The 54803-nt window shown below is 64.6% G+C and carries 55 protein-coding genes, 3 tRNA genes and 2 rRNA genes (1 of these 60 running past the window's edge); 39 read left to right on the plus strand and 21 right to left on the minus strand.

The window, feature by feature from the left end:
* Together KBY75_RS09635 and rrf are read left to right on the plus strand one after the other, a co-directional pair.
* Positions 1-1827, plus strand: a 23S ribosomal RNA gene (locus tag KBY75_RS09635); the annotation flags it as partial.
* A 112-nt stretch (positions 1828-1939) separates the two neighbouring features.
* Positions 1940-2056: ribosomal RNA gene (gene rrf / locus KBY75_RS09640) — 5S ribosomal RNA — on the plus strand.
* Positions 2057-2203: 147 nt separating this feature from the next.
* On the opposite strand, the gene KBY75_RS09645 is transcribed toward rrf, so the two are convergent.
* The 4 genes from KBY75_RS09645 to KBY75_RS09665 form a co-directional block, all read right to left on the minus strand.
* The gene (locus KBY75_RS09645) at positions 2204-2638 is read right to left on the minus strand and encodes a DUF4440 domain-containing protein (RefSeq protein WP_255023756.1); all 435 of its coding nucleotides are present in this window, start codon (positions 2636-2638) and stop codon (positions 2204-2206) included.
* Positions 2635-4077: an acireductone synthase gene (gene mtnC, locus KBY75_RS15375; protein WP_315859081.1), complete on the minus strand. Its 1443-nt coding sequence runs from the start codon at positions 4075-4077 to the stop codon at positions 2635-2637. Before mtnC ends, KBY75_RS09645 begins: the two co-directional genes overlap by 4 nt.
* Complete coding sequence (locus tag KBY75_RS09660) at positions 4056-4901, minus strand: DNA-formamidopyrimidine glycosylase (RefSeq protein ID WP_255023757.1); 846 nt, start codon at positions 4899-4901, stop codon at positions 4056-4058. Before KBY75_RS09660 ends, mtnC begins: the two co-directional genes overlap by 22 nt.
* 108 nt (positions 4902-5009) lie before the next feature.
* Positions 5010-5219, minus strand: coding sequence for a photosystem I reaction center subunit IV (locus KBY75_RS09665; protein WP_106502000.1), 210 nt, complete (start codon positions 5217-5219; stop codon positions 5010-5012).
* A 150-nt stretch (positions 5220-5369) separates the two neighbouring features.
* On the opposite strand from KBY75_RS09665, the gene KBY75_RS09670 reads away from it, so the two are divergent.
* Complete coding sequence (locus KBY75_RS09670) at positions 5370-6410, plus strand: hypothetical protein (protein WP_254935647.1); 1041 nt, start codon at positions 5370-5372, stop codon at positions 6408-6410.
* Positions 6411-6463: 53 nt separating this feature from the next.
* Positions 6464-7993, plus strand: coding sequence for an ATP-dependent DNA helicase RecQ (locus KBY75_RS09675; RefSeq protein ID WP_255023758.1), 1530 nt, complete (start codon positions 6464-6466; stop codon positions 7991-7993).
* A gap of 40 nt (positions 7994-8033) precedes the next feature.
* On the opposite strand, the gene KBY75_RS09680 is transcribed toward KBY75_RS09675, so the two are convergent.
* The 4 genes from KBY75_RS09680 to KBY75_RS09695 all read right to left on the minus strand — a co-directional run bounded on the left by KBY75_RS09680 (position 8034) and on the right by KBY75_RS09695 (position 11434).
* Positions 8034-9539, minus strand: a complete 1506-nt coding sequence (locus KBY75_RS09680) for a LysM peptidoglycan-binding domain-containing protein (protein WP_255023759.1) — start codon at positions 9537-9539, stop codon at positions 8034-8036.
* A gap of 131 nt (positions 9540-9670) precedes the next feature.
* Positions 9671-11020, minus strand: a complete 1350-nt coding sequence (locus KBY75_RS09685; RefSeq protein WP_255023800.1) for an aldehyde dehydrogenase family protein — start codon at positions 11018-11020, stop codon at positions 9671-9673.
* A 250-nt stretch (positions 11021-11270) separates the two neighbouring features.
* Positions 11271-11342, minus strand: a tRNA-Thr gene (locus tag KBY75_RS09690).
* Positions 11343-11352: 10 nt separating this feature from the next.
* Positions 11353-11434, minus strand: a tRNA-Tyr gene (locus KBY75_RS09695).
* Between the two features lie 37 nt (positions 11435-11471).
* Here KBY75_RS09695 and aroQ point away from each other — a divergent pair.
* The 3 genes from aroQ to KBY75_RS09710 are packed head-to-tail and all read left to right on the plus strand — an operon-like array spanning position 11472 to position 13485.
* Positions 11472-11912 (plus strand): type II 3-dehydroquinate dehydratase, encoded by a 441-nt coding sequence (aroQ, locus tag KBY75_RS09700; protein ID WP_254935650.1) that lies wholly within the window; start codon positions 11472-11474, stop codon positions 11910-11912.
* Positions 11912-12526 carry a tRNA-(ms[2]io[6]A)-hydroxylase gene (locus KBY75_RS09705; protein ID WP_254935651.1) on the plus strand — a complete coding sequence of 205 codons (615 nt, stop codon included), beginning with the start codon at positions 11912-11914 and terminating at the stop codon, positions 12524-12526. Before aroQ ends, KBY75_RS09705 begins: the two co-directional genes overlap by 1 nt.
* Before the next feature lie 41 nt (positions 12527-12567).
* Positions 12568-13485 (plus strand): cation diffusion facilitator family transporter, encoded by a 918-nt coding sequence (locus KBY75_RS09710; protein WP_255023760.1) that lies wholly within the window; start codon positions 12568-12570, stop codon positions 13483-13485.
* Positions 13486-13500: 15 nt separating this feature from the next.
* On the opposite strand, the gene KBY75_RS09715 is transcribed toward KBY75_RS09710, so the two are convergent.
* Together KBY75_RS09715 and KBY75_RS09720 are read right to left on the minus strand one after the other, a co-directional pair.
* On the minus strand, positions 13501-14661 hold the full coding sequence (locus KBY75_RS09715; protein ID WP_255023761.1) for an HD-GYP domain-containing protein: 1161 nt from the start codon (positions 14659-14661) through the stop codon (positions 13501-13503).
* A 44-nt stretch (positions 14662-14705) separates the two neighbouring features.
* Complete coding sequence (locus KBY75_RS09720) at positions 14706-15266, minus strand: acireductone dioxygenase (protein ID WP_254935654.1); 561 nt, start codon at positions 15264-15266, stop codon at positions 14706-14708.
* Between the two features lie 91 nt (positions 15267-15357).
* On the opposite strand from KBY75_RS09720, the gene cobI reads away from it, so the two are divergent.
* Positions 15358-16101: a precorrin-2 C(20)-methyltransferase gene (cobI, locus tag KBY75_RS09725; RefSeq protein WP_255023762.1), complete on the plus strand. Its 744-nt coding sequence runs from the start codon at positions 15358-15360 to the stop codon at positions 16099-16101.
* Positions 16102-16157: 56 nt separating this feature from the next.
* Positions 16158-16940: a DUF4079 domain-containing protein gene (locus tag KBY75_RS09730; protein ID WP_255023763.1), complete on the plus strand. Its 783-nt coding sequence runs from the start codon at positions 16158-16160 to the stop codon at positions 16938-16940.
* Here the strand turns inward: KBY75_RS09730 and KBY75_RS09735 are convergent.
* Both KBY75_RS09735 and dusB read right to left on the minus strand, forming a co-directional pair.
* Positions 16828-18906 carry a glycosyltransferase gene (locus KBY75_RS09735; RefSeq protein ID WP_255023764.1) on the minus strand — a complete coding sequence of 693 codons (2079 nt, stop codon included), beginning with the start codon at positions 18904-18906 and terminating at the stop codon, positions 16828-16830. The two genes, KBY75_RS09730 and KBY75_RS09735, sit on opposite strands and share 113 nt — an antisense overlap.
* Positions 18903-19943 carry a tRNA dihydrouridine synthase DusB gene (dusB, locus tag KBY75_RS09740; RefSeq protein WP_396098190.1) on the minus strand — a complete coding sequence of 347 codons (1041 nt, stop codon included), beginning with the start codon at positions 19941-19943 and terminating at the stop codon, positions 18903-18905. The genes KBY75_RS09735 and dusB overlap by 4 nt, the downstream gene beginning before the upstream one ends.
* A 187-nt stretch (positions 19944-20130) precedes the next feature.
* Between dusB and KBY75_RS09745 the strand changes: the two genes are divergently transcribed.
* From KBY75_RS09745 to KBY75_RS09760, 4 genes are read left to right on the plus strand one after another with little or no spacing between them, the layout of a single operon-like run.
* A complete protein-coding gene (locus KBY75_RS09745) occupies positions 20131-21342 on the plus strand; it encodes a cytochrome P450 (RefSeq protein WP_255023766.1) in 1212 nt (403 codons plus the stop codon).
* Positions 21339-22244: a hypothetical protein gene (locus KBY75_RS09750; protein ID WP_255023767.1), complete on the plus strand. Its 906-nt coding sequence runs from the start codon at positions 21339-21341 to the stop codon at positions 22242-22244. The genes KBY75_RS09745 and KBY75_RS09750 overlap by 4 nt, the downstream gene beginning before the upstream one ends.
* Positions 22245-22252: 8 nt before the next feature.
* The gene (locus tag KBY75_RS09755; protein ID WP_255023768.1) at positions 22253-23458 is read left to right on the plus strand and encodes an FAD-dependent monooxygenase; all 1206 of its coding nucleotides are present in this window, start codon (positions 22253-22255) and stop codon (positions 23456-23458) included.
* On the plus strand, positions 23455-24243 hold the full coding sequence (locus KBY75_RS09760) for a hypothetical protein (RefSeq protein ID WP_255023769.1): 789 nt from the start codon (positions 23455-23457) through the stop codon (positions 24241-24243). The genes KBY75_RS09755 and KBY75_RS09760 overlap by 4 nt, the downstream gene beginning before the upstream one ends.
* On the opposite strand, the gene KBY75_RS09765 is transcribed toward KBY75_RS09760, so the two are convergent.
* Positions 24230-25597, minus strand: a complete 1368-nt coding sequence (locus KBY75_RS09765) for an MmgE/PrpD family protein (RefSeq protein ID WP_255023770.1) — start codon at positions 25595-25597, stop codon at positions 24230-24232. The two genes, KBY75_RS09760 and KBY75_RS09765, sit on opposite strands and share 14 nt — an antisense overlap.
* A 64-nt stretch (positions 25598-25661) precedes the next feature.
* Here KBY75_RS09765 and KBY75_RS09770 point away from each other — a divergent pair, with 64 nt between their 5' ends.
* Positions 25662-26816 carry an MFS transporter gene (locus KBY75_RS09770; protein WP_255023771.1) on the plus strand — a complete coding sequence of 385 codons (1155 nt, stop codon included), beginning with the start codon at positions 25662-25664 and terminating at the stop codon, positions 26814-26816.
* 63 nt (positions 26817-26879) lie between these two features.
* Here the strand turns inward: KBY75_RS09770 and KBY75_RS09775 are convergent, their stop codons facing one another.
* Positions 26880-27290, minus strand: a complete 411-nt coding sequence (locus tag KBY75_RS09775; protein WP_255023772.1) for a tellurite resistance TerB family protein — start codon at positions 27288-27290, stop codon at positions 26880-26882.
* Positions 27291-27515: 225 nt separating this feature from the next.
* On the opposite strand from KBY75_RS09775, the gene KBY75_RS09780 reads away from it, so the two are divergent.
* The gene (locus KBY75_RS09780) at positions 27516-27995 is read left to right on the plus strand and encodes a DUF1823 family protein (RefSeq protein ID WP_255023773.1); all 480 of its coding nucleotides are present in this window, start codon (positions 27516-27518) and stop codon (positions 27993-27995) included.
* A 22-nt stretch (positions 27996-28017) separates the two neighbouring features.
* Here KBY75_RS09780 and KBY75_RS09785 read toward each other — a convergent pair whose 3' ends face one another.
* Complete coding sequence (locus tag KBY75_RS09785; RefSeq protein WP_255023774.1) at positions 28018-29124, minus strand: linear amide C-N hydrolase; 1107 nt, start codon at positions 29122-29124, stop codon at positions 28018-28020.
* A gap of 186 nt (positions 29125-29310) precedes the next feature.
* On the opposite strand from KBY75_RS09785, the gene der reads away from it, so the two are divergent.
* The 6 genes from der (at position 29311) to proC (ending at position 34026) form a co-directional block, all read left to right on the plus strand.
* A complete protein-coding gene (der, locus tag KBY75_RS09790; protein ID WP_106502008.1) occupies positions 29311-30675 on the plus strand; it encodes a ribosome biogenesis GTPase Der in 1365 nt (454 codons plus the stop codon).
* A 13-nt stretch (positions 30676-30688) separates the two neighbouring features.
* Positions 30689-31621: a CbiQ family ECF transporter T component gene (locus KBY75_RS09795; RefSeq protein WP_254935661.1), complete on the plus strand. Its 933-nt coding sequence runs from the start codon at positions 30689-30691 to the stop codon at positions 31619-31621.
* Between the two features lie 51 nt (positions 31622-31672).
* A complete protein-coding gene (locus KBY75_RS09800) occupies positions 31673-31939 on the plus strand; it encodes a PipX family protein (RefSeq protein ID WP_106502177.1) in 267 nt (88 codons plus the stop codon).
* Positions 31884-32582, plus strand: coding sequence for a YggS family pyridoxal phosphate-dependent enzyme (locus KBY75_RS09805; RefSeq protein ID WP_396096489.1), 699 nt, complete (start codon positions 31884-31886; stop codon positions 32580-32582). The genes KBY75_RS09800 and KBY75_RS09805 overlap by 56 nt, the downstream gene beginning before the upstream one ends.
* Positions 32583-32675: 93 nt before the next feature.
* Complete coding sequence (locus KBY75_RS09810; protein ID WP_254942772.1) at positions 32676-33227, plus strand: cell division protein SepF; 552 nt, start codon at positions 32676-32678, stop codon at positions 33225-33227.
* A 7-nt stretch (positions 33228-33234) separates the two neighbouring features.
* Positions 33235-34026: a pyrroline-5-carboxylate reductase gene (proC, locus tag KBY75_RS09815; RefSeq protein WP_255023775.1), complete on the plus strand. Its 792-nt coding sequence runs from the start codon at positions 33235-33237 to the stop codon at positions 34024-34026.
* Positions 34027-34126: 100 nt separating this feature from the next.
* Here proC and plsY read toward each other — a convergent pair whose 3' ends face one another.
* From plsY to KBY75_RS09840, 5 genes are read right to left on the minus strand one after another with little or no spacing between them, the layout of a single operon-like run.
* Positions 34127-34726, minus strand: coding sequence for a glycerol-3-phosphate 1-O-acyltransferase PlsY (gene plsY, locus KBY75_RS09820; RefSeq protein WP_396096676.1), 600 nt, complete (start codon positions 34724-34726; stop codon positions 34127-34129).
* A 50-nt stretch (positions 34727-34776) separates the two neighbouring features.
* A complete protein-coding gene (locus tag KBY75_RS09825) occupies positions 34777-35691 on the minus strand; it encodes a DUF3086 domain-containing protein (RefSeq protein WP_396098180.1) in 915 nt (304 codons plus the stop codon).
* Positions 35684-36118, minus strand: coding sequence for a DUF3119 family protein (locus tag KBY75_RS09830; RefSeq protein WP_255023776.1), 435 nt, complete (start codon positions 36116-36118; stop codon positions 35684-35686). The genes KBY75_RS09825 and KBY75_RS09830 overlap by 8 nt, the downstream gene beginning before the upstream one ends.
* Positions 36118-36864 (minus strand): ABC transporter permease, encoded by a 747-nt coding sequence (locus tag KBY75_RS09835; RefSeq protein ID WP_255017243.1) that lies wholly within the window; start codon positions 36862-36864, stop codon positions 36118-36120. Before KBY75_RS09835 ends, KBY75_RS09830 begins: the two co-directional genes overlap by 1 nt.
* A 14-nt stretch (positions 36865-36878) precedes the next feature.
* A complete protein-coding gene (locus KBY75_RS09840; RefSeq protein WP_255023777.1) occupies positions 36879-38243 on the minus strand; it encodes an MFS transporter in 1365 nt (454 codons plus the stop codon).
* Positions 38244-38341: 98 nt separating this feature from the next.
* Between KBY75_RS09840 and KBY75_RS09845 the strand changes: the two genes are divergently transcribed.
* Positions 38342-38412, plus strand: a tRNA-Gly gene (locus KBY75_RS09845).
* Between the two features lie 2 nt (positions 38413-38414).
* On the opposite strand, the gene KBY75_RS09850 is transcribed toward KBY75_RS09845, so the two are convergent.
* Positions 38415-40481 carry a glycogen-debranching protein gene (locus tag KBY75_RS09850; protein WP_255023801.1) on the minus strand — a complete coding sequence of 689 codons (2067 nt, stop codon included), beginning with the start codon at positions 40479-40481 and terminating at the stop codon, positions 38415-38417.
* A 202-nt stretch (positions 40482-40683) separates the two neighbouring features.
* Here KBY75_RS09850 and KBY75_RS09855 point away from each other — a divergent pair, with 202 nt between their 5' ends.
* From KBY75_RS09855 to hypF, 17 genes are all read left to right on the plus strand, one after another.
* The gene (locus KBY75_RS09855; protein ID WP_255023778.1) at positions 40684-41355 is read left to right on the plus strand and encodes an MBL fold metallo-hydrolase; all 672 of its coding nucleotides are present in this window, start codon (positions 40684-40686) and stop codon (positions 41353-41355) included.
* A 192-nt stretch (positions 41356-41547) separates the two neighbouring features.
* Positions 41548-41823, plus strand: a complete 276-nt coding sequence (locus KBY75_RS09860) for an HU family DNA-binding protein (RefSeq protein WP_006911342.1) — start codon at positions 41548-41550, stop codon at positions 41821-41823.
* Between the two features lie 80 nt (positions 41824-41903).
* Positions 41904-42884: a tRNA glutamyl-Q(34) synthetase GluQRS gene (gene gluQRS / locus KBY75_RS09865; RefSeq protein WP_255023779.1), complete on the plus strand. Its 981-nt coding sequence runs from the start codon at positions 41904-41906 to the stop codon at positions 42882-42884.
* 77 nt (positions 42885-42961) lie between these two features.
* Entirely contained in the window at positions 42962-43195 is a 234-nt protein-coding gene (locus tag KBY75_RS09870; RefSeq protein ID WP_255023780.1) for a hypothetical protein, read from the plus strand.
* Positions 43196-43335: 140 nt separating this feature from the next.
* Complete coding sequence (locus KBY75_RS09875; RefSeq protein WP_255023781.1) at positions 43336-43620, plus strand: hypothetical protein; 285 nt, start codon at positions 43336-43338, stop codon at positions 43618-43620.
* A complete protein-coding gene (locus KBY75_RS09880) occupies positions 43604-43993 on the plus strand; it encodes an NAD(P)H-dependent oxidoreductase subunit E (RefSeq protein WP_255023782.1) in 390 nt (129 codons plus the stop codon). Before KBY75_RS09875 ends, KBY75_RS09880 begins: the two co-directional genes overlap by 17 nt.
* Positions 43990-45474 (plus strand): NuoF family protein, encoded by a 1485-nt coding sequence (locus tag KBY75_RS09885; protein WP_255023783.1) that lies wholly within the window; start codon positions 43990-43992, stop codon positions 45472-45474. Before KBY75_RS09880 ends, KBY75_RS09885 begins: the two co-directional genes overlap by 4 nt.
* Positions 45471-46202 carry a bidirectional hydrogenase complex protein HoxU gene (gene hoxU, locus KBY75_RS09890; protein ID WP_255023784.1) on the plus strand — a complete coding sequence of 244 codons (732 nt, stop codon included), beginning with the start codon at positions 45471-45473 and terminating at the stop codon, positions 46200-46202. Before KBY75_RS09885 ends, hoxU begins: the two co-directional genes overlap by 4 nt.
* Complete coding sequence (locus tag KBY75_RS09895; RefSeq protein ID WP_255023785.1) at positions 46199-46783, plus strand: oxidoreductase; 585 nt, start codon at positions 46199-46201, stop codon at positions 46781-46783. Before hoxU ends, KBY75_RS09895 begins: the two co-directional genes overlap by 4 nt.
* Positions 46784-46880: 97 nt before the next feature.
* Positions 46881-47885 (plus strand): DUF6929 family protein, encoded by a 1005-nt coding sequence (locus KBY75_RS09900; RefSeq protein WP_255023786.1) that lies wholly within the window; start codon positions 46881-46883, stop codon positions 47883-47885.
* An 87-nt stretch (positions 47886-47972) separates the two neighbouring features.
* Complete coding sequence (locus KBY75_RS09905) at positions 47973-49436, plus strand: Ni/Fe hydrogenase subunit alpha (RefSeq protein WP_255023787.1); 1464 nt, start codon at positions 47973-47975, stop codon at positions 49434-49436.
* 91 nt (positions 49437-49527) lie between these two features.
* Positions 49528-50844, plus strand: coding sequence for a glycosyltransferase (locus KBY75_RS09910; protein ID WP_255023788.1), 1317 nt, complete (start codon positions 49528-49530; stop codon positions 50842-50844).
* 30 nt (positions 50845-50874) lie between these two features.
* Complete coding sequence (locus tag KBY75_RS09915; RefSeq protein WP_254935679.1) at positions 50875-51306, plus strand: hydrogenase maturation protease; 432 nt, start codon at positions 50875-50877, stop codon at positions 51304-51306.
* Positions 51299-51640, plus strand: a complete 342-nt coding sequence (hypA, locus tag KBY75_RS09920; protein ID WP_255023789.1) for a hydrogenase maturation nickel metallochaperone HypA — start codon at positions 51299-51301, stop codon at positions 51638-51640. Before KBY75_RS09915 ends, hypA begins: the two co-directional genes overlap by 8 nt.
* Positions 51641-51791: 151 nt before the next feature.
* The gene (locus KBY75_RS09925; protein WP_255023790.1) at positions 51792-52604 is read left to right on the plus strand and encodes an SDR family NAD(P)-dependent oxidoreductase; all 813 of its coding nucleotides are present in this window, start codon (positions 51792-51794) and stop codon (positions 52602-52604) included.
* Between the two features lie 115 nt (positions 52605-52719).
* The gene (gene hypB, locus KBY75_RS09930) at positions 52720-53424 is read left to right on the plus strand and encodes a hydrogenase nickel incorporation protein HypB (protein WP_255023791.1); all 705 of its coding nucleotides are present in this window, start codon (positions 52720-52722) and stop codon (positions 53422-53424) included.
* On the plus strand, positions 53421-54803 hold the 5' portion of the coding sequence (gene hypF, locus KBY75_RS09935) for a carbamoyltransferase HypF (protein WP_255023792.1). It continues 948 nt past the right edge of the window; 1383 of the gene's 2331 nt are visible here — the first part of the coding sequence; its start codon is at positions 53421-53423; the stop codon falls past the right edge of the window. Before hypB ends, hypF begins: the two co-directional genes overlap by 4 nt.

Consider the following 54803-nt stretch of genomic DNA (forward strand, 5'->3'; position numbering starts at 1 on the left):
TTGCCCAGACAACCAGGAGGTTTGCCTAGAAGCAGCCATCCTCAAAGGAGTGCGTAATAGCTCACTGGTCGAGCGATCCTGCGCCGAAAATGAACGGGGCTAAGCATTGTACCGAAGCTGCGGATTTGAGTCTTAATTGATTCCGATGGTAGGGGAGCGTTCCATGCGGGGTGAAGCGTTAGCGTAAGCGGGCGTGGACTACATGGAAGTGAGAATGTCGGCTTGAGTAGCGAAAACATGGGTGAGAATCCCATGCCCCGAAACCCTAAGGGTTCCTCCGGCAGGCTCGTCCGCGGAGGGTTAGTCAGGACCTAAGGCGAGGCCGAAAGGCGTAGTCGATGGACAACAGGTCAACATTCCTGTACCTGTGATGTTTTGGGAAGGGGGACGGAGAAGGCTAGCCAAGCCAGATGTTGGTTACTGGTCCAAGCGTTCGAGGCGTTGAGAACCGGCGAAAACGGTTTGAGCTGAGGCGTGAGTGCGAGCTGCTACGGCAGCGAAGTTGGTGACGTCATGCTTCCAAGAAAAGCCCTATACCCGTTAAGGCATCATGGCCTGTACCCGAAACCGACACAGGTGGGGTGGTAGAGAATACCGAGGGGCGCGAGGTAACTCTCTCTAAGGAACTCGGCAAAATGACCCCGTAACTTCGGGAGAAGGGGTGCCACCGCAAGGTGGTCGCAGTGAAGAGGCCCAGGCGACTGTTTACCAAAAACACAGGTCTCCGCTAAGTCGCAAGACGATGTATGGGGGCTGACGCCTGCCCAGTGCCGGAAGGTTAAGGAAGCTGGTCAGCGTAAGCGAAGCTAGCGACTGAAGCCCCGGTGAACGGCGGCCGTAACTATAACGGTCCTAAGGTAGCGAAATTCCTTGTCGGGTAAGTTCCGACCCGCACGAAAGGCGTAACGATCTGGGCGCTGTCTCGGAGAGAGGCTCGGCGAAATAGAATTGTCTGTGAAGATGCGGACTACGTGCACCCGGACAGAAAGACCCTATGAAGCTTTACTGTAGCTTGGTATTGTGCCCGGGCTCTGAATGCGCAGGATAGGTGGGAGGCTTTGATCAACAGCTTGCGGGTTGTTGTGAGCCAACGGTGAGATACCACTCTTTCAGAGCTAGGGTTCTAACAGTCACCCGTTATCCGGGGACTGGACAGTATCTGGTGGGCAGTTTGACTGGGGCGGTCGCCTCCTAAAAGGTAACGGAGGCGCGCAAAGGTTTGCTCAGGCTGGTTGGAAATCAGCCGACGAGTGTAAAAGCAGAAGCAAGCTTGACTGTGAGACCTACAAGTCGAACAGGGAGGAAACTCGGCTTTAGTGATCCGACGGTTCTGCGTGGAAGGGCCGTCGCTCAACGGATAAAAGTTACTCTAGGGATAACAGGCTGATCTCCCCCAAGAGTTCACATCGACGGGGAGGTTTGGCACCTCGATGTCGGCTCATCGCAACCTGGGGCTGAAGTCGGTCCCAAGGGTTGGGCTGTTCGCCCATTAAAGCGGTACGCGAGCTGGGTTCAGAACGTCGTGAGACAGTTCGGTCCATATCCGGTGCATGCGCAGGAATATTGAGAGGATTTCTCCCTAGTACGAGAGGACCGGGAGGAACGCACCTCTGGTGTACCAGTTATCGTGCCAACGGTAAACGCTGGGTAGCCATGTGCGGAGAGGATAACCGCTGAAAGCATCTAAGTGGGAAGCCCACCTCAAGATGAGTATTCCCATGGCGTTAGCCAGTAAGGTCACGGGAAGAACACCCGTTGATAGGCTCTATGTGGAAGCGCAGTAATGCGTGAAGCAGAGGAGTACTAATAGACCGAGGGCTTGACCAAAACTCAGGCTCTAAACAAAAGCTTGTTTCCAGTTCACAATCACCTGACTGTAAGGTTTGGTGATTGTCTTGCCTATGTAGTTCTCAGGGTTCAACCTGAGGATGAATACTATCCTGGTGTCCATGGCGCAGTGGAACCACTCCGATCCATCTCGAACTCGGCTGTGAAACGCTGCAGCGGCAACGATATTTGGGGGGCAGCCCCCTGAAAAAATAGCTCGATGCCAGGTAAAACATTCATCCCAATCAACTGCATCTTGCTCTTGAAAGAGTTTGTGTAAGTTGACTTAAAAGCCACCCCTAGGGGTGGCTTTTTTGTTGGTTAAGCTTGTTGGGTGGGCTTGGTAATTACAGCGGCTGCAGCTCAGGAACGCAACTCAGGAACGATGCACATGGACGTGTTTCCAGATGCCATCTATTCTCTGCCAAACACGGGTCTCGCAGCACCTAGCGGTAACGGCTGCTCCGTCGACCATCTTCTGGGTGAGACGGGTGTAGCTCAATACGGCGGCGTCGGGACTGATCCAGCGAATATGTGGTCTGGCCATGCTCACCTGTATTGGGGCTGGAGGGCCGCTTGGCGCTGCTGCTGGTAAGTCGAAATAGAATTGATGGAAGGCAAGGCCCTCTGCGAGGACCCCATTGGTCTCTGCTTCGAAGCAGGTGAGATCTGCGCTGCAGTGGTTGGCATAGGTGAGCCAATCACCGTTTACGACGCTTTCAAGCAGGGTTTGGTTGAGGCAGATCAACTGCTTCTCGTTTGTCTGCGCCGCCCCAGCTTTTGCATCAATATCCTGATTGCCTTGATTCATGGGTTTAGCTCCAGGTCTTGGAATGAGCTGATCCTCTCAAATCGACTCATCGCTTGCGCCGAATTGCCTGGGCGGATGCTTAGCAGGACCTGCATGCCGCTCGACGCCGCCGCCTCGCATTCGGCCAGGGTGTCACTTATAAACAAAATTTGGTGGCTTGGAACATCAAGCGACTCGGCAATCTTTATGTAGCTGCTCTGATCCCGCTTGCTGCCCACGCGGGTGTCAAACCAGTGCCTAAATAGCGACCTGAGATCTCCACCACTGCTGTATCCGTAGATCAGCTGTTGGGCTCCAACTGATCCAGATGAATAGACCGCCAAGTGCAGTCCGGCTGCATGCCACTGCCGAAGGGCGCCTGGTACATCTTCAAACAGCGGACCCTGAAGGTTGCCACCTTGGTAGCCAATTTCCCAGATCATCCCCTGCAGCTCTTTGAGTGGTGCGAGCTTGCGATCCTTTTTGATCAGCCAATGCAGGTACTTCAAAACACCCTCTCTCCAGCCTGATTGCCCCTGCTGCCGCATTGACTGAGCTTCGGGATCTGGATCTTCCGCCCAGGCTTTCTCCACTTCCGCTAGCAACTCTTGAACCTCCGGCTCCTTGTGCCGCCCGTTCAAAAAGCTGCCGAGATGTTCAGCTGCATAGGGGAAAAGGGTGTCTGATACAAAACTCACCGGGCAGGTGGTGCCTTCAATGTCAAGCAGCACATGGCTCAAGCCATGCCGTTGCACAACTGCCCTGCCGTGCTGTCTGCCGCTTAGCTCCTGAAGCAATAGTTGGCGCCAGTGTTGCTCCAGCAGAAACTCCAGAATCTCGAGATGTCTTCGAGCTGTTGTTAGATCTTTGCCCCAGGCATAGAGCCCATGCCCCGCAATCAGTAACCCATAGGGCGCTGCCGCGAGGTGGGCTTCCGCGTTGCCGCGCAGTCGTGCCAGATCCTGATCGTTAGCCAGTACTGGAATTGAGACGCTGGTGGCGTGGGTGACCACACCTTCAAGTCCTTTAAGCATCTCCAGGTCCTGGAGCACTAGGAAGGCAGCCCCTTGTTTGGTGGGTGCGTAGTGCTGGGACAGCAGGGTTCCCGCTTGGGAATGGGTGTGCAGCACCGCACCGGCTCCACAGGTCTCCACAAGGCCGAGGTGCAGGGCGGTTTCGGCGCTGGCCCGCCCGGTGCCTTTCAACACTGCCCCAGCAGCATCGACCACGATCAGCTGCTCTGGGGCAACGTTGCCCTTATCCACCCCGCTTGGGGCCATCAGCAACTCCAGCGGCTGCCACCGCAGAACGCAGCTGAAGTTGCCTCCTGTGCCATCGCACCAACCGCGGCGATGGATAGCGGCCATCGTCGCGCTGAGCTGTTGAGCTAATTCGGCTGTTTGTGATGCGGTGCTATCCACGCAAGCTTGCGGTTGGTTCAATGCTGGCAGCTCGGGCACCAGTGGCTGCTGCGCCCGCCGAGTTTCTCGCGTTGGATGGTGGTGTTGCAGCGGCGGCAGGGTTCGCCGCCACGCCTGTAAACCCAGGCCACACCACCGTAATTGCCGTTGTTGCCCTTGAGGTCGCGGAAGTCGCTGAAGGTTGTGCCACCAGCGCCGATGCTGGTTTCAAGCACCTCCACCAGGGCCTGGCGCAGGCGCTCCAGCTGCGAGATGCCAAGGATGCCGCTTGTGGTGGCGGGCCGAATTCCTGCAGCAAACAGGGACTCATCGGCGTAGATGTTGCCTATCCCCGCCACCAGCGCTTGATCCAGCAGGGCATTTTTGATTGGCCGCCTCGAGCCCCGCAGCCGCTCTGCCAGGTAGGCCGCGTTGAAGGCTGGGCTGAAGGGCTCGGGCCCCAGCCGCCCCAGGCCCGTGATTACCGAGTCCAACGGTTGGCCTGGCGGTACCCACCACATCTGGCCGAAGCTGCGGGTGTCTACGAACCGCAGCTCCTGATTGCTGGCAGCAAACAGTTGCACGCGGGTGTGAGAGCAGGCCGGTTTCGGTGTTTCCAGCCAAAGGAATTGGCCGGTCATGCGCAAATGCACGCCCCAGCTGCCAGCCTCTTCACCCCCTCGACTGAGCTGGCTCATCAGATATTTGCCACGTCGCGACCAGGCGCCAACTCGACACCCGCACAAGGCCGCAGCGAATGCAGCGGGGTCGACCGGGCTGGCTATGGCCCTAGCCCGGTGCACCTCAACCCTGCTGATCTCAAAGCCTTGGGTCTGCTGCTCGAGACCCCGCCGCACGGTTTCAACTTCGGGTAATTCCGGCATTGGCTTAAGCGCTTGCCCAGCAAAATGCCCGCGCAACCAAAAGTTGCACGGGCTTTAAAGAGGCCTGGAAATCTTCCTGGAACTTGGACCCCAAGAGGCTGAAGTGGTTCAGGCCTTTTGGAGTTCGCTCTCGGCGAAGTTGTTGGTGTTGATGCCGCCTTCAGAGCCGCTGTAGCCGTTGTAGTTCACCTTCTCAAAGCGAACCACCACGGGGTAGCGGATGCCGGAAGTGTCGATCGAAGCGACGGTGCCGACTTCGTTGAACCAGTAAGACTCGGGGCGCTTGATGCGCACCTTGTCGCCGCGGGAGATTGCCATCGCTGCGCTTTAGATCGGGTGGCTGCCAGAGCGAAGATACCCGCGCAGGAGGTTGGCTTCACCAAGGGCGTCATGATTTGTCGCCCTTGGTGAGACGTTGGCTGCCCATGGCACCATCGACAGCACAGCAGCCCGTCCTTTCCCATGGCCATGGACCCGATGGAGGTCCCGGCGCCGCCGGTGCTCAACCTCGAGCTGCCCGACCCCGAAAGTGACACCATCAGCACGATGGAATTTCTGGCTAGGCTTGAAGAAGCCTGGGCCGTGTGCGATCGCTTCGACCTGCAGACCGAAATCTGGCGCGGGCGGATTTTGGCGGCGGTGCGGGATCGAGAAAAGCGTGGCGGTGAAGGGCGAGGCACGGGCTTCCTGCAGTGGCTGCGGGAGCGGGAGATCAGCAAGACCCGTGCCTACACCTTGATCCAGCTGGCTGAGTCGGCTGAGAGCTTGGTGGGTGGCGGCCTGCTTGAGGAAACCAGCGTCAACAACTTTTCGAAGCGGGCCTTTCTGGAGACGGCCCAGGCCGACCCGGAGGTGCAGCAGATGATCAGCGAGGCGGCCAATGAGGGTCAGCAGATCACCCGTAAGCAAGTGCGTCGTCTTAGTGATGAGTTCACAGCCGCCACCAGCCCCCTTTTGCCCGAGGAGATCCGCCAGCGCACAGCTGACAATCTCCTGCCACCGCGGGCTGTGGCTCCCCTGGTGAAGGAGCTGGCCAAGTTGCCAGAGGACCAGCAGGAGGACCTGCGCAAGGTGTTGCGCGAGGAGCCGGAGCTGGAGCGAGTCAAGGAGGTAACCAGCACGGCCCGCTGGTTGAGCAAGGCGGCGGAGGCAGCTTTGGCGGTGCGGGCTTTTCAGCAGGGGGAGCTCGATTTCGAGAAGGCGCTGCAGGAGGCTCAGCGACTCGATGCCCTGGGCTTGCTGGCCGATGCGGTGGGCCAGGCCCAGGCCCTGGAGAGTGCCGTGCTGAAGCTGCACACCAGCTGGCGGCGGCTCGGGGGCCTGCAGGAGCGCCTCTGGGTGGAGAGCGGCAGCAGCACGCCCCACCTGCGCGAACTGCTCACTGCCTTGCAGTCGCTTAGCGGCAGCACCCTGCGGGTTTCCCTGGGGGAGCTGGCGGGGGGCAAGCGGGTGCGCTTGCAACTAGTGGAGGAGTCGCCGGAGCAGCTGCCACCACCACCCCTGCCGTGACCACCCCTGCCATGAGCGGTCCCTAGCACCGCATCTGGTGGTCGCTATGGTCGGTGAGCACTACGGGTAGGGCCCAATTGCCTTCTGGCCCCGCTGATCCCCTGGCGCTGGCCCTGGAGCGCCATTTCGGCTGGTCCGAGTTCCGTCCCGGTCAGCGGCCGGTGGTGGAGGCCCTGCTGGCCGGCCAAGACTGCCTGGCGGTGCTGCCCACTGGCGGCGGCAAGTCGCTTTGCTATCAGCTGCCCGCCTTGGTGCGTGGTGGGCTGGTGCTGGTGATTTCTCCGCTGGTTGCCCTGATGCAGGACCAGGTGAGCCAGCTGCAACGCCGAGGCATCCCTGCCGCCTGCCTGCATGGCGGCCTGGCCTTGCCGGAGCGGCGCCAGCTGCTGCAGCGGCTGCGCGATCACAGGCTGCGGCTGCTTTATCTGGCCCCGGAGCGGCTGCAGGGGGAGGCTACCCGCCAGCTGCTCGACGACGTGCTGGAGAGCGGCCAGCTGGTGGCACTTGCGGTGGACGAGGCCCACTGCATCAGCGCCTGGGGCCATGATTTCCGCCCCGACTACCGCCGCTTAGGCCAATTGCGGGCTCAGTGCCCTGGGGTGCCCCTAGTGGCGCTCAGCGCCACCGCAGCCCCCCAGGTGCGGGCCGACATCATTCGCCTGCTGCAGCTGCGGCGACCGCTGATCCAGGTGCGTTCTGCCCGCCGCACCAACCTTGTGTACGGCATGCAGGTGCGCCCGCCCGATCCCCTGCCCCTAGTGCTGGCGGAGCTGGGGGCATCCCGGGGCGCCGTGCTGATCTACGCGCGCACTCGCCGCTCGGTGGAGCAATGGGCAGCTCGCTTGACCGGGGTCGGGGTGGAGGCGATCGCATATCACGCCGGCATGGACCCCGAAAGCCGCCAGCTGGCCCTGGAGCATTTCCAGCTGCAGCCGCGGCCGGTGCTGGTGGCCACCGTGGCCTTCGGCATGGGAGTGGATCGATCGGATGTGGGACTAGTGCTGCACCTGGACCTGCCGGCCAGTCCGGAGGGGTATCTGCAGGAATCGGGCCGGGCCGGCCGGGATGGGGAACTGGCGCGCTGCCTGGTTCTCTACGACCCGGCTGATCGCACCAGCTTGGGCTGGGCAATTCGGGGCGTGGGGGCCCAGCGCCAACAGGACCAGCAACGGCTGGAGCTGGCCCAGCAACAATTGCGGCGGATGGAAGCGGTGGCGGAGGGCGAGGGCTGCCGGGAGCAGGCGCTGCTGCTGGCCGTAGGAGAACTGGCGGCTGTCTGCGGCCGCTGCGACAACTGCCGCAACCCCCGTGAAAGTCGGGATTGGTCTGTTGAGGCGCACCAGGCTCTGGAGGTCTTGGAGCTTCGTCCCGGCCGCGATCTACGCAACCTGGCTGAGGAGCTCGCATCCGCCGTGTCGGCAGAGCAGCGACAGCAGCAAGAAGCGAGCTGGGGGTGGCTGCTGCGGCGGCTGGCCCAGGAGGAATTGCTCAGCGAAAGCGATGACGGCGCCCAGCGGCTCTATCTGCGCGCCTCGGGCCGGCGCTACGTGCGCCAGCCCTGGCCACTCCACTGGGCTGCCTGACTGGGCTGGCTGATTGGGGGTGCTTGGCTGACCGGTTGGATTAGCTGGCCCGGGCCTTACAGATATCGCTGATTAGCTGCTCCTCAAAGTCGCTCTGGGGTACATCCCAGCTCTTCCATTGGCCTGATTGGCTGGTGGCATTGAGCTTGCGGGCTCCGCAGTTGACCGCCAAATAAACGGGCTTGCCATCGCCGTTGAGGGTTGGGGCTACAAAACTGCCCCCCATGGGTTGCCAGTTGGCCCAGTCCACCTGCAGCGGGCCGTAGCTGCGCCAGTCGGGCCCTTGGGGCTTGCTGCTGCTGGGCTTGCTGCCAGTGCTCGGCCGGCTGGCGGGGGAGGTGGTTGCGGTAGTCGAAGTGGTTGCGGCTTTGGCGATCGGCGTGGCAACGACAGGTGAGGGCTTGGGAGTGGGTTGGATTTTTGGCTGGGCCGCCGCTTGTAGGACTGGTTTTGCGGCGGGCTGCACGCTTTGTTGAACAGGCTGTTGAACAGCTTGCTGAACGGGCTGTTGAACGGATTGTTGAACGGGTTGTCGTATGGCCTGTTGAACGCTGGGTGTGGGCCGGGGAGTGGGTTTGGGGGCCGGCACGGCTATGGCTACAGCGGGAGTCACGGTTGTGGTCGCTGCTGTGGTCACGGTGGGTTTAGGGGCTGGCGTTGCAACTGGCGTTGCCTTTGCAACTGGCGCTGCCTTTGCAACTGGCGCTGCCGCAGGCTTGGGCTTGGGCTTGGCCTGGGCTGCTGGCTTTGGAGTGGCCTTCACGGGAGGCGGGGCTTGCAGTTTCAGGCGGGTGCCGGACACCACCAGGTCGGGGTCGTCGATTTTGTTGATGGCAACTAGCCGCTCAACCGGCAGCCCGTAGCTGCCGGCGATGGTGGAGAGGCTCTCGCCGCTGCGCACCACGTGTTCCTTGGCGTTGCGCGGGGCCGCTGTGCTGCGGGGGGCGGCCGATGAGGAAGGACGCCCAGGGATGGCCAGGCGTGTTCCCGCCACCACCAGATTTGGATTGCTGATCCCGTTTACCTTGATCAGCTGCTCGGTGCTGGTGCCGAAGCGATCGGCGATTTCTGAAAGGGTTTCACCGCTTTTCACCGTGTAAGGGGCGGTGGGCAGCGCTCTGGGAGCGGCGGCCGCCGTTGCCCGGCGAGATCCAGGCAGCACCAGCTTTTGGCCTGCTACCACCATGTTGGGGTTGGTGATGCCGTTGGCCTGCATCAACTGGTTGAGGCTGACCCCCTGGCGATCGGCGATGTCGGAGAGGGTGTCTCCAGGCTGGACGGTGACACTGCCGCCCCTGGAGCTCCCAGCGCCAGCGCCAGCGGCGCTACTGCCTGGCAGCCGCAAGCTCTGGCCAGCCACCACCAGGTTGGGGTTGCTGATGCCATTGGCCTGCATCAGTCGGGTGAGGCTGACGCCGTGGCGGTCGGCAATTTCCGAGAGGGTTTCGCCTGGCTTCACCACCACGTTTGCCAGGGCTGCCGCAGGGGCCAGACCCGGGAAGGGCAACACCACAGCTAGGGCCAGGGCGGCAAGGGAGCGACGCATCGGCACCACGTATAGGTACGGGAACGTTAAGGGCGTTGTCTCGTCCCATCCAGTCCCCCGATCGTCTTCAGCGCATCAAAGCTTCTGATCGCCCTGCCTTCGCCCCCCCCCCCCCAATCGTCGTGCCCCAATTAGCCCAGCAGCCGCTTCACCAGGGCCAACTTGCCCGCATAGGGGGGGTAGCGGAAGGGCAGATCCAGCCAGAAGGGGCGCCGCAGCACCGTGCGCCGGTGCGAAAAGGTGAGAAAGCCAGCTTCGCCGTGGTAGCTGCCCATGCCGCTTTCGCCGACGCCGCCTAAGGGCAGGGCCGCCGCACCCGCCTGCATCACCACATCGTTGAAGCAGACGCCACCGGAGCTGGTGGTGTCCAGGGTGCGCTGCTGGGCGGCTCGATCGTGGCTGAACAAATAGAGCGCAAGGGGCTTGGGCCTCGCCCTCACCTCGGCCAGGGCGGCTTCCAGGTTGGCTACTGCCAGCACGGGCAGGATTGGGCCAAACAGCTCCTCCTGCATCAGCGGATCGTCGCCGGATTCGATCGCTACCAAGGTGGGTTCGATGCGCCGGCGGCTGGGATCGCTGCGCCCCCCCGCCAGCACCTGGCCGCGGCTGCGCGCTCCCGCCAGCAGGGCCTCCAGCCGCTGGAACTGGGCTTCATTGACGATGCAGCCCATGTCCTCGCTGGCGAGGGGATCGCTGCCGTAGAAGCGCTGCCATTCGGCGGCGATAGCTGCAACTAGCGCTTCCCGCACGGCTGGTTGCACCAGCAGGTGGTCGGGAGCGATGCAGGTTTGACCTGCATTGAGACCCTTGCCCCAGGCCAGGCGCTTGGCGCTGGTGGCGATGTCGGCATCGGCAAGCACGATCGCCGGACTCTTGCCGCCCAGCTCCAGGGTCACGGGGGTGAGATGGCGGGCGGCGGCGGCCATCACCAGCCGGCCCACCCGGCCGCCCCCGGTGAAAAGAATGTGGTCAAACTGCTGCTCCAGCAGCTCGGCTGCCACGGCCCCATCGCCGGTGACCACCTGCACCACCTCGGCTGGAAAGGCCAGGGGTAGGCAGCGGGCCAGGAGTGCGGAGATGTGGGGCGCATGTTCTGAGGGCTTGAGAACGGCCGTGTTGCCCGCCGCCAAGGCGCTCACGAGCGGATGCAGGCAGAGATGGAATGGGTAGTTCCAGGGGCCGATGATCAACACGCAGCCCAGAGGTTCGGTCTGCACCCAGGCTTGGCCGGGCCGCAGGGCCAGATCCAGCCCAATCGGCCGCGGTGCCATCCAGCGCTTCAGCTGACGCCGGGTGAGGGTCAGCTCCTGACGCACCGCTATCAGCTCAAAGGTGGCCTCGAGGGGCGGTTTGCCAAGGTCGGCCGCCAAGGCTTCGAGCACTGCCGCCTCCTGATCGCGCAACAGGCCTTCCAGGCGATCTAGCTGCTCCAGCCGCCAGGCCAGGCTGCGGGTGAGGCCCGCGCTGACGGGTGCCCGCATTGCCGCAATCGGCGTTGCTAGGAGAGGGGTTGCGGTTGGGGAGGAGGTCAAGGGGCGGGCCGCGTGTCAGCCCAAGCTGGCAAATTGCTTGCGGCTTCGGCTGCTCAGAGCCAAGCCAGCCCCTGCAGCATTTTGCAAAGCAGCTGCAGGAACATGACCTGGTCTTCCACGATCAGGCAGCGAAGGGTCAACCAGGATGCAGCCGGTAAACCACTGTGCTTGAGGAGCGGTGCCAGCCCCTCTTTTTGTAAGCCCTTGACGAGATTTGAACTCGTGACCTCTCCCTTACCAAGGGAGTGCTCTACCACTGAGCTACAAGGGCATGTGGAAGGTGGGCCGGGTTGGATTTGAACCAACGTAGGCAGAGCCAGCGGATTTACAGTCCGCCCCCATTAACCACTCGGGCACCGACCCGAACCACACCCGAAGAACTTACCAGCCGACCTTCTCCATGCAGCTGCTCGCTCTCCACGGTCCCAATCTCAACCTGCTGGGCACCCGTGAGCCGGGTGTTTATGGCAGTAGGACCCTTGATCAGGTCAACGCTGAGCTGGAGAGTCGCGCCCAGGCCCTGGGGGCGGCGATCAGCTGCTTTCAGAGCAACCATGAGGGCGCCCTGGTGGATCGCATCCACGAGGGCCGAGGCAGCGTGGATGGCATTTTGATCAATGCCGGCGCTTACACCCACAGCTCAATTGCCCTGCGCGATGCCCTGCTGGGGGTGGCGATTCCCTTCGTGGAATTGCACTTGAGCAACACCCACGCCCGCGAGCCATTTCGGCACCATTCCACCCTGGCCGATAAGGCCCTGGGCGTGATCTGTGGCTTTGGGCCGCTCAGCTACACCCTGGCCCTGGAGGGGCTGGTGGCCCACCTGCGAGCCCAGCCTTGATGGCCCGGGTTAAGTGGCTGACGGCCCCCACCAGCCCCGCCTGGCTGGAGCAGGCGATTGCCCAGCCAGAGCTGCTGTTGATTGACCACGCCCACTGCGAGCGCAAGGCTGCCGGCGTAGCCCTGCAGTTGATGTTCCGTTACCCAAGCGAGGTTGGCTTGGCGGCCGCCCTTAGCCCTCTGGCACGGGAGGAGTTGGAGCATTTCGAGCAGGTGCTGCAACTGCTGCAACGGCGCGGCGCAGCCCTGCGCCCCCTGCCGGCCCCGGCCTACGGCTCGGCACTCACGGCTCAGGTGCGCAAGGGCGAACCCCAGCGCATGCTCGATTCCTTTTTGGTGGCTGGCTTGATTGAGGCCCGTAGCCATGAGCGCATGGCCCTGCTGGCGGCCCATAGCCCCGATGCCGAGCTGCGAGAGCTGTATGGAGAGCTGCTGGCCAGCGAAGCGCGCCATTTCGGCCTCTACTGGCTGCTCTGCGAAGAGCGCTTCGGCCGTGAGGCCACGGTGGAGCGGCTGCAGGAGCTGGCGACGGCGGAAGTCGCTGCCCTCACAGGCGATCTCGCCGGCGCAGACCAGGTGCGCATGCACTCGGTGGGGGTTGATTTGGTGAGCTGACTTCGGCGGACAGCACCGCCCACCTGACCTACAAAAGGTTGATGAGCCATCCAGCGGTGGGCCGCCAGCGGCTGCCTCGCCACATCCAGCATGAACATCGAGATGGCAATCCAGCCGCCTTTCGCTGGAGTGTCTTGCTCAACAGCGGCCTCTCGGCTTTGCAGCTGGCCATTGGCATCGGCTTTGGCTCTTTGGCCCTGATCGGTGATGCCCTACACAACCTCGGCGATGTGGCGGGGTTGCTGCTGGGCTGGGGGGCTGAGCGCCTCAGCGCCCTGCCCGCCAGCAGGCAATTCACCTACGGATTTGGCCGCAGCACCCAGCTGGCTTCGATGATCAACGCGGCCTTGATCTTGATGGCATCCGCCGTTGTGATCGTGGAGGGCGTGCAAAGACTGGCCAAGCCGGTGGAGCTAACCCCTGGCCCGGTGGCGGTGGCGGCCCTGTTGGGCATTGCGGTGAACCTGGGCTCGGCTCGTTTGTTTGGCCACAACCACAGCCACGATCTCAACCGCCGAGCTGCGGTGGTTCACCTGCTCACCGATGCGGCGGTGAGTGCAGCGGTGCTGGTTAGCGCCCTATTAATTCAGTTCACCGGCATCCACTGGCTTGATCCCTTCACCGGTATTGGCGTGGGCTTGGCCGTGGCCTGGACCGGCTGGAGCCTGCTGCGTCAGTCGGTGCTGGTGAGCCTTGACGGGATCCCGCCAGGCATCGATCGAGATGCTGTGGAACGCACCTTGGCCGAGCTGCCAGGGGTGGCGGCGGTGCATCACATACATATTTGGGGCATGAGCACCTCCCAGACGGCTCTGACGGCGCACCTCCTGCGCGATCCCCAGCAGGTAGACGACATGGCCCTGCTGCATAGAGCAAAAGCTGAGTTGGCCCAGCTGGGCATCGACCATTCGACCCTGCAGCTTGAGCCTCTGCAGCTAGAGCCTGACCATCTTCATTAAGTCAGGAGTATTCGCTCAGCTGTCTTTGAATCGATCGCGGATGGTGTTGATCTCAGGGAGATGGCACTTCAAGGCCTGAACGCAATCGCCATCGATCTTGCCCCTTTCAACTAAGCGCTCCAGCTCACCAATGGCCGCCTCCACAGACCAGGGCTCTTTATAAGGCCGGTGACTTGTGAGGGCGTCGAGAATGTCGGCGACGGCGATGATCCGGGCCTCTAGGGCGATCTCAGCGCCTTTAAGCCCATTTGGGTAGCCGCTGCCATCGAGACACTCGTGGTGACCGGCCACCACGTTGCGCATCACCTGGGAGTCGGGCAGGGTGTCAAGTCCGAATTCGCCGATCATGCGCTCTAGCACGTCAATACCCTTTTGAACGTGGGTATTCATCAGGGCTCGCTCTTCGGGGTTTAGACCGCCGGACTTGAGCAGAATGCTGTCGGGAATGCCGATTTTGCCAATGTCATGCAATGGCGCAAATAAATAAAGGTGCTCTATGTATTCATCGCTTAAGTCGTGGCGAGGAGCTAGCTCCCTGGCGATTAGGCGGGAGTAATGAGCCATGCGCTCAAGATGATTGCCGGTTTCAAAGTCGCGGAGGTTGGCAAATTCGCGAGCAACTTGAGCTGATGTGGTAATCGAGCGAACTAAATTTAATTCGTTTGAGATTGTTAGGCTGATCAGGGTATTATAAACCTCAAGGCTGCGTTGAATCTTTTTGCTGAAAGTAGCTGGCTTCAATGAGTCGTAGAAAAGGAAGCCGATAAACTCCTGCCTCTCGTATAGGGGCACGGTGAAGGAGGAGCGGTAGCCCTCGTTTAGGAGCCATTGGGAGTGAGGATGGGTAGGACTTACGACATCGGCGATTTCATCCAAAATCCGAATGCTACGGCTAGCTGCTAAGGCGCTGAGGGAGGCACTTTCGGCAAGGCGAAACTCATATCCTTTGATGGCTTCGCCCTTGCGAGTGCTGTGCACAAAGGTTTTGAGCATGTCATCGCTGGGTTCGTATAGAGCGCAGGCGATGCGGTCTACATCAGGAACCTGCTCCAGTAATTGCTCGTGCAGCTGGCGCAGTCTGAAATTGAGGTCATCTCCAACTTGACGGATCAGGCTGGCAGCTTCCTTATTCCTCTCGGGCTCAGGAGGGGAGAGATGGCTGGGCGGAAATGTCATTTGGAAAGAAAATCCATAACTTCTTTTTCGCTCCAAACCAAACTCTAAGTGGCTAACTCGTCGAGGCGGGGGTATTGGTCGGCGATTTGATCGCCGGTAAATTCGGCCACCCAGCCTGTGGGGTTGTCGAAGAAGCGCAGGGCGCAGAAATGGGGTTCGGGACCCATGTCAAACCAGTGCTTCGTGCCAGCCGGCACGGAAATCCAGTCGCCCGCTTCACAGAGCAGCTGCAGCACCGCATCGCCGATGTGCAGGCAGAAAAGGCCGCGGCCCTCTATGAAAAAGCGCACCTCGTCTTCGCTGTGGGTGTGCTCGGCCAGAAACTTCTGGCGCAGGGCTTGGCGGTCGGGATGGTTTGGTGTGAGGCGAATCGCATCCACCGTGGGGTATGAACCGCCGGCCTGCACCCGCGCGATTTCGGTGGCGTAGACAGCCAGGATTTCGGCCGGATCGGCATCCGGGGCCAAGCCGCCCTCGACGTGCCAGCGCTCAAAGCCAATGCCCATTGCCGCCAGGGTGGCGGCGATTGCGGCCGGATCACTACTGCTGAGGTTTGGTGCGGCTGTTGCGGCTGGGCCGGTGCCAAATACCTGCAGAAGAGTCATCGGGCCAGATCACGGTCTTTTCCCAGCTTAGAAAGGCTGCAGCAGCAGGCCCGTTGTGTTTTCGGCAGAATCTCCGGGAGTCTTGGCGCCGGTGGCAGGCCTCACCCTGGTAGGGGTTGGCCCCGGTGATCCTCAACTGCTCACCGTGGCGGCGGTGCGGGCCATTGGGGCCGCGGCGGTGGTCGCCTACCCGGTGGCCCGGCTCGAGGCGGAGGGAATGGCGGCCCAGATCGCCGCCCCCTGGATTAGCCCCGAGCAACGGCGCCTACCGCTGCTGTTTCCGATGGTGAGCGAGGCGGAGCCGCGCCGCCAGGCCTGGCATGCCGCAGCCGCTGCCCTGGCCGCAGAAGTGGCTGCTGGCCAGGCTGTGGTGCTGCTGTGCGAGGGAGACGCCTCCCTCTATGCCAGCGCCTCCTACGCCCTGTTGGCCCTGGCGGAGCGCCATCCCAGCTGTCCGGTGGCGGTGATCCCCGGCATCACGGCGGTGGCCGCGGCCGCGGCGGCCGCCTCCTCCCAGGGGTTGCCCTGGCCCCTAGCCCTGCAGCAGGAGGCCCTGCTGATCCGCCCCACCCCGGAAACCTCCAGGGAACTGGAGGCCCTGCTGGAGCACGCTGCCGGGGAGGGCACGGTCTTGGCTCTGCTGAAGCTCGGGCACCGTTGGGCCTGGGTGCGACCCCTGCTGGAGGCCCGGGGGCTGCTGGCCGGCAGCCTGTTTGCCCAGCGCGTGGGCTGGCCCGACCAGCTGCTGGCGGCGGCGGCCGCGGTGCCCGCCGAGGAGCAGCCCTACTTTTCGCTGCTGTTGATCCGTCAGGGCTGGCCGGACGTGTTGCCCTGATGCTGTAGACGGGCCACGCCGTTCTGACCAGACTCAACCTGACCGCCTACGGCAGCATGACCCCGATCGACTGGTTGGCCCTGGTGCATCCGGTGCTGATCATCCTGTTCGTCTACCCGGTGGTGGGGGCGACGATCCGGCTTGGATTGCTGGCGCGGGAGCGGCGACTTGGCCAGAGCAAGCAACCGGTGGCCGTGCCGAAGGAACATGCCGACCATGGGCGTTGGCTGACGGCCGGCGTGGTGGTGGCGGTGTTGATCGCGCTGCTGTTCTCGTTTCTCAACCGCTGGTTCGATCCGGCTGCCGCCTTCCCTGGAGGCGCGGGGCGGCTACTGCTGTTGTTGCTGGTGGCCCTGGGTTGCGTGCTTGCCCTCCTGGCCCTGTGGCACGTGCGTCTCCCGGCCCTGCGGGCCACCTTTGCCCTGTTGCTCTGGGCGGGTCTGTTGGGCCTGGGCAGCCAACCGGAGATCTGGCGCGTCAGTGACAACCCCTTCAGCGCAGGGTTTTGGGGGTCCCACTACTGGAGTGGCTCCCTCCTCGTCGGTCTGCTGTTGTTCGCGATGGCGGCCCGTCCGGAGATCCAGCGCTCACCCCGCATGCGGCGGTTGCATGTGAGCGCCAATGTGCTGGTGGCAGTGTTACTGGCGGTGCAAGGCATCACCGGCAGCCGCGACCTGCTGGAGATCCCCCTCAGCTGGCAGAAACCGGCTATCTATGCCTGCGACTTCACGGCCCGCCGCTGTCCCCAGGGTCAGGCGCAGGGTCTGGATGGAGGGCCTGGTTCACCAGGCTTCGCCGTCCCGCTTGCGGTGGTGGGGGCGGCCAGGGCAGTTGGCTGAGCACTGCCAGCAGGGCCAGCCATTCCGGCGGAGCCTGCCGATCGGGCCAGGCCCCCGCCCTGCTGAACAACCAGCGGCGCAGGGCGAGCAGACCTTGGGAATCGCTTGGATCCCAGTCCACGCTCAGTGGCGGGCCGATCGGCCTGGTCAGCGATGACAGCGGAGCTTCCGCCAGAGGCTTCAGGGCCAGGGCCGGAACGCCGCTGGCACCCCCGGCGGCACTTGCGAACACCAGTCGCCAACCCGGTCCCCCTGGCCAGGGCTTCGGACACTCCAGATCGGCGCCACGCTCACTGATGGCCGTCAGCTGGGCGGGGCGACTCTGGCCCGTGGGCCCGAGCAGCTGAACGTCGAGGCGCAGGCCCAGCCAGGGGGTGGGATCGGGGCAGGGCCGATCCCAGCAGACCCGCAGGGCCACCAGCAGGCCCAGCAGATTCAATCCCGCCCAGGCCAGCCCCAGGCTCTGGCCAGGGCTGATCGGGCCGGCCAGCACGGCCCGGATCAGGGCCCCGAGGTTCAGTCCATTGAGCAGCAGGAGGGCGAGCAGGGGCAGGCCCAGCACGGGGGCGATGCCGCCGCGCTCGCGCACCCGGTGTTTGGGGGTGATGCGGAAGGGTTGCACCCGGCCCCAGAGGCTGAGCAGCACCGTGGTAGCGAGGGGCACCGTCAGGGCCCAGCCGGGCAATTCGGCCAGCAGGGCATGGCGGCTGCCGCGGTTGAGCCAACCCACACTCAGCAACAGGGCCAGCCAGAGGGGGAGGAGGCGCTCTACAAGGGCCTCCGCGGTGACATGCACGGGCAGAACCCCCAGCAGGCCGAGGCTGAGGGGCATCAGCAGCAGCACCAGCTGGGGCACGGTGTTGAACCAGTGCAGTCCGCCTTCGAGGAAGGCCAGGCGTTGATGCCAGTGCAATCTGGCCACCCGCAGGGGCCCCTGCGGGAGCCGCAGGGCCTGAAGGGTTCCGGCGGCCCAGCGCTGCCGCTGCCGCACGAAATCGTGCATGCTCTCGGCGGCCAGGCCGGCACTGAGCTTTTCGCTCAGGTACTTCAGTTGCCAGCCTTGGCCCATCAAGGCAACGCCGGTGACGAAGTCTTCTGAGATGGCGGCCTCCACGAACCCTCCCACCGATGCGAGGGCTGCCCTGCGGACCACAAACGAGGTGCCGGCGCACACCACCGCGTCCCAGGCGCTGCGCACGGGCTCAATCCAGCGGTAGAAGCTCTCTTCGTCGGGCAGCAACCAGCGTTCCAGCCCCAGGTTGCGCATCACCGGATCCGCGTTGAAGAAACACTGGGGGGTTTGCACCAGGCCCACAGCCGGGTCGAGCAGCAGCCCGATGGTGCGGTTGAGGAAATGCTGCTGGGGCACGAAGTCGGCATCGAACACCGCCACGAGGTCACCGGCGCCCAGGGCCAGGCCGGCGTTGAGATTGCCGGCTTTGGCATGCAGCCGCTGGGGCCGGTGGTGGTAGCGGCAGCCATGGGCCGCGGCGAGCGCTGCCACTTCTGGCCGCCCTGCGTCATCGAGGACCCACACCGTGCGCTGCGGATAAGAAAGGCTGCCGCAACCCACAAGGCAGCGCTCCAGCACGGGTAAGGGTTCACCGCAGGTGGGAATCAGCACATCCACCCAGGGCCGCCAGTCGCTGGCCTGCCAGCGGGCCTGGGCGGCATCGGCCTCGGCGCGGCCATCGCTGAAGCGGCGCCAGGCCAGCAGCAGCGGCAGCAGGCCGCTGAGCAGCAACCAGCCCTCCGCCAGCAGTAGCAGCACACTCAGGCTGGCCGCCAAGGGGCTGTTGAGGTTGAGGCTGGCCGTCACCCGCCAGTGCAGATAGCGCAGGCTGAACAGGGCCAGCAGCACCAGCAGGCTGCGGCGCATCCACAGGGGCCGGCTCGCTTCCGGGCGACGGCTGAGCCACAGGGGCCAGAGCAGCAGCAGCCAGGGGAGCCAGAGCTCCGCAGTCATTCCAGGCCCGCTGCAGCGTTCTCAAGCAACGCTAGGGCGGTTTCCGGCGTGGGGGCCAGCATCAGGGCATGGCGCAACTGTGGTGCGCCTGGGAAGCCGTTGCAGGTCCAGCCCATGTGCTTGCGAGCGATCAGCAGGCCGTGGTCGCCCTTGGCCGCCACCAGGGCCTGCAGCTGCTCCGCCGCCAGGGCGAGGCGCTCGAGGGCGCCGGGGGTGGCTGGGATCGGCCGGCCGCTGAGGGCCGCATCGAGCTGGCCCACCAGCCAGGGGGCGCCCATGGTGCCGCGGCCCACCATCACCCCATCGGCGCCCGTTTGCTCCAGGCAGCGCACCGCATCCTCGGGGCTGTTGATGTCGCCATTGGCGATCACCGGGATCGTCAGCGCCGCCTTCACCGCAGCGATCGCGGCCCAGTCGGCCTGACCCTTGAAGCCCTGTTCGCGGCTGCGGCCGTGCAAGGTGAGCAGCTGGGCGCCTGCATTTTCGAGCCGCTGGCACCAGCTCACCGCATCGCTGCCATCGCACCAGCCCAGCCGCGTTTTCACCGTCACCGGGAGAGCTACGGCCGCGGCCACACTTGCCACCAGGCGGGCCGCCAGCTCGGGATCGCGGATTAGGCCGCTACCGCCGCCTTTCTTGGCGATCTTCTTCACCGGGCAGCCCATATTGATGTCGATCAGAAAGGCGCCGGCGGCCTCGGCCCGCTTGGCCGCCTCGGCCATGGCGGCGGGCCGGTAATCAAACAGCTGCACACCGATCGGGCCGCTTTCCTCAGCCAGCTCCTCCACCTTCTGCAGCCCGAAGCCCAGCTCCAGGCTGGTGGCGTTCACCATCTCGGTGAACAGCAGGGCATCGGGCGCCCAGCGCCGCACCAGAGCCCGGAAGATGCGATCGCTCACCCCCGCCAGAGGCGACTGCAGCACCCGGCAGCGCAGGGCGCGGGGTTGATCAGTGCCGATCAGTAAGGGCTCCGAAACTCGGATCACGTTGCTGGACCTATCACGACCCAGTCTGCCCTCAGCATCCGCCGCCGCCATGCCACAAGATCCAGGCATGATTGTCGTGGCGGGGATGCCAATCGCCTCGGCGGCCAAATAGCGGCAGGGGCAAGCATTCAAGCTAGGCCTCGATTTTTTCAGCAGAGAATTAAGTGGAGGCTGACCGTGCGGAACAAATATGCTGATTAAACGGTTACCCTTTAATAAATTGAGCTATTGCAGCACAATGCATCCAAGCCGTGAGGCGTTCAGTGCAGATCCCTGTCTGCCGGGGGTTGATGATCCCTATGTCACTTACGCGGCTCTGCGCCAGGAGTGTGCAGTGCACTGGTGCGAAGGTCCCCAGCTTTGGGTGATTCTCTCCTATGCAGAGGGGCTTGAGCACATGCGTGATCTTCGCTTCAGTCGCCAAAACCATCTTGACAAATTAATCGCTCGCTTCGGTGTTCAGCGCATCTTTGAGCGCCAGAAACTCGACATTCCCTATATGGATGGCGAGCAGCACAACCGGATGCGCAAGCATGTCACCCAGGCCTACCGAGGCATCAATCTTGCCGGATTGTCAACATTTACGCGGCAGTTCGTTGATCGTCGCCTGGCTGCAGTGGCGGATCAGTCCAGGTTTGATCTTGTCGCCACCCTGGCCAATCTTCTGCCTGTAATGGTGGTTAGTGAGCTGATGGGAGTTCCTGCTGATCAGCAGCTCGAAGTGGCCGAACAAGTGTCAGGTTTTGTGCGGGCCCGAGGCCTCACTCAGACGGAGGAAACAGCTACGGGAGGCGACGAAGCCATTGCTACATATCGCCATTATTTTCTGCCCCTGATACAGAAGCGTCGCGCTGATCCCTGCGACGATCTGCTCAGTCGGCTGATTGCCGATCCAAGCGAAGAAGTCAGTCTCTCCGACGACCAGTTGTTGCTGATTATCAGCAGCAACTTTTACTCCGCCAGCATCTACACCCTGCGGTTGTTGATTGGTACCCTGGCACGGGCCATGGCGATTCATCCCGTCATCTACTCCCAGGTGCGGGCAGACCGCCGCATGATTCCCGCGGCCGTTGAGGAGGTGTTGCGCTGGGATGCGCCGGCTCAGGCGCTGAACGCCAGCATGGCCACCGAGGATCTTGAAGTCGACGGCTGCACGATCCGCGCGGGTGATTCGGTCACGGTGCTGGTGGGTGCGGCCAACCACGATCCGCAGGTCTTCGCTGATCCCACCGAGTTCCGCATCGATCGCGCACCTAATCCCCACCTCAGTTTTTCGCCTGGACTTCACCAATGTCTGGGGCTGCATCTCGCCCGGATGGAAGGATCCGTGGTGCTCGATGCGCTGTGTGACCGGTTCCAAACCCTCGCCTGTGACGATATGGCGTCTCAGCGCATGGTGGCTGACCGCTTCCGCGGTCATGATCGCCTGATCCTGGAGGGCCGACATTGACCCCTCTGCAAACTGCGCCGGGCCGGCTCGACTACATCGAATGCATATTCGTTTCGGATGCCCCTGAGGCTCGCCCCTCGGCCATTCCTGGTTCCAGCGTGCACAGTGTCGAGTCGGCGCTCATCCACATGGCTCTGCGCCTTGAGCAGGGCCTGAGCCATTGGCTGGTGGTGGCGGTGAACGAGGCCCCCAGCCTTGCTCTGGCCGGAGCACCCCACTTCTGTGTCACCAGGCTGTTGCAGGGTGCACGCCGCCGCTGGGGCGATGCCGTAACCCTGATCGCTGATGTGGGTCTGTCCCCTTATCAGGCCTCGGGGCAGAGCGTGGTCCTTCGCGATGGAAACATCGCTGTGGAGGCCTCCTACGCGGCCGCCATCGAGTTGGCCTGCTGCTTCGCCGCGGCCGGGGCGGACGCCGTCGCCCCTTGCCTGTCGCTGCCGCAGCAGACAGGGGCAATCCGTCAGGCGTTGGATCGGCACGGGTTTGAGGCAGCGTTGATGCCTTACAGCACCAAGTTTTCCTCGTCGTTGTATGGCCCCTATCGCCAGGCGATCGGATCGCGGCTGGGTCTGATGCGCAAGTCATACCAATTCGATTATGACGACGCTGCGACAGCCCTTAACCAGCTCGAGTGCGACATCGCCCAAGGGGCTGTAGCCACCATCGTCAAGCCAGCAATGCCCTATCTGGACGTGCTAGCGGAGGCATGCCGCCGCTCCAGCCAACCCGTGGCGGTCTATCACGTCAGTGGGGAATACAGCATGGCGGTGGTAGCCGCCCAGGCTGGTCTGCTCGATTTGGTCGACTACCTGGCGGAGATTCATGCGGCCTTTCGCCGCTGCGGCGCCCGCTGGGTGATTGGTTACGCCGCCGAGGCCTTCCTGGCGGCGGGACCAGGCTGAAGCTTCCTGTGCTGAATTCATCTGTGCTGGTGGTGGGCGGCGGCCCGGTAGGGCTGCTTACCGCCTTTCGCCTGCGCCAGTGCGGCCTGGCCTGCACCGTGGTGGAACAGCATTCATGGGCCCGGAATCGTTCGCGGGCCTCCACTTTCCAGCCCGCTGTGCTCGACCGATTGGCCGGGCTCGGCTTGACAGCTCCCCTTGTGGCGGCTGGGGTTCGGGTCGACCGGATCCGCTCCTGGGATCTCCGCACCGGTATTCACCAGGAGCTCGATTACGCCGTCATCGCGGCCCAAACCCTCCACCCCTTTCGCCTGCATCTTGAGCAGGCGGCCTTGCGTCGGTTGCTGCTGCAGCGGCTTGCCGCCCCTGGTGGTCCGCCCGTGGCTTTGTTGGAGCATCACCGGGCGGAGGTGTTGGAATTGAATGAAGCCGGGGAGGGTGTGCGGCTGCGGCTGCGGACGGCAACGGGTGGTGATCGCAGGGTGCAGCTTGCAGGCCGGTGGCTGGTGGTAGCCGATGGAGCCCGGAGCAGTCTGAGGCAGCAGCTGGGGCTGGACTTCGCAGGGGTGGATCTGCCCGAACCGGTGCTGCGGCTGACTCTGCCTGCCCTGCCCGAGGCGATCACGCAGCGTCTGGCAGGCGTTACCTACCTACAGACGGTGGCCCGCTCGCTCAGTGTCCTGCGGATGCCGGAGGGGTGGCGGCTGATCCTTCGGCCCTTGGTACACGAATGCCAGCGGGCCTTGGCGGATGACTCCTGGGCCCGCGCGGTGCTTTCGGAGCTGTTCGCCTCGTTGGTCGAGCCAGCTTGGTGGCAGGCCACACCACTTCACATCGATCACTACTACGTCGCCCAGCGCTGTGTGCCCGAGCGCCAGGTTGGGGCCGCTCTGGTGGTGGGCGACGCCGCTCACGTGACCAACACCCGCGGCGGCCTCAACATGAATTTCGGCTTGCTTGAGGCCCTGGCCCTGGCCGAGGCACTGGCATCAGGGTCGTCTGCGGGTTCCACCAATCAGGCCTTGGCGCGATGGGCCCTGCAGTGGCAAGGACACACTCTCGACGCTCTGCTGCCGCGCACCTCTCGGCTGCTGGCCGGGGGCACCCCCCTCGATGGCCGCAGTCCTCAGCTAGCAGGTGAAGGTTCTGATCAGCTGGAGAGCGGCCTTAGGCTCCGCCAAGCTTCTCTTTTGGATCTAATCGCACCGCCATGAGTGAGCGTCCCTCTGCGGCCGTGGGGTTGATCGTTCCCCCGGCGAATCCCACCCTCGAGGTGGAGATCCATGCGCTCACCGGCCAATCGCCCTATGTCTACACCTCCCGATTGCCCTGGTTCCCAGGTGAGGATCTGGCTGCGCGCAATCTTCTCTACCTTGACTCTTATCTAGATACGGCGCGACGCTTCGGCAACCTGCAGCTTGCGGGAATTCTTGTGGGCTGCACCGGCTCGAACTACCGGCTCGGGCCAGAGGAGGATCGCCGTCGCTGCGCCGCGGCCAGCCGTGAACTTGGTATCCCCTTCCAGACCTGCAGCCTGGCAGTACTGGAGCTGTTGCAACGGCTCGGCTTTCAGCGAATTCAGCTCGAGTTGCCCTATCCCGACTGGTTGATCGCCGAGGCGGAGGCGTATTGGCTGGCAGCCGGTTTCGATGTGACCGTCAGTCGTTCGATCCTGGCGACCCTCGGCTCGAGCGATGCCTACGGGATCCAGCAGGCTGAGATCGTGGACTACCTCACCTCCATTGCGCCCCCACCGCAGACGGTCGTGTTGCTCTCCGGGACGGGCATGCTCACCATCGCGGCGATGGGCCAGGTGGTGCAGTCCTTCCCTGCTCCGCTGATCTCCTCCAATCTCTGTGCTGCCGATTGGCTGCTGCGCTGCGATCCAGCCAGTAGCCATCGCGGCACCGACCAGTACCGGCAGCTGCTGGCCAGGCTCGAGGGCTTCGCCCGCTGCAGTGATGCCGCCGGAGTCGACAACCTCTTCAATCCCTTTTGATCCCGCCCCATAGGAGGTGGCCAGGCGGCAGCAGCGGTGCCTGGAGCGAGGCCTCCAGCCAGTGCTGTATGAGGGCGCCGGCCCCAGCTGAACCTAGGAGCGGCTCCATCAGAGCGCGGGCCTTGGCCAGCCGTTCAGGCTCGCCGATCGGCATGTTGGGATCGCCGGGCAGGCCGAGCACCAGCGCGCTGTCATCGGGTCCGCCGGGCTCCCGGACAATCAGTTCGGCCCAGCGGCCGGGGTGGTCGTCGGCCGCCTCCACGCGGATTTGTTTTAGCAGGCTCACCAGCCGCGGATCTGTCAGCCGCTCCTCCTCGAACGACGCTGGCTGCAGTTCGCCCCATAACAAGGTCGCGGCCACCGCGTACTGCAGGCTGAACTGAGCCTGGATGCGATTGCGTGGTTGGGGGTGATCGCAGTAGGTGCATGCATCGCCGTAAGTGCGCAGGCGAATCAAACCCGGCTGCTGCGCCGACCAGGGGGAGCGCTCCAGGGCTCCCTCGCGGAGCTGCCGCCAGCGCAGCGCCGCTGCAGAGGCGTAGTGGAGATGCCGCGCTCCCGGCCACAGCTTCACGTAGCCAGACTCGACCGCGCTGCCGGGGCGATCGCCCAGATCCGGCGGATGACGCCACAGGGCGTTCAGAATGGGATCTTGCTCCAGCCCATCAGGACCGCGAAAACCGGCCCCGGCCGCCAGGGCCAGGTCAATCCCTCGGGCTGCCGCTAGGCCAGGGTGGAGCAACCGGCTGGTGGCGCCCTCCCCGACCGGCCGGAACAGGCTGCGGGTCATCTGGGTCAGGGCTGCAGTCAGGGCTCCGGCCCGCTGCGGTGCGGGGAGCTGCAGTAGGACGCTGGCCGCCACGGTCGCCGCCACGGTGCCCCAGGTGCCGTCCACATGCTCTCCTGCCGGTACCTGGTAGGCCTCACCGAAGCGAGCGCCCAATTCATAGCCCTGCAGCAGCGCCATCAGTACGGACCCCAGGGGCCGTTGAAGCGCCTCCCCCAGGGCCATGCACACCGGCACCACGTGCAGCGCTGGCCGGCCATGGGCGGGGGCATAGCCCTCTACCAGCTCGTCCCAGCAGGCTGCCGCCGCAAGTACCTGGGCTGCGGCAGCTGCCGATAGGGAGACCCCCATACCCGGCAGAGCCACGGACCCTGGGGCCAGCCTTTGCTGCTGCTCCTGCAGGGCCTGCAGGGCCGGCTGCCCCAGGCCAGCAACGGCTACCGCCATGGTGTCCACCAGCACGAGCCGCAGGCACCGATGCAGGTCTGCCGTTGCTGCATTGCCGGCATCGAAGCGCTGCTCCAGAGCATCGAAGAGGGCATTGGCCCGATGGGAGAGGGAGGGCATCACGGGAGCGGTATGGAAAGCGGAATCTCAGCCCTAGGCTGAAAAGCTAGTTTTCGCTGCCACGATGCCGCCTTCGATCTTGCTGGCCGTGGTGGCGGGATTGTGTGTTGCCAATCTCTTCTACTCACAGTCGTTGCTGCCCCTGATCGCCACCGACATGAATCTGACTGCCGGCCAGGTGGTGTTGGGCCCGATGGCGACGCAGGCAGGATTGGCACTCAGTTTGCTATTCATTCTGCCGATCGGTGATGGGGTCAACCGTCGCACCATGCTGATTTTGGCGTCCTTGGGCACGGCGGCGGCCGCCGGTGCGCTTGCCCTGCTTACGGGCTTTCAATGGCTGCTGGTGGCCTGGTTCTGTCTCGGGCTGTTTACCTTGGTTCCCTACCTTTTGCCGGCCTATCTTTCAGGCTTGGTGCCCGAAATTGTTCGAGGTCGCCTGCTCGGCACTGTGCTCAGCGGCCATTTTGGTGGAATCCTGCTGTCGCGCTCGTTGAGTGGAGTGATCGGCGAGAGCTTTGGCTGGCGGACTGTATTTGCCTTCTCCTCTTTTGTGATGCTGGCGGTAGCGCTGCTGTTCCGGCTGTTGCTGCCAAGGGAGCAGCCTTCCGGAGTCCTCTCGTATTGGCAGTTGCAACGCTCCCAGCCGGGACTGCTGCGCCGCCATCCGGAATTGCGACGAGCTTGTCTCTCCCAGGGCCTTCAGTTTGGCGCCTTCATGGCCCTATGGAGTGCGCTGGCGCTTCATCTTTCTGAGCCTCCCTGGCAGTTCGGTCCGGCCCAGATCGGCAGCTTCGGACTGGTTGGATTGATCAGTATTGGCGCCGCACCTTGGATCGGTCGCCTAGTGGATCGGCGAGCCGCTTGGACTGTGGTGGTGATCGGCACCATGATGTCGCTCGTGGGAGTCTCCTTCCTCTGGTTTGCTGGTGGCTCTATCGCTGCAATCCTGATCGGCCTCACCTGTCTCGATCTGGGAGTTCAGGGTTGTTATGTGGCCAACCAGTCTCGGGTGTTCGGCCTCGACCCCCAGGCCCGAAGCCGTTTGGGTTGCCTGCTTTTCTTTAGCGCTTATTCAGGAGCTGCGGTCTGCTCGGCGCTGGTAGCGCGGTTCTGGGGCGGCTGGGGATGGCAAGGCACCACGGGCTTCAGCCTCGCCCTGGTCTTCCTGGCGCTGGTGGCGCAGCGGCGTCACCAGCGCTTTGCTCCGGTGGGCTGAACCGGCATGCAGCATTGGGTGAGGTGGGACTTTGAGATCAGGCCTGTGCACCTATTCGGTTGATCAGTTACTCGCCAGGCTGTCCCGACTCAGCACATTGATTACATCAAGAATCTGAGCAGCTCGGCCTTCGGGCAGCTTGAGTTGACTCGCCATCAGACGCAGCATGGCATCTTCTGCTGGATCAACGACGCGATCGCAGTGGACCAGCATGGCTGCCATGGCTAGTGCAGTCTCCTGCTGGGAAAGGGTCAGCTGAGGCAGAGCCTCGTTGATCAAGCTCTCCCAACCCTGATCACGAATCTGCGCAATCAGGCGATCAAACAGGCTCCCCATGGAGTCATCACTGAGGTCACGAAAAGGCGTTCGCTTGTTCAGCTGGCCTCGCAGGGCCACCGCCTCTTGGCGATCCATGGAGCCGTCGCAGGCGATGGCCGCCAGGGCAATGGCGGCAAAGGCTTCACCGGGAGTCATGGACCAGCCGCATGGAAAAGCCATTGCAGCATTCGAGGTGAAGCGCGCCACCGTCTCCTTGACGTGGACGGCAAGCTCGAGCTCGTGGATCAGGCCACTGTCACCAACTTGCTTGGCGATTTTCTGCTCCAATCAGTCCATGTTGATGCCGTTCCCAGTTCACTGCAGGGGAACTGGCGGGGCAAAGAGGTGATCATGGTGATCCGATTGTGATGCTTCAGGCCGATGGCTTCCGCTCAGGCCGCCCCCGCTGCCGTGCCCTACCCCTTGAGCCGAGAGTTGCTGGAGGCGGTGCTGGCCGACCGCACCAGCGATCGCTTCGTGTGTGAGCTGATCTGGCCGCGCCTGGGATATGAGCTGAATGGCTCCGGCACTTGGAGCGCCGGCCCGGCTACCAGCGCTGGCTGGCGGGAGTCCTTCCCCCTTGAACCCCAGTTCATCGCCGAGCGGCCTCCTTCGGTGGCCCTCACCCGCTCGATCGCCAAGGAGCACAAGCAGCTGCTCAAGCAGCAGCTGGGTTTTGCGGGCTACACGATCGGAGAGCTCTACCCGCGCCGCACCCGCCGCGCCACCGCCGTGAACTGGCTGCTGGCCCACCTAGCGGAGCGGGGTGAGCCGTTGCCCGACAACGGGCCGCTGCCTCAGCTGCTGGCAGAGCCTGTTAATCCGGTGGCCGGGCACCCCGGCGATCTGCCGGTGGCTTGAGGCCTGGACGATTCGGCCACCCTCAGGGCATGAGGGTGGTGATGCGCATGGGTTGATCCAAGGGCATCGTTTTGATCTGCCCGCCCGCCAGAGGCAACTGATCGAACCTGAGGCTGCGCAGATCTGGGTTGTCGTAGGTCTGGATGTAGTACACGAGGTTCTTCATGTCGGCCACGGCCGTCCACTCGGTGATTTCGTAGCTCGCCGATGTGTCGGCCCCGCCGTAGGCGCTACCCACGGGAAGACTGATGCTTCCGGGCGGCAGATCGAACTGCCCCAGGATGCGGAATGCGGTGCCTACCTGCTGCTGCGTGCTCAGATTCGTAGGCGCGAAGCGGGCGAAGGTGAAGGCCTGCACGAAGCGTGAAGAGGAGAGGAAATCTCCCGGCAATCCATAGAAGCCTTCACCTGAGCTGGCGGGAGGCAAGGCCATCCCGCCGACCTTGAGAGTTGGCGCCGGCAGATTGCTCATGTTGGCGGCATCGCCCACACTCGCTAGGTGAAATGCCAGGGGTGGGTTGTTGGTGTAGACGCCAGTGGGGTTCTCCTTCAGTTGCAGGGCGCCGTCGATGTATTCCACCGAGAGGGAGCGGCCTTGGTTGTTATGCAGGGTCATATGAATCCCCACAGTTCCGCCGAAGGACGCCAGTGTCGCTCCATTAACCAATACCTTCGGCAGCCCGGCCTTCACCTCATCCAGCGTGCCGAACTGACTGAGCACGTAGGTAAGCATCTGCCAACTCACGATTGAGTTGCGGGCTTGAGCGGCAGATACGTTCTGGTACTTGGCCCAGCCGGGGAAATTCAGCATGCCGCCGGAGAGCCCCTTCTCGTTCATACCGTCGACCACCATGTCGAGGCCTAGAACATTCAGGCCAGCCACGGCGTAGCGCGTGGTCCATGGCTTGCCGCTTTCAGACTTGCCGTTTGGGCCAATACCTATGAGCTTCGTGCCGCGCTGGATCAGGATCGCCTTGCTTTGCATTGGCATTCCAAACTCCATAGTGCGCCCGTAGATGCGCCCGTTGTCGTTCCCCTTCAGGGTGAAGCTGGTGCAGGCTTGACTGGTGCCCGTTTGCAGGGCAGAGAGCACCAAGGCCATCAGGGCGATTTGGGCGCGCTTGATCACGATTACGGCGGTGGATTGCTTGCAGCAGGTTTTTAGGTTCCCTGGACGGGGGTGGATTGAAGGTCGCGGGATTTCTTCGTAACTCCCGAGCGCTGGCCTCGATCGAACCCCAGTTCATTGCCCAGCGGCAGCCCCCGCCGGGTCTCTCTGTAGGGTCAATACAGGACAGACGTAGGAATACCTCCCTTGGCCTTACCGGTCGTTGCCATTATTGGCCGCCCCAACGTGGGCAAATCCACCCTGGTGAACCGGCTCTGCCGCAGCCGCGAAGCGATCGTGCACGACACGCCCGGCGTGACGCGGGATCGCACCTATCAAGAGGGTTACTGGGCCGATCGCACCTTCCGGGTGGTCGACACCGGCGGCCTGGTGTTTGACGACGACAGCGAGTTTCTGCCGGAGATTCGCGAGCAGGCAAACCTGGCCCTGGCCGAGGCGGCCGTGGCCCTGGTTGTTGTTGATGGTCAGCAGGGTTGCACCGCCGCCGACCAGTCGATTGCCGAGTGGCTGCGGGGCCAGGGGGTTCCCACCATGCTCGCGGTGAATAAGTGCGAGTCGCCCGATGCGGGCCTGGCTATGGCGGCCGAGTTTTGGGGCCTGGGTCTGGGCGAGCCCTTCCCGATTTCGGCGATTCACGGTGCTGGCACCGGCGACCTGCTCGACAAGGTGGTGAGCTATCTGCCCCCCACCGAAGAAGACGAGGGCGAAGAGCCGATTCAGCTGGCGATCATCGGCCGGCCCAATGTGGGCAAATCCAGCCTGCTCAATGCGGTGTGCGGTGAAAACCGGGCGATCGTCAGCCCGATTCGGGGCACCACCCGCGACACGATTGACACCACGATCGAGCGGGAGGGCAAAACCTGGAAACTGCTCGATACGGCCGGCATCCGCCGCCGCCGTTCGGTGAGCTACGGCCCCGAATACTTCGGCATCAGCCGCAGCTTCAAGGCGATCGAGCGCTCCGATGTGTGCGTGCTGGTGATTGACGCCCTCGATGGCGTCACCGAGCAAGACCAGCGCCTGGCTGGCCGCATCGAAGAGGACGGCCGCGCCTGCGTGGTGGTGGTGAATAAGTGGGATGCCATTGAAAAAGACAGTCACACCATGCCGGCGATGGAGAAGGAGCTCCGCGCCAAGCTCTATTTCCTCGACTGGGCGCCGATGTTGTTCACCTCGGCCCTCAGCGGCCAGCGGGTGCAGGCGATCTTCCCCCTAGCCCTGCTGGCGGTGGAGCAGCACCGCCGCCGCGTCACCACTTCGGTGGTGAACGAGGTGCTCACCGAAGCGCTCAGCTGGCGCACGCCGCCCACCAGCCGTGGTGGCCGCCAGGGCCGCCTCTACTACGGCACCCAGGTGGCGGTGCGGCCCCCCAGTTTCACGTTGTTTGTCAATGAGCCGAGGCTTTTCGGTGAAACCTATCGCCGCTATGTGGAGCGTCAGATCCGTGAGGGCCTGGGCTTTGAGGGCACGCCGATCAAGCTGTTCTGGCGCGGTAAGCAGCAGCGCGATGCTGAGAAGGAGCTGGCCCGCAGCCAGACTCGTGGGCGCTAGGGCCTGCGCTTAGGTGGATTTTTTACGCCAGATCCCCATCGGCCAATTTGCCGCCCCGGATCCGGCGGAGGCGGCCACGGGTGGCAGCTGGTTGCGCCGGCTTGATCCGCGCCTGAAGTTGGCCTGGAGTCTGATTTTTTTAGTAACGCCGATCCTGGCAGGACCGCTCTGGCGTCTCAGCCTGGTGGGCTTGTTGCTGCTGATTACCGCCGCTAGCGGGCTCAGCTGGCGGCTATGGCGCCGCAGCGTGCCGCTGCTACTGGCCCTGGCCCTATTGGTGGGTGCCCTAGCGGCCCTGCTGCCGGCGGGCACGGCGGCACCCGCAGCCCTGCAGCGGCCGCCGGCGGAGTTGCGGCTCCAGCCCGGCCCCCCTGGTAGCCCGCCGCCAGAGCGAGCCGGCACCCCCTGGGTGCTGCTGCGCGCTGGCCCCCTACTGGTGACCCGCCGTTCAGCTGAGCTGGGCCTCAACGGCGCCACGCTGCTATTCACCCTGGTGCACAGCGCCAACCTGCTGCTGCTAAGCACCTCCCCCGAACAGTTGGTGTGGGCGATCAGCTGGCTGCTGGCGCCCCTGGCCCGGCTGGGCCTGCCGGTGGAGCGGCTTGGCTTCACCCTGCTACTGGCCCTGCGCTTCCTGCCCCTGGTGCAGGAGGAGTTGCAAAACCTGTTGCGATCTATTGCAACCCGCGCCGTGAATTTCAAGCAGCTGGGCTGGAAGGGGGGCTTGGCTTTGGTGCTGGCCCTGGGAGAGCGGCTGCTGGCCAATGTGTTGCTGCGCGCCGAGCAGGGAGCTGAGGCGCTGCTGGCCCGCGGCGGGGTCTGGCTGCCGCCCGACCAGCTGCTGCGACCAGCAGTTGCGGGGCGGGGCTTGGGCCTGCTCAACGCCACGGCGGCGGGCTTGCTGCTGCTGATGCTCCTGCTGCGTTGGAAAGTCGGTGACCTTTAATGGCCAAGTTCGACCGCATCGGTGAGCAGCGCATTGACGAGCAGCGCATTTGTGAGTCCGGAGCGCTACCTCAACCATCCCACCTTCGGGATGCTCTATCGGGTGGCGGCGGTTTCCGAAGGCCGGGATCTGTTCGCCACCCTCTATGCCCAGCGCATTTTTTTCGTCGTCACCCTGCAGCCCCGTGGCGCCACCTTTGAGGTGGTGCCGCTGATGGATGCTCGCCACTTTGCTGAGCAAAATCTGGTGCGCTCCCGCCGCGATGGTCCCGAGGCCCACGCCCATTGGCGTCAGTTGTTTGATCAGACCTTCATCTGAATCCTTGGCCGGGAGACTGGCCGCCCTCCAGGCCGAGCTGCCGCCAGGCTGCCGCCTGTTGGCGGTGAGCAAGGGTCAGCCCGCTGATCGGATCCGCGAAGCGGTGGCCGCCGGCCAGCGCAGCTTTGGTGAAAGTCGCCTGCAGGAGGCGGTGCTCAAGCAGGCCGAGCTGGCCGATCTGGCGCCCCTCGACTGGCATTTCATCGGCCGGCTGCAGGCCAATAAGGCCCGGGGTGTGGTGCGCCACTTCGGCACCATCCACTCCCTCGACAGCCTTGAGCTGGCTAGGCGCCTGGCCCGCATCGCCGCCGAGGAGCAGCGCCAGCCGGCGGTGTTTTTTCAGGTGAAATTTCGCCCCGATCCCGCCAAGACGGGCTTTGAGCCCGCTGAGCTCTGCCAGCACTGGCCCGAGCTGGCTGGCTTAGCCCCCCTGCAGCCCTTGGGCCTGATGACCCTGGCGCCCCTGGGCCTGGGCGAGGCCGAGCGCCGGGCCCTGTTTGGTGAGTGCGACGCCCTGGCGACGCAGCTGGGCCTGCCGGAGCGCTCGATGGGTATGAGTGGCGACTGGCCCGAGGCGGCTGCGGCTGGCAGCACCTGGGTTCGCATTGGTAGCGGCCTGTTTGGCCCGCGCCAAATTCATTAATTCCTCCACAAGGTGCCAATCTCCGCTTGAAAGCCTTGCCGCGATTGGTGTGGGACGCTATTCAGGTAGAAAGCAACCTGTGAGGTTCAGTTCGTGTCGTTGTTTTCCCGTCTGCGTGCCGTTGTCTCAGGAGACGACTATCTCGATGGCGACTACGACGATGAGCTCGATTACGACGGCGGCGAGCAGCCTGAGCCGAGCTACACCAGTCGCTCTAGTGCCCTAGCCCTGAGCTCCGATTTCGGCGCTGACGATCCTTTTGCCGGCACCAACGTGATCGGCATGCCCGGCCTTTCCACGGCCGTTGCCGAGGTGACCCTGATGGAGCCGCGCAGCTTCGATGAAATGCCCCGCGCCATTCAGGCCCTGCGCGAGCGCAAGACCGTGATCCTCAACCTCACGATGATGGAGCCCGATCAGGCCCAGCGCGCCGTGGATTTTGTGGCAGGCGGCACCTTCGCTATTGACGGCCACCAGGAGCGGGTGGGTGAAAGCATTTTTCTGTTTGCGCCTAGCTGCGTCACGGTGACCAACGCCACCAGCGACGAGGCCTCTTCGCCCACGATCGTGAGCCGCGAGATCAGCGAGCCCCAGCAGGACGCGGCCCCCAGCCCGGCCTGGGGCCGCCAGGACGCCGCCATTTAGGCCGGTTGTGACGCCAACCTTCGGCGTAGTGGGCCTGGGCCGTATGGCCCAGGCTTTGCTGTTTCCCCTGCTGGAAGCAGGTCTGGTGCAGCGCGAGGGTGTGCGGGCAGTTGTCGCCAGCGAAGCCTCGGCCGCCTGCCTGGCCCAAGCCCACGGTTTGGCCGTGGCTACTGATGCAGCTGCAGCCTGGTCTGCGCCGGTGGTGTTGCTGGCGGTCAAGCCCCAGCAGCTCGAGGCCGTGGCACCGGCGGCGGCTGGTGGTTCGGGCGGACTGCTGATCTCCGTGCTCGCCGGGGTCACCCTGGCGCGGCTGCAGCGTTTGTTTCCCGGCTGGCAGTGCGTGCGCGCCGTGCCAAATACCCCGGCCCTGGTGCGGGCGGGCCTCACGGGCCTGGCCTTTGGCGCCGAGGTGCCCTCAGACCAGCGCCGCTGGGTGCAGCAGCTCTTCGCCCAGGTGGGCGAGGTGCACGAGCTGCCTGAAGCCCAGCTCGATGCCTTTCTGGCGCTCACCTCATCTGGGCCCGCCTTTGTGGCGGTGGTAGCCGAAGCCTTGGCCGATGGCGCTGTTGCTGCCGGCTTGCCGAGGCTCCTAGCCCAGCGGCTGGCTCACCGCACCCTGGCTGGCAGCGCCGCCCTGCTGGAGGAGCGCGATCTCCATCCTGGCCAGCTCAAGGACATGGTGAGCTCCCCGGCTGGTACCACCATCGCCGGTCTGCGTCAGCTGGAAAAAGCTGGCCTGCGCTCAGCCTTGATCGAGGCCGTGCTGGCTGCTGCCCAGCGCAGCCGCGAGCTGGCCTGAACGCGAGCTTGGGGTCTCGATCAGTCCTTGTCTTGATCAGACCTTGTCTCGATTAGACCTTGTCTTGATCAGACCTTGTCTTGATCAGTCCTTGTCTTGATCAGTCCTTGGAAGCCCCCAGTCTGGGTTCGGTGCCGGCTAGCAGCCTTTTGATGTTGCTGCGGTGGCGCCACAGCACCAGCACGGTGGTGAGCAGGGCCAGGCCCAGGTATGGCCAGCGCAGACCCAGCCCCTGATCAGCAAACCAGCCCAGCATCAGCAGGGGCAGGGCCAGCGCCGCCACGACGCTGGATAGGGACACGATGCGGCTGAGGCTGAGCACGGCCAAGAAGATGCCGAAGCAGGCCAGCCCCACCGGCCAGGTGAGCCCCAGCAACATCCCCAGGCCGGTGGCCACCGCCTTGCCACCCTTCCAGCCCAGCCACACCGGCCAAATGTGGCCAGCCAGCGCCGCTAGGCCAGCCAGTACTACGCCAACGCCAAAGGGGTCGAGCAGGGTCTTGGCCAGCAGCACGGCGGCGGCGCCTTTGAGCACATCCACTAAGAACACCGCCAGGGCCGGCCCCTTGCCGACCACCCGCAGCACGTTGGTGGCACCGGTGGAGCCGGAACCCTCGCGGCGGATGTCGAGGCCAGCCAGCCAGCGCCCCGCCAGGTAACCGCTGGGGATTGAGCCGAGCAGGTAGCCGGCGATCAGCATGGCCAGAGTGAGCAGGGTCACGGCTGTTGGGAGGGTCACGGTGGCTGGGGTTAATAGGTTTCGTCGGCCATAAGTTCGCCGGGGCCGGCCGCGAAGACCAGCCAGAGCGGAAACTGCAGGATCGGGATCTCGATCACCGGCTCGCCCGCATCCACCACGATGAAGGGCAGCTCGCCCCGCTCTTCGAGGCGGTCGGCCCGCTCCACCAGGGCATCGGCCCGCTCAAACAGCACGATGCCGCTGCTCGGTCCGAAATCCTCGCGGGAAAGGCCCAGGCAATCCTGTAGGCCGCGTCGCCACTCCCCCAGACGCTCCGGCTGGCTGGCCAGCACCAGGGTTTGGAAGCGCTCGCCATAGAGCTCGCCGAGGATGGCGATGGCGGCGGCGGCGACGAGGGCATTGCGGCTGCGGCTGCCGCAGCTGGGCTGGGCGCCCCGGCCGCCCTGGCCCAGGAACCAGTCGTCGAGCAGGGCGGCCCCGCTGGCATCCAGGGTGCGGCGCAGCTGCCAGGGATCGGCGTAGAAGTCGGGCTGGCCGCCAAAGCCCGCCAGGCGCTCGCGAATCAGGACTTCGTCTGGGCCAAACAGCCCCGCGGCCGCCACCGCCTCTAAGGGTTGGCTGGCTACGGGGGTGCTGCTGATCTGGTCGAGGGGGGAGGGCTGCACTAGCACCTGCTGGGGCACCAGCTCTACCTGCTCGGCGGCCACGGCGAGATCCTGCAGGGCTCCCACCAGGTAGTCCTGGAAGCCCTTGAGCCGCCTGGCCACCCCATCGGCCTGACCGGCAAAGCTCGCTTCGATCTCCTTTTGGATCTGGCCGCGGCGAGCTTCCAGCTGGCGGATCTCCTCGAGCAGGGCTGTGCGCTGCTGCTGCAGCTCCGTAAGGGCCAGCTCCTGCCATGGGGCTGGGGAGGGCATCTCCGGGCGCTCAGGGGTGGGGGAAGCCTGGCTGGGGTCGTCAGACATCGCTTGAGGAATCGGGAGGTGCTGCGGGGGGGAGCTGGCTCAGGTGCTGTTCCAGCTGCTGGCGCAGGCTGGTTGCATCAAAGAGCACTGGCAGGAAGTGGATGCTGCCCTGTTCACGGAAATAAAACAGCACCGGCAGACCCGGCCAAAAGATTGTCCAGCTCAGCCACTCCTGGTATGGGAAGCGGCGTAGCAGGGTCTGTTGACGCCACACCAGCAGGGCATCGCCGCCAAATTCCAGCCGCAGCAGGCGGGTTTGCAGCAGCAGAAACAAACCGAACACCGCTACGACCAGGCTGAGCCAGATGGCCCCAGTCCAAAGCGGCGTTAGGGCCAGGGCTGCCAATCCCAGGCCAATCACGCCTAGGGATACGCCGTAGGCGGGCTCGAGCACCACGCCGCTAGTGCCGGGAGCAGGGGAGGTCATCAGCTGAATAGCAGCGAGGTGAGCAGGGCGTCCATCAGGGCGACTGTGACCAGGATCATGACCACGGCGCCGGTGGTGCTGGTGCCCACCTCCTTGGGACCACCCCGGGTGGTGAGTCCCCAGCCGCACGCGATCACGGCGATCTGCAGCCCGAATACCAGGGCTTTGAGCAGCATTGAGGGCAGGTCGTTGGGCTCCATCCAGGTGCGCACCGAGTTCCAGAACACCGCCGGGGGGATGTTGTAGAGCAGCGTGCTGCTCACCTGGCCCGACCAGATCCCCACCCAGAAGAACAGCAGGCATTGCACCGGCGCCATGATCACCATGGCCAGCACCCGGGGCACCACCAGGTACTCCACGGGGTCGGTGCGCAGCATCGTGATTGCGTCGATCTGCTCAGTCACCTTCATGGTGCCGATCTGGGCCGCATAGGCCGTGGCCACCTTGCCGGTGAGCAGGGTGGCGGTGAGCAGGGGCGCGATCTCCCGTGACAGCCCCAGGGCCAATAGACCGCCCACCGTGGCGCTGGCACCCTGTTTGGAGAGTTCCGCTGCCACCTGGATGTTGAACACGGTGCCCGCAGCCAAGGCCGTGATCAGCACGATCAGGAAGCTGCCGGGGCCGGCTTCCATCAGCTCTTGCATCAGATCGTTGAAGCCGATGCGCCCCTTGGCGATGGCGCTCACCGCCTGGCCGCCAACCAGAAGGCTGGCTCCCAGGCGCCTTAGCCAGCGCGGTGTTGTCAGCCAGGCGGGGCGCTTCATGGCTGGCGGTGCAGGCCTTTCTCCGGCCAGCGTCGCATCACCAGCAGGCCAGCGGCGATCAGCACGGCCGGAATCAGGCCCATGCATAGGCGGATGGTGGTGAGGGCAGTAGTCGGCTGGGCTAGTCCCTGGGCGGCCTGGTAGCCGCTGAGGCTCAGCCCATTACCAAGGGCAAACACGGCCACACCGATGCCCAGTTTTTGAGTCACCACCATCCAGGCGGTGTAGAGCCCCGCCGGTTTGTCGGGGTCGGCATCGATCGCGTCGGGCAACAGGGCCCAGGGGATCAGGTAGGCGGTGGAGGCTCCCAGGCCCGTAACCATGATCGTGAGCACCAGTAGGCCTAGGGAGATGCCATTGCTGAAGCTGCCCAGTGGGGCAGTGCTGCCATCGAGGGGCACCAGCAGGCTTGCTCCCAGACAGCCGGCAATCCAAAGCCCGGTGCCCCAGCGCAGGGCGCAGACACGGCCGTGGCGCCCTGCCACCCGGCTCCACAGCTGCAGCCCCGCCAGGGCACTGAGCTGGAAGGGAATCAGGATCCAGGTGCTCCAGCTCTCCGGCAGCTGCATCACCACGGCCAGGAAAATCAGCGACACCGGCTGCATCAGCTGCAGGGCACACCAGAGCAGCAGGTAAAGCCCCAGCACCTTGAGAAAGCGAGGGTTGGCGGCGATGCGCTGTAGTTGGCGCCGGATCGGTTCCGGCTGGCCCGTTGGCCGCTGGCAGTTGCGGGTGAAGGGGGCTAGGCCCCAGCAGCACAGCAGGGTGAAAACCGTGAGGGTTAGTCCGGACACCCAGCCCATACGTAGGTAGCCCTCCGCGCCCTGGCCCACCAGCAGGGCTCCCAGCACCAAGCCGGCTAATCCAGCCAGGATCGATCCGGTGAAGCGGCTGGCATTCAGCTGGGTGCGCAGCTGGGTGGAGCTGGTGAGCTCGGAGGCCAGGGCCGAGTAGGGCAGGTTGACGCAGGTGTAAAGCCCCATGGCCACAAGCTGAATCGCCACCAAAATTGCGAACTTCTGCCAGTCCCCCCCCGGAGGAACCCACCACATCGCTACCAGCGCCAGGCCTAGGGGAATGGCGCTGCCAGCCATCCAGGGCAGCCGCGGGCCCCAGGGGTGCTTGGTGTGGTCGCTGAGCCAGCCCACTAGGGGGTCGTTGATGCCATCCCACACCTTCAGCACCATCAGCACCAGGCCCGCCATCCAGGCCGGCAGCCCGGCCACACCGGTGTAAAAAACAAATAGGTAGAAGCCCAGCTGGGTGGCAGCCATGCCGGTGCCGATGTCGCCGAGGCCATAGCTCCACAGCAGGCGACGCCGGGCTGCCTGCCCCAAGCTTGGTTCTTCAGCTGTATTCATCGGGGCCGCTTGGGGCTTGGGGTGGGCAGGCCATAATGTCTGAGCTGGGTTACTTCGGTAACAGCATCAAGGCATGTGACTCGTACGCATGTACTGTCGCGGGCGTAGTTTAGTGGTAAAACCTCAGCCTTCCAAGCTGATGATGCGGGTTCGATTCCCGCCGCCCGCTCTTTAAAGCTTCCGGCCTTCCAGCAGCGGGGCCGCCACCAGCAGCATCAGGCTGCGGCTTTGCAGGGGTGCGCCGGTCGGCAGCCATGCCTCAGGCTCGGAAGGCAGGTCTTCGCCGGGGGGTAGGGCCGTGTCAATCACCCGCAGCCAACCCTGGCGGCAGCTGGGCAGTTCAAAGTGCATCGCCTTGCTGTAGGCGTTCATGCCGCACCAAACCAAGGGGCCCTGGTGACTGTCGTTGAGGCTCCAGGCCAGGGTGTGGGACCAGCTTGCCCAGTCCGGGCTGTCTAATTCGACGCCGTGCCACTGGCGCCAGAGGTGGCCCCGATCGCCGCTGCGCCGCTGGGGTTTGTCATCAAGGGGCAGCTCGGGGTTGAACAGCCCGGCCAGATGGGCCCGCAATTGCAGCAGGCGTTGCAGAAACAGGCGTAGGGCCAGGTCGCCCCTATCAGGTTGCCAGTGCATCCAGCCGAGGGGGTTGTCCTGGCACCAGGTGTTGTTGTTGCCGCCCTGGCTGCGGCGCACCTCATCACCCATCAACAGCATCGGCACTCCCGGTGCGAGCAGCAGGCTTGTGAGCAGATTGCGCAGCTGGCGCTCGCGCAGGGTCGTGATGGCTGGATCGGAACTGGGGCCCTCTACACCGTGGTTCCAGGTGTTGTTGTGATTATCGCCGTCGCGGTTGTCCTCACCGTTGGCCAGGTTGTGCTTGCCGTTGAAGCTCACCAGATCGGCCAGGGTGAAGCCGTCGTGGGCGGTCAAGAAGGTGATGCACTGACCCGGATGCACCGGTGTGTTGGTGAAAAGGTCTGGGCTGCCGCTCAGGCGCTGGGCCATGGTCCAGCAGGTTTTTTCATCACCCTTCCAGAAGCGACGCAGGTCGTCGCGGAAGCGGCCGTTCCAGGTGGCCACCCGGCGGGCGGGGAAGTCGGCGAGCCGATAGAGGCCGCCGCAATCCCAGGGTTCGCTGATCAGTTTCAGGTCGCTGAGGTCCGGGTCGGCCTCCATGTCCTCGAATAAGGGCGGCGAGTCCAGGGGGGCCAGGTTGTCGCCGCGGCTGAGGGCGATGCCCAGGTCGAAGCGAAAGCCATCAATGCCCAGCTCCGTGGCCCAGCAGCGCAGCGATTCCAGGATCAGCCGCCGCACCAGCGGCCGATTGGCCGCAATGGTGTTGCCGCAGCCGCTCACATCTTGGTAATCGCCTTTGGCGCTCTGCTGGTAGTAAAGGCGGTCGCAGAAACCGCGCCAGCTGAGGGTGGGCCCATCCTGATTGCCCTCGGTGGTGTGGTTGTAGACCACATCCAGCAGTACTTCGATGCCGGCCCGGTGGCAGGCGGTCACCAGTTGCCGCACCTGGTCGCGGCCGCTGAGCGGGTCATCGCCCACCAGATAGTCGGGATGGGGCGCCATCCAGCTCAAGGGGCTGTAGCCCCAATAGTTGTGGCGTCCGGCCGGGGCGTCGTTGGGATCGAAGGCCATCACCGGCAGCAGCTCGATGGTGGTGATGCCCAGATCCTTCAGGTAGGGAATGGTGGGGATCAGCCCAAGCAAGCTGCCGTGCAGCTGGGCCGGCACGGGACAACCCGGGCCCTGGGTGAAGCCACCCACGTGCATTTCGTAGACGACGCTCTTCTGCCAGCTGTGACGCGGCCGGGGGGCGTGATGGAAATCAAAGCGGTCGCGCTCGGTTACCACTCCCTTGAGGCAGTGGCCGGTGTTGGGTGCCGCCCCAACGGCGCCGCCACGCTGGTAGCTCTGCCAGCCGGCGATCGCTCGGGCACAGGGGTCAAGCAGCACCTTGGACGGATTGAAGCCATGGCCGCCCGGCTGCAACGGCCCAAATGCCCGGTAGCCGTAACAGCTGCCCAGGCCCAGACCCTCCACCTCCACATGCCAGTGATCAGCAGAGCGGTGCCGCTGGTCCAGTTCCACCACCCGCGCAGGTTCGCTCGCCTCGCCGTCGGCGAACAGCAGCAGCTCAATCCGGGTGGCTAGAGGGGCCACCACCGAAAAGTTGACACCACGGCTGGTGAGGCTTGCCCCCAGCGGCCAGGGGTGGCCGATGTGAATCCCTTGGTGGTGATTCGGAGGTGGAGCTAGCTCAGGACTGTTGAATTGGACCGTCAAGGGGCCGAGCCTGCTGCGATGACGCTAGGCGCGAATCTGGTCTGGGGCAGCAGGCAGTGGCCTGAGGTGCCCGTCTCCGGACGGATTGGGCTCCACTCCTTGCCCTGTTTTGGCCCGCGCCACCTGCTTAAACAAGTTGACCCAGTTGACCCAACCCCCCGAAACCGGCCGGCCGCCTCAGCAGGTGCGCCCTGGTCTGTGGCTGTTCGCCCCCAGCCGCGATAGCCAGGGGGGAAGCAGCTGGCTGCTGGAGGCGTCTGCCTATGGAGGTAGCGGAGATCTGCTGGTCGACTGTCCGGGATTCACTGAGGCAAATCTGGCGATGTTGCGCCAGCGCACTGAGCTGGTGGGGCCAGGCCAGCTCGTGCTCACTAGCCGCGAGGGCCACGGCCGCTGCCGGCGCTTGCAGGAGGCCCTGGGCTGGTCTGTGCTGGTGCAGGAGCAGGAGGCCTACCTGCTGCCGGGTGTGCAGGGGTGCAGCACCTTTGGCGAGCAGCTGACCCTGGCGCCCGGGGTCCAGCTGCTCTGGACCCCCGGGCCCACGCCCGGCTCCTGCGTGCTGCTGGTGCGTGCTGGAGCAGTCGATGGCCTGTTTTGTGGGCGCTTGCTGTTACCAACCGGACCAGCTGCGCTGGCGCCCTTGCGCACGGCGCGCACCTTCCATTGGCCCCGCCAGCTGGCCAGTTTGGAGCGGCTGCGCAGCTGGTTGCCGGCGGGCTCTCCCGACTGGATCGCCAGTGGTGGCGGGCTTGGTGCCCTGCGGGGCGACAAGCTCGTCCATGGGGGGGCGGAGCTGCTAGCTGGGCTCGTCTTTTGAGCCATTTGGGGCCCTTCTAGAGCCCCCATGTGGGGAAATTGTCACGAAAACCGTTGCGGCAGAGCACTTCTGTGTTGCAGCAGCGTCCAGAGCCCCATACCATTGGCGCGCTCATCTCAGGGCCGGTCGGGGTTTTCCGACTCGCCACCTTTCGTCGCAAACCGACCGCCACCCCCGAGGCTTCCTATTCCCATGAACAAAGCTGATCTCGTCAACCTCGTTGCCGCCCGCACCGAGCTCACTAAGACCGACGTCTCCCAAGTCGTCGACGCCGCCATCGAAACCATCATCGACTCGGTCGTGGAAGGCAAGAAGGTGTCAATCCTGGGCTTCGGCTCCTTCGAGCCCCGTGAGCGCTCTGCCCGCCAGGGTCTGAACCCCAAGACCGGCGAGAAGATCAAGATCCCCGCCAAGCGGGTGCCTGCCTTCACCGCCGGCAAGATGTTCAAAGATCGCGTCCAGGGCTGATCTGGTTTCAGGTAATTCCTGCCACGGCGGCCCCTGGGGGCCGCTTTTTTTGTGCCCACGGCAGAGTGGATCCTTGAGTGATGCTTCCCCCCCTGCTGGCTGCTGCGCCGCTGCCATCCCATCTACAGGCCCTGGTTGAGGCCGGCCTGGCCCAGCGCCAGCGGGGGTATCGCGGCCGTTTCGCCCCATCCCCCACCGGCGCTCTGCACCGCGGCAACCTGCGCACGGCCCTGCTGAGTTGGTTGCACGCCCGGCTGCGGGGGGGCGCCTGGTTGCTGCGCCTCGACGACCTCGACACGCCCCGCAATCGGGCCGGTGCTGAGACATCGATCCTGGCTGATCTGGCCTGGCTGGGTCTTGATTGGGACGGTCCGGTGCTGCGCCAGAGCGAGCGGCGCGGGCTCTATGCCACGGCCCTGTCAGCCCTGCGGCGCCATGGCTTGCTCTATCCCTGCCGCTGCAGTCGCCGCCTGCTGGCCCATATCTCTGCGCCCCACGGCGCTACTGCCGTGTATCCGGGTACCTGCCGGGCTGCGAGTGGCGGCTGGGGGCCGGAGCAGGGGCGGCTGCCCAGCTGGCGCTTGCGGTTGGAGCCCGGGCGCCTGCATTGGCTGGAGAGCTATGGCGCTCCTGGGGAGCTCGATGGGCCAGCGGCTGTTGGTGATGTGGTGTTGCGCCGGGCTGATGGTTACCTCGCTTATCACCTGGCCACGGCGGTGGATGAGCTGGTTTTGGGAATCAGCGATGTGGTGCGCGGTGACGACCTCTGGAGTGCCACTGGCGCCCAGGTGGCCGTGATGGCGGCCCTGGGCGCGGCCCCGCCCCGTTACGGCCATGTGCCGCTCTGGCGCGATGGCGGCGGGCAGCGGCTTAGCAAGCGAGAGGGGGCCGAGGGGCTCGCCGGCTACCAGCAGCGCGGCATGGATGCAGCGGCAGTGGTGGGCCAGCTGGCAGCCAGCGCGGCTTTGGTGCCAGCGGGCAGCCGCCTTTCAGCCGCTGAATTACTGCAGCAACTCAGCTCAGAGCGGCTGGACCAGATCCTCCGCGGCGCTCAGGCTTAAGGAAGGTTTCGGGATCAAGTGGGGAAAAGCGCATCACACTGGCGGTTAGCGCTAAGTCCCCGAATGGGGACATTTCGATGACCTACTCCGATGGGCCCCTGCAGCGGCCAAGCCACGCAAATTCCTGCCGCTGTCAGCAATGCGGAGGCAGCGGCATGCTGCGTCTGGACGATCAGCGCTACCGCACCTGCCTTGATTGCTTAGGGCAGGGCAAGGTGCTGCAGGCCAGGGCTGCCACCACCGTCGCCGCCATTCTTCAAGGCAGGGCTGGGCTTCAGGTCAGCCTTTCTGCTTCTTCTTCCGCCAGATGAAAAAGGCTGCGGTAGCCACCACCACGGCTAGGGGCGCCGCAGTTAACAGCAGCAAAATCACGGCAGTCCAGTCCGTGTACATCGCTCAGAGGCCAAACCGGAGTCATCATCCCAGTAAGCCGTTCTGGTTGCCGATCCCCATGGCACGGATATCTCCCATGGCTCTGATATTTCGATCAGCCCTTGCAGTGGGGGCCATCAGCATTGGTTTGCTCCTGGGGCAGCCAAGCCGGGCCGGGGTGGAGTTTGACAATTGCCAGCCCACCGCCGATGGCGGCATCAGCTGCGATACCCGTCCCACCGGCAATACCCAGATGGATGACGAGGCGGCCCGCTTTGGACTCTTTAACGACGCCAGCCCCGGCTGGAGCGAGTTTGATCCCGATCAGGGCTTTGAGGACGACCTCGGTGGCAACGACACCTGATTGCCCCGGCTGCCATGCCCTGGACGCCTCGCTGATTGAACGCCTGCATGCTGTGCAGCAGCGGCATGGCTATCTGCCGCGGGCTGAGTTGCAGCAGCTGGCGGTTGCCATGCAGCGCCCCCTAAGCGATGTGATGGGGGTGGCCAGTTTTTATCACCTGTTTCGCCTTGTTCCCCCGCCATTGCACCGCTGTGTGGTGTGTCGTGGCACCGCCTGCTTTGTGCGGGGGGCGGAGCGGCTGGAGGCGGGCCTACGGCGGCGGGGGGTGGCGTTTGAGACCGCCAGTTGTGTGGGGGCCTGCGGCCAGGCACCGGTGCTGGTGATAGATGGCACTGTTGGTTACGGCGATCCCGGTGCGCTGCCAGAACAATGAAGGCGGCCATCTCCTGGCGCTGTTGTGATGCCACCTCCTGCCGGGCGGCGGGGGCAGCGGCCCTGCGGCAGAGCTTGGTGGCCCAGCACGGGGCGGAGCGGGTGAAGTCGGTGGGCTGCCTGCGGCTGTGTGGTCAAGGTCCCCTCGCCGCCGCAGACCACGAAGATGGCCGCGTCGAGTTGTTTGGCGGCGTGGCCGCTGAGCGCCAGCTGGATCCGCAGCATCCCTTCTTCACCCTGCAGCGATCCGTGGTGCTGGAGCGCTGTGGCCTGGTGGACCCCGGCTGCCTCGAAGATGCCCTTGCCCAAGGCGCCTACGCGGCCCTCGCCGTCTGCCGGCAGCTGGCACCGAAAGCCGTGGTGGAGGAGCTGGAGCGCAGCGGGCTGCGGGGCCGCGGCGGGGCCGGCTATCCCACCGGCCGCAAATGGCAGTTGGTGGCGGCTCAGCCGGGCAGCAGCAAGGTGGTGGTGTGCAATGCCGATGAGGGCGACCCGGGTGCCTTCATGGACCGGGCCGTGCTGGAGGGCGATCCCCACCGGCTGCTGGAGGGCATGGCGATCGCAGCCCATGCCGTTGGTGCCAATGAAGGCTTCATTTACGTGCGGGCCGAATACCCATTGGCCATTGAGCGGTTGCGCGGCGCTATCGCTGCTGCTGAGGCCAGGGGTCTGCTGGCGGGCTTCGCTATGCAGCTGCGCATCGGTGCCGGGGCCTACGTGTGCGGCGAGGAAACGGCTCTGCTGCATTCGATCGAGGGGGGACGGGGCACGCCGCGGCCGCGGCCGCCCTATCCGGCGGTGTCGGGCTTGTGGGGCCTGCCCACCTTGATCAATAACGTTGAAACCTTTGCCGCCGTGCCGGCGATCTTGCGGCAGGGCGGCGCCTGGTATGGCGCCATGGGTACTGCCACCAGCAAGGGCACCAAGGTGTTTGCCCTCTCTGGTGCCATCACCCACACCGGCTTGATCGAGGTGGAGATGGGCACCAGCCTGCGCACCATCGTTGAAACGATGGGAGGAGGGGTGCCTGCTAACCCCAACGGCAGTCTCGGCGTGGTGAAGGCGTTGCAAACCGGTGGCCCCTCGGGCGGATGCGTGCCGGCGGCGCTGCTCGATACCCCGGTCGACTACGAGGGACTGCAGGCGCTGGGATCAATCATGGGTTCGGGCGGCATGGTGGTGATCGACGAGTCGCTGGCGATGCCTGAACTGGCCCGCTATTTCATGGGCTTCTGCGTGGCCGAGAGCTGCGGCAAGTGCCTGCCATGCCGGGCCGGCACGGTGCAGCTGGAGCAGCTGCTCGATCGCTTCGTGGAGCGGCGCGCCACCGGCGCGGATCTCGTGCAGCTCGAGCAGCTTTGCGGCATGGTCAAGGCCACCAGCCTTTGTGGGCTGGGCCAGTCGGCTCCCAATCCGGTGCTGAGCACCTTGCGCTTTTTTCGCGCTGAATATGAGGCGGCCATCGCCGGGGCTGGGCCATGACCCAGGCGTCACCCAGCATCACCCTGCAGATCAACGGCCAACCCTGCACGGTGGCGGCCGATGCAACGCTGCTGCAGGCGATCCGCAGCGCCGGTTTGCAAGTGCCCACCCTCTGTCACCTCGATGGCCTTACCCCCGTGGGGGCCTGCCGGCTTTGTTTGGTGGACCTTGAGGGCCACCCCAAACTCGAGCCGGCCTGCGTCACCACCGCAGCTGAAGGGATGGTGGTTCATACCCACACACCGGAGCTGGAGAGCTACCGGCGCATGGCGGTGGAGCTGTTCTTCGCAGAGGGAAATCATGTGTGTGCCTTCTGCGTGGCCAATGGCGCCTGCGAGCTGCAGGACGTGGCGGTGGAGGTGGGCATGGACCACTCCCGTTTCCCCTACCAGTACCCCCAGCGCCATGTCGACGCTTCCCACGCCCTATTTGGGCTAGATCACCACCGCTGCATTCTTTGCACCCGTTGCGTGCGGATGTGCGACGAGATCGAAGGGGCGCACGTATGGGATGTGGGCTACAGGGGCAGCGCCTGTTCGATCATTGCCGGCCTCGACCAGCCCTGGGGCGAGGTGGAAGCCTGCACCTCCTGCGGCAAGTGCGTGGATGCGTGCCCCACCGGCGCCCTGTTCCGTAAGCAGGACGCCACCGCCGAGAAGCAGCCCCACCCCGAGCGGGCCCAGCAGCTGGCTGAAGCGCGCACTGACCGCCGCTGGCGCAACCAATGACCACTCCCCAGGTGCAACCCCCAAAGCTGCGATTTGCCACGGTGTGGCTGGCCGGCTGCAGCGGCTGCCATATGTCGTTCCTCGATCTTGATGAATGGCTCTTTGAGTTCGCCGCAGCGGTCAAGATCGTCTACTCACCGGTGGCGAGCGACATCAAGGTGTTTCCCGAGGGGGTGGATCTGTGCCTGGTGGAGGGGGCGGTGGCTAATGCCGACAACCTCGCGCTGGCGCTGCAGCTGCGGGCCCGCAGCAAGTTGGTGGTGTCCTTTGGTGATTGCGCCGTGAGCGCCAACGTGCCGGGCCTGCGCAATCTCTGGGCCGGAGTGGCTGGTGGCAGCCGCCAGAGCGTGCTGGAGCGCGGTTATGTGGAGCTGGCCGATCGCGGCGCCCAGCATCCCCATGCCCCCGGCATCGTGCCGGAGCTGCTGGAGCGAGTGCTGCCGCTGCATGAGGTGATTGCGGTCGATCACTTCCTGCCGGGTTGTCCGCCCTCGGCGGAGCGGATCCGGGAGTTTCTGGAAGACCTACTGCGCGGCGAGCGGCCGCAGCAGCAGGGCGCTGAGCAGCTGAGGTTTGGCTGAGGGCTGGCAGGTTTCCGGTTTAAGGCGACTGGTGCTGCGCCCAAGATGGAACAGAATTAGTTTGATTGGGACTGGATCTTTATATGGAATTGCCAGCATGAAAATCCTCCTGGTGGGTGCTCTGGCGATACTTGCGCTGACTTCAGGAGGTAAGGCCCGGGCCTCTGAAGCGAGGTTTGCGCTTGAGATCTCCACCCCCAAGCGTCTCCTGAATCTGCCTTCGGGATCCGCGGTGACTGCCCAGGGCGGGCGCTTCTGGGTTTTCGGTGACGATAGCCCTTGGGCCTACGAATTGGATAACAGTCTCTCCATTAAGGACAAACATCAACTGGGAACCTTCTCGCTGGACCCAGCCGGACGAATTGCTAAGCAGTTCAAGCCTGATTTGGAATCATCGGCGGCGATTCGGCTCAATGGATTCGATCATCAGGTGGTGCTCGGATCTGGTAGTGAGGCCGGTTTGCGGGAAAGGGGGTATCTGATCCGTGAGAACAGGGATGGCGCTGGTGGTGGGATTGGGGTTGAAGTCAAGGAATTTCAACTGGCTCCTCTTTATGCACAGCTGAAGAAGGTGGGAGGGCTTGATCGTCTAAATATTGAGGGCCTGATCGTGGCAGGTCCGCAAGTGCTGCTCTTGAAACGGGTTAACGCTGGTGGGAACATGATATTTGCGATACCCAAGGAAGAATTTATTGATTATGTTCAGGGCCGCCGCTCCAGTGTTTCGAGGCCTGAGGACATTCCTGTCCGTTTGCCTGCTGTAGATGGTTTTGAGGCGGGTCTTTCGGGGGGTGAATACTGGCCTGAGCGCGATAGTTTGGTCTACACAGCTTCTGTAGAGGCTACGGGAAATGCATATGCTGATGGCGCAGTGCTGGGTAGTTTTGTTGGAGTGATACCCCGGCGTAATTTGCGGTCAAACGTATTGCTTGACTTGGTGGATGCGGCCATCCCTCTCAGTCGAGATGGGCGCATTGTCTTGACCAAGGCCGAATCCATCACTGTTGAGTCTGGGAGCCTGCGCAAGATCAAAGGAGTTATTGTTAGCGATAATGATGATGGTACTAGCGAATTCTTTTGGTATCAGCTCGTGGCTTATTAATGCTCTTTCTCTTATCTCTTCCTTGGTGTTTATCCATGTGCTTGGCGCCAGGGCCTGCGTACACAGCACTTCAAGTCTGACTAAGCCATGACCCGCGCGATCACGATCGATCCGGTGACCCGCATCGAGGGCCACGCCAAGATCACCCTGCATCTCGATCAGTCGGGCCGGATCACTGATGCCCGCTTCCACGTGGTCGAGTATCGCGGCTTCGAAACCTTTTGTGAGGGCCGGCCCTTCACGGAAATGGCGGGTATTACGGCGCGCATCTGCGGCATCTGCCCGGTGAGCCACCTGCTGGCCGCGGCGAAAACCGGCGACAAGTTGCTGGCCGTGCAGCCGCCTGCGGCGGCCCGCAAGTTGCGGCGGCTGCTGAACCTGGCCCAGATCTGCCAAAGCCACTCCCTCTCGTTTTTTCACCTCAGCAGCCCCGATTTCCTGCTGGGTTGGGATAGCGATCCGGCCAAGCGCAACGTGTTTGGCCTGATGGCGGCCGATCCGGAGCTGGCCCGAGCCGGCATCCGCCTGCGCCAATTTGGCCAGCAGCTCATCGAGCAGCTGGCGGGCCGCAAGATCCATGCGGCTTGGGCGGTGCCCGGGGGCGTTCGCACGCCGATGACGCCTGAGACGGCGGCCTGGATCCATCAGCGCTTGCCCGAAGCCGAAGCCACGGTGCGGCTGGCCTTGGAGGTGTTTCAGCGCTTGCTGGATCAGCAGCTGGCTGAAGAGCAGCGAGTGTTTGGCACCTTCGACTCCCTGTTCATGGGCCTGGTGGACGACCAGGGTCAGTGGTCGTGCATCGATGGCCTGTTGCGGCTGGTGGACAGCAGCGGCGCCGTGGTGGCCGATGGCCTCTCAGAAGACGACTACGTCAGCTTCTTGGGCGAGGCGGTGGAGAGCTGGAGCTACCTGAAATTCCCTTATTACAAGCCCCTTGGCTATCCGGAGGGGATGTATCGAGTGGGCCCCCTGGCGCGCCTGAATGTGTGCGAGCGGATCGGCACCCCCTGGGCCGATGCCGAGCTGGCGGCCTTTCGCGCCCGCAACGGCACAACTGCCAGCGGCGGCCGGATTGCTAACTCGTCGTTTGCTTATCACCATGCCCGTCTGGTGGAGATCGTGGCTTGTCTGGAGGCGATCGGCCAGCTGGCGCAGGATCCCGAGCTGCAATCCCCCCACGTGCGCAGCCATGCCAGCCTCAACGCCAACGAGGCGGTGGGGGTGAGCGAGGCGCCCCGGGGCACGTTGTTCCACCACTACCGGGTAGATGACGACGGCCTAATCACCCGGGTGAACCTGATCATCGCCACCGGCCAAAACAACCTGGCGATGAACCGCACCGTTGCTCAGATCGCCCGCCACTACCTCGGCCCCGCGCCACTTGCCGAGGGCGCCGAAATCCCTGAGGCCCTGCTCAACCGGGTGGAGGCGGGCATTCGCTGCTTTGATCCCTGCCTGAGCTGCAGCACCCATGCAGCCGGTCAGATGCCGCTGCGAATAGAGCTTGTGGATGCCACTGGGCGGCGGTTAGCGGAGCGGGTGCGGGATTAAGGGGGCAACCCCAGGGCAATGGGTCCGATCTCCAAGCTCTTCAGGATCAAGATGTCAGCTCTAGAAGCCCACGCTGGTCTCCCCGATCCCCATGGCTGAAGTGCTGCTGCTGTCGGTTCCAGTGTTCGGCCATGTCAAGCCGATGCTGGCCCTGGCCCGTGCTCTGGTGGCTGATGGCCATCGGGTGCGTTGGCTGGCGGTGGAGGCGTTTCGAGCGCGGGTGGAGAGCACCGGGGCGGTGTTCTGTGCAATGCGGGAGGGTTTTGATTACTCCCTGCCTGAGAAGGTGCCGCAGACCCTGCAGCAGCGACGACAGGCTTTGCGCGGTTTGGCCCAGCTGCGCTTCGATCTTGATGTCTTTTTCATTCAGCCTTCCCAGGGGTTCTGCCTGGATCTGCTGGCTCTCCACGATGAGCAAGCTGCCGACCTGGTGGTTTGCGACAGTTTTTTAATGGCCGGTGCCTGGTGGAGTGAGCGCACCGGGCGGCCCTGGGTGCAGTTGTGCTGCACTGTGCTCACGTGCCCCAGTCGCGCGGTGGCACCGTTCGGCCTGGCCTTGCCGCCCGATGACTCTCTGCTTGGGCGGTGGCGCAATAGGGTCCTGCGGCTGTTGACACGCAGCTTGCTGTTCCGCTCGCTGCGTACCAGCGCCGACCAGGCCCGTGCCGGGCTCTGCTTGCCACCTCGACGGCCCTGGCTGTTCGATCAGGTGTCTGCCGATCTGGTGCTCAGTGGCACCGTGGCGGCATTTGAGTATCCCCGGCCTGATCTGCCAGCTCAGGTCAGCTTCGTGGGTCCGCTGCTGGAGGAAGAGCAGGAGGCCTTCACTCCCCCCTCCTGGTGGGGTGACCTCGATGGCGTCACGGTGGTGCATGTGAGTCAAGGCACTATCAACACCGATCCCTCGTTGCTGCTGCGACCCACGATTGAGGCCTTGGCGGATCAACCGCTGTTGCTGGTGGTCACCACCGGCCGGTCAGATGGATCCATCGAGGCGCTTGGCGCGTTGCCTGCGAACGTGCGAGCGGCTGGTTATCTCCCTTACGGGTTCTTGCTGCCCAAGGTGGCCTTGATGATCACCAACGGTGGCTACCAGGGCGTGCAGGCCGCCTTGAGCTTCGGGGTGCCCCTAGTTACGGCCGGTGCCGGCGAGGACAAGCCGGAGGTCTGTGCTCGCCTCCAGCGCACCGGAGCTTCCTTGGATCTCGGCACCGCTCACCCCCAGGCCACCGCTATCCGTGCTGCGGTGCAGGAGGTGCTCACCGACCCGTCCTATCGGGCCGCAGCCCAGACCCTGGCGGCGCAAATGGCCGCTGCTGGAGGAGCTGCGGAAGCTGCTCGCAGGATCAACTTGGTGCTGGACAAGCAACGCCTCGATGCGGATCAGGTCATCGCCGCCAACAATTAGGAGCTCGCCTCCCCCCTCACTTGCTTTGCCATGCAGCAGCACCCCCAGGGCAGCCGCCTGGTGATCGGCATCGGCAACAGCCTGCGCGGTGACGACGGGGTTGGGGCCTTGCTGGCCGAACAGGTGGGGGGACGCAGCGTGCAGCAGCTCACCCCGGAGCTGGCGGCGGAGCTGGCCGAGCTGGAGGCGGTGCTGTTTATCGATGCCTGGCTGGCGCCGGCCGGCGCGGCTCCCCGGATCACCTCGATCTCGCTTGCCGCGGGTGCGGCCGAGAGCCACCGGCTGGAGCCGGCCCAGCTGCTGGCGATCAGCCAGGCGCTCTACGGCTGTGCCCCTGCCGCCCACCTGCTCCAGGTGCCGGCGACGCGCTTCGACCATGGCACCACGCTCTCGGCTGAGCTTCAGGCCGCCCTGCCCCAGGCCCAGGCACTCATGCAGGGCTGGCTGGCGCGCCATGCATGAGCTCAGCCTGATGGAGGCGGTGCGCGATCAGTCGTTGGCGGCCGCCAACGCTGAGGGTGCCACTCGCATCACGGCGATCAGCCTGCGGATCGGCAGCCTGGCCGGGGTGGAGCCTGAGGCGTTGCGCTTTGCGCACACGGTGGTGATGGCCGGCACGATCGCGGCGGGCGCCGAGCTGCGCATTGAGATTGTGATCGCCCGCTTTTTTTGTGAGCCCTGTCAGCAGGCGTTCGATACCGAACAGGGCGATTGCCTTTGCCTCCGCTGCGGCAGCTTCAGCCGCCGGCTGCTGCAAGGCCGCGAGCTGGAGCTGACCTCGCTAGAGCTCAGTTGAAAGCAGCATTGGCATTTTTTCAGTTTCAAACCTCATCGATGCCAAGTGGAACTACAGCATCGAGTAAGAAGCCCAATTGGCGGAGCAATTAGATTGCTAGTAGTTCGTTTCATCGGAATTTTTGCCTAATGAACCCAATTCAGAGCTTCTAATGTCAGCCCCAACCGTTCTTGTAACCGGAGCTTCCAGCGGAATTGGTGCGGCGACAGCTCGCCTATTGCTGGAGCGCGGCTGGCGTGTGTTTGCAGCTGCTCGACGGCTGGAGGCAATGGAGCCCCTGGCCGCCTTGGGTGCCGAGGTGATGGCACTGGATCTAAGCGATGACGACTCACGCCGCGAGCTCGCTGAGCAGCTCACAGCCAAGGTGGGTGCCCTCGATGCGCTGGTCAACAATGCTGGCTTCGGTGAAGTGGGTCCGCTTGAGACATTGGCCCTGGATCGAGCCCGGGCGATTTTCGAAGTCAACGTCTTTGGGCTGATGGGTCTCACCCAGCAGTTGTTACCTGCCATGCGCGAGCGAGGTCGCGGTCGCATCGTCAATATCTCCTCGATTGCCGGTCGCTGGGTTTCACCCGGATCGGGCTGGTACGGGGCCAGCAAGTTTGCGCTTGAGGCACTGAGCGATGCCTTGCGACTCGAGCTCAAGGCCTTCGGTGTCAGCGTGGTGGTGGTTGAGCCGGGCGTGATCGCTACCGACTTTGCCAACGTGGCCTCCCCTTCGATGGAGGGATCCTTGTCTTGCAGTACCTACGGCAACATGATGCGTGCCGTTCGCAAGAGCTGGGATGCCGTCTACCGGGGTGCCTCCCCGCCGCTAGAGGTGGCACTAACAATCGAGCGAGCTCTCACCGACCCCACCCCATCAGCTCGTTACCTCTGCGGTCACCAGTCAGCCTCAGTGATCGCCAGCCGGATCCTGCCAACCCGACTGTGGGACAGCCTGGTTCGCATTCAGATGACCTGATGACTGTTATCACCTGTGGTGCTCTGAACCTTGCAGGGACGGAGGCCCATGGCCGTCGTTTCGGAAGGATTCCGGGTGGTGCCTAGCCTGGAAACGGCCCTTGTTCTTAGCTGCCATGTGCCGCGACTGCTCCTGCGGACAGCCGGCGCTTGAGCCGCTCCTACAACCAACCCGCCAGCTACCCCTGCACACGGCCCTGCTGCAGCGCAACGATGCCCAGGCGGCCGGCCTGCGCCAGCGCTTCGAAGCCGCAGGGGTCACGGTGGTGAACCTGCTCTCCTCGCCCGGCTCGGGCAAAACCGCCCTGCTCGAAGCCCTGGCCCAGCGCCTCGATCCCGCCGGTTTGGCGGTGATCGTGGGCGATCTGGCCACCGACAACGACGCCCGCCGCCTCCAGGCCGCCGGGCTGGCGGCGGTGCAGATCACCACTGGCCAGGCCTGCCACCTGGAGGCGCCAATGGTGGCCGAGGGTCTGCATCGCCTCCAACACCAGGGCATCAGCCTTGAGCAGCTTGAACTGCTGGTGATCGAGAACGTCGGCAACCTGGTGTGTCCCGGCGCCTACGACCTGGGAGAGAGCTTGCGGGTGGTGCTGCTCTCCACCACCGAGGGAGAAGACAAGCCGCTCAAATACGCGCCGATCTTCCATGGCGCCGATCTGGTGCTGATCACCAAGATCGACCTGGCCGAGGCGGTGGGTTTCGATCGCGCCGCCGCCCACGCCGCCATCGCCCGCGTCGCCCCCCACGCCTCCGTGCTGGAAACCTCTGCCCGCAGCGGCGCCGGCCTCGACGCCCTGAGCAACGCCCTGGCGCGATGAATGTGGCGCGGCTGCGCCTGTGGTGCCGTGGCGTGGTGCAGGGCGTGGGTTTTCGGCCCCTAGTGCATCGCCTGGCCGCCGAGCTGCAGCTGGTGGGCGAGGTGGAAAACGTCGCTGGCGCCGTCAGGCTGGAGTTGCAGGGGGAGCGCCGTTCGCTGGAGCTGCTGCTGCGGCGCTTGCCCGAGGCGTTGCAGCCCCCCGGCGCTCTTGAGCCACTGGCGCCCGAGTGGCTCCCGCCCCTCGTTCCGGCGCCACCTGGCCTGCGCATCGCCGCCGCCACCGCCCAACTCCTGGGCGCCAGCCTGATCGCCCCGTCCCTCGCCGCCGATCTGGCCCCCTGCCCCACCTGTTTGGCCGAGCTCCACGACCCCGGCAACCGCCGCCACCGCTACCCCTTCATCAGCTGCAGCCACTGCGGGCCCCGCTACTCGATCGCCAGCGCCGAGCCCTACGCCCGCGCCCACACCAGCTTGGCTGGCTTCCGCCTGTGCGCTCTCTGCCAGCAGGAGTTCGACGATCCGTCTGATCGCCGCTTCCACGCCGAAACGATCGGCTGCCCCGCCTGCGGGCCCCGGCTGCAGTGGCAGGGAGCCGGGGCCGGCGGCGGGGATCCGCTGGCGGCGGGCCTGGCCCTGCTGGCGGCGGGCGGGATTCTGGCCCTCCAGGGGGTGGGCGGCTTCCAGCTGCTGGTGGCTGCCGGCGATCCGGCGGCGGTGGCCCGGTTGCGCCAGCGCAAGCAGCGGCCCGCCAAGCCCCTGGCCCTGCTGGTAGCCGATCTGGAACAGATCCCTGCTGCCGTGGAGTTGTCTGCAGCAGAACGGCTCCAGCTGCAGCACCCGGCCGCGCCGATCGTGCTGCTGCGGTTGCGGCCAGGCCAGCGCCAGCCCTTCACCGGGGTGGCCCCCGGCAGCACCGCTTTGGGGGTGATGCTGCCGGCTTCGCCGTTGCACCAGCTGCTGGCGGCGGGTTTTGGCCGCCCCCTGGTGGCCACCAGCGGCAACCGCAGCGGCGAGCCCCTCTGCCTCGATCCGGCCGAGGCCCTTGATCGCCTCGCCGGCATCGCCGATGGCTTCCTGCTGCACAACCGCCCGATCGCCCGCCGCCTCGACGACTCGGTGTTGCAGCTGATCGAAGGGCGGCCGGTGCTGCTGCGCCGGGCCCGCGGCTACGCCCCCCAGGCCCTAGCTCTGCAGGCCCCGCCCGGCCCCGCCCTGGCCCTCGGCGGCGATCTCAAAAGTGCGCCGGCCCTGGCGCTCGGCGGCCGCGTTTGGCTGGCGCCACTGCTGGGTGATCTGGCTGGGCCCCTGCCGCAGCAGCTGTTGAGCGAGGGGCTCGAGCAGCTGCTGGAGCGCCCTGGCCCCGGGCTCGCCGCCCTGGCC

The sequence above is a fragment of the Cyanobium sp. T1G-Tous genome (assembly GCF_024345455.1).
GTDB lineage: Bacteria > Cyanobacteriota > Cyanobacteriia > PCC-6307 > Cyanobiaceae > Cyanobium_A.

Excerpts from the sequence above, each read along its gene's own strand:
- hypB (WP_255023791.1), top strand. The coding sequence starts at position 52,720 with ATGTGCCGCGACTGCTCCTGCGGACAGCCGGCGCTTGAGCCGCTCCTA.
- KBY75_RS09805 (WP_396096489.1), top strand. The coding sequence starts at position 31,884 with ATGGTCCCGAGGCCCACGCCCATTGGCGTCAGTTGTTTGATCAGACCT.
- KBY75_RS09860 (WP_006911342.1), top strand. The coding sequence starts at position 41,548 with ATGAACAAAGCTGATCTCGTCAACCTCGTTGCCGCCCGCACCGAGCTC.
- KBY75_RS09720 (WP_254935654.1), bottom strand. The coding sequence starts at position 15,266 with ATGACTCTTCTGCAGGTATTTGGCACCGGCCCAGCCGCAACAGCCGCA.
- KBY75_RS09885 (WP_255023783.1), top strand. The coding sequence starts at position 43,990 with ATGAAGGCGGCCATCTCCTGGCGCTGTTGTGATGCCACCTCCTGCCGG.
- KBY75_RS09825 (WP_396098180.1), bottom strand. The coding sequence starts at position 35,691 with ATGTCTGACGACCCCAGCCAGGCTTCCCCCACCCCTGAGCGCCCGGAG.
- gluQRS (WP_255023779.1), top strand. The coding sequence starts at position 41,904 with ATGCTTCCCCCCCTGCTGGCTGCTGCGCCGCTGCCATCCCATCTACAG.
- KBY75_RS09830 (WP_255023776.1), bottom strand. The coding sequence starts at position 36,118 with ATGACCTCCCCTGCTCCCGGCACTAGCGGCGTGGTGCTCGAGCCCGCC.
- KBY75_RS09910 (WP_255023788.1), top strand. The coding sequence starts at position 49,528 with ATGGCTGAAGTGCTGCTGCTGTCGGTTCCAGTGTTCGGCCATGTCAAG.
- KBY75_RS09760 (WP_255023769.1), top strand. The coding sequence starts at position 23,455 with ATGAGTGAGCGTCCCTCTGCGGCCGTGGGGTTGATCGTTCCCCCGGCG.
- aroQ (WP_254935650.1), top strand. The coding sequence starts at position 11,472 with ATGCAGCTGCTCGCTCTCCACGGTCCCAATCTCAACCTGCTGGGCACC.
- KBY75_RS09730 (WP_255023763.1), top strand. The coding sequence starts at position 16,158 with ATGACCCCGATCGACTGGTTGGCCCTGGTGCATCCGGTGCTGATCATC.
- KBY75_RS09705 (WP_254935651.1), top strand. The coding sequence starts at position 11,912 with ATGGCCCGGGTTAAGTGGCTGACGGCCCCCACCAGCCCCGCCTGGCTG.
- KBY75_RS09895 (WP_255023785.1), top strand. The coding sequence starts at position 46,199 with ATGACCACTCCCCAGGTGCAACCCCCAAAGCTGCGATTTGCCACGGTG.
- KBY75_RS09735 (WP_255023764.1), bottom strand. The coding sequence starts at position 18,906 with ATGACTGCGGAGCTCTGGCTCCCCTGGCTGCTGCTGCTCTGGCCCCTG.
- KBY75_RS09875 (WP_255023781.1), top strand. The coding sequence starts at position 43,336 with ATGGCACGGATATCTCCCATGGCTCTGATATTTCGATCAGCCCTTGCA.
- hoxU (WP_255023784.1), top strand. The coding sequence starts at position 45,471 with ATGACCCAGGCGTCACCCAGCATCACCCTGCAGATCAACGGCCAACCC.
- KBY75_RS09915 (WP_254935679.1), top strand. The coding sequence starts at position 50,875 with ATGCAGCAGCACCCCCAGGGCAGCCGCCTGGTGATCGGCATCGGCAAC.
- KBY75_RS09645 (WP_255023756.1), bottom strand. The coding sequence starts at position 2,638 with ATGAATCAAGGCAATCAGGATATTGATGCAAAAGCTGGGGCGGCGCAG.
- KBY75_RS09665 (WP_106502000.1), bottom strand. The coding sequence starts at position 5,219 with ATGGCAATCTCCCGCGGCGACAAGGTGCGCATCAAGCGCCCCGAGTCT.
- KBY75_RS09670 (WP_254935647.1), top strand. The coding sequence starts at position 5,370 with ATGGACCCGATGGAGGTCCCGGCGCCGCCGGTGCTCAACCTCGAGCTG.
- KBY75_RS09900 (WP_255023786.1), top strand. The coding sequence starts at position 46,881 with ATGAAAATCCTCCTGGTGGGTGCTCTGGCGATACTTGCGCTGACTTCA.
- KBY75_RS09770 (WP_255023771.1), top strand. The coding sequence starts at position 25,662 with ATGCCGCCTTCGATCTTGCTGGCCGTGGTGGCGGGATTGTGTGTTGCC.
- dusB (WP_396098190.1), bottom strand. The coding sequence starts at position 19,943 with ATGGCGGCGGCGGATGCTGAGGGCAGACTGGGTCGTGATAGGTCCAGC.
- KBY75_RS09715 (WP_255023761.1), bottom strand. The coding sequence starts at position 14,661 with ATGACATTTCCGCCCAGCCATCTCTCCCCTCCTGAGCCCGAGAGGAAT.
- KBY75_RS09660 (WP_255023757.1), bottom strand. The coding sequence starts at position 4,901 with ATGCCGGAATTACCCGAAGTTGAAACCGTGCGGCGGGGTCTCGAGCAG.
- KBY75_RS09710 (WP_255023760.1), top strand. The coding sequence starts at position 12,568 with ATGAGCCATCCAGCGGTGGGCCGCCAGCGGCTGCCTCGCCACATCCAG.
- KBY75_RS09925 (WP_255023790.1), top strand. The coding sequence starts at position 51,792 with ATGTCAGCCCCAACCGTTCTTGTAACCGGAGCTTCCAGCGGAATTGGT.
- KBY75_RS09745 (WP_255023766.1), top strand. The coding sequence starts at position 20,131 with ATGCATCCAAGCCGTGAGGCGTTCAGTGCAGATCCCTGTCTGCCGGGG.
- plsY (WP_396096676.1), bottom strand. The coding sequence starts at position 34,726 with ATGCTGATCGCCGGCTACCTGCTCGGCTCAATCCCCAGCGGTTACCTG.
- KBY75_RS09775 (WP_255023772.1), bottom strand. The coding sequence starts at position 27,290 with ATGACTCCCGGTGAAGCCTTTGCCGCCATTGCCCTGGCGGCCATCGCC.
- hypA (WP_255023789.1), top strand. The coding sequence starts at position 51,299 with ATGCATGAGCTCAGCCTGATGGAGGCGGTGCGCGATCAGTCGTTGGCG.
- KBY75_RS09765 (WP_255023770.1), bottom strand. The coding sequence starts at position 25,597 with ATGCCCTCCCTCTCCCATCGGGCCAATGCCCTCTTCGATGCTCTGGAG.
- KBY75_RS09780 (WP_255023773.1), top strand. The coding sequence starts at position 27,516 with ATGGCTTCCGCTCAGGCCGCCCCCGCTGCCGTGCCCTACCCCTTGAGC.
- KBY75_RS09685 (WP_255023800.1), bottom strand. The coding sequence starts at position 11,020 with ATGCGGGCACCCGTCAGCGCGGGCCTCACCCGCAGCCTGGCCTGGCGG.
- KBY75_RS09870 (WP_255023780.1), top strand. The coding sequence starts at position 42,962 with ATGACCTACTCCGATGGGCCCCTGCAGCGGCCAAGCCACGCAAATTCC.
- KBY75_RS09840 (WP_255023777.1), bottom strand. The coding sequence starts at position 38,243 with ATGAATACAGCTGAAGAACCAAGCTTGGGGCAGGCAGCCCGGCGTCGC.
- KBY75_RS09905 (WP_255023787.1), top strand. The coding sequence starts at position 47,973 with ATGACCCGCGCGATCACGATCGATCCGGTGACCCGCATCGAGGGCCAC.
- KBY75_RS09680 (WP_255023759.1), bottom strand. The coding sequence starts at position 9,539 with ATGCGTCGCTCCCTTGCCGCCCTGGCCCTAGCTGTGGTGTTGCCCTTC.